Below are 57,671 nucleotides of genomic sequence, written 5' to 3'. Positions count from 1 at the left end.
CGCTGCGGGCTGATCGTGCCCGGGACAAGGGTGCCAATGGGTGCAGTCGAGGTGAGGGAAGGCATAGATTGATTCTATAAGCAGTGGCCTAAGCCGAAAAAAATGCAGCCGCCCGGCACGTGCAGAAGGAGATCCGATGGCCGAGTATTGGTACAACGTCAACACCCACGAGATCGAGGAGGACGCGATGTCGGACTGGAGCCAGCTCATCGGCCCGTACAAGACCCGCGAGGAAGCCGAACACGCCCTCGAAAAGGTCAAGGCACGCAACGAGGCGTGGGACAAGGGCGACGACGACTAAACAGCCACCCCGGGCGCGCTCCGGCGCCCGTCGGCGGCTCCGGCCAGGGCCGGGACACCGTTCGCATCACCATCCATCCATATCCGGGTGCCGGCACGACCGGTACCGCTAGGAGGTTCATCATGGCCGAACTCTCGCCGGAATACGCGGGACAGTGGCGCTTCGACCCAACCCACACGCGGATCGGGTTCTCCACCCGGCACGCGATGGTCACCAAGGTCCGCGGGGCCTTCAACGACTTCGACGGCGTCATCACCGTCGATCCCGTAAACCTGGAACGCTCCTCGGTGGAACTGACCGTCAAGGTGGCGAGCATCGACACCCGCAACGCGGACCGGGACCAGCACCTGCGCACCAACGACTTCTTCGACGCCCCCACCTACCCGGAAATCACCTTCAAGAGCAGCCGGGTGGACCAGGTGGACGAGGGCCACTTCATCGTCATCGGCGACGTGACCATCCGCGGGGTGACCAAGGAGATCTCCATCCCGCTGGACTTCATCGGCGTCGAGCGGGACCCCATGGGTAACCTCCGGGCCGGCTTCGAGGGATCGCGGCGGATCGACCGGCAGGACTTCGGGCTGAAGTGGAACACCGCCCTAGACTCCGGCGGCGTCCTGGTCTCGGACAAGATCACCCTCGAGTTCGAGGTCTCCGCCATCAAGGTCGAGGACGCCTCCTAAGCCCAGTCAGCCTAGGGCGCAGCCCGCCTAAAAGGAATGCTCGGGGCCCGGGAACTGCCCGGAACGGACGTCGTCGCCATAGGCGCGGGCGGCGTCCGTCAGGGTGGTCCGGAGGTCCGCGTACTGCTTGACAAATTTGGCCATCTTCCCGCCGCGCAGCCCCGCCATGTCCTGCCAGACCAGCACCTGGCCGGTGGTGGCGTTGCCGGCCCCGATGCCGATGGTGGGGACATCGAGGGCGGCGTCGACGGCGGCCGCCGTCGCGGCCGGGACCATCTCCATCAGCACGCAGAACGCCCCGGCGTCGGCCAGGGCCACCGCATCCTCGATCAGGCGCGAGGCGTCGTCGCCCCGGCCCTGCACCCTGTAGCCGCCCAGGGCGTGCTCGCTCTGCGGCGTGAAGCCGATGTGGGCCATGACCGGGATGCCGGCCTGGACCATGGCGCGCACGGTGTCCGCGTAGAACGCCCCGCCTTCCATCTTGACCGCGTGCGCCAGACCCTCCTTGAGGAAGCGCACGCCGGTCGCGACGGCCTGCTCGGCCGAGACCTCGTAACTGCCGAACGGCAGGTCCGCCACCACCAGGGCGCGGCGGGCGGAGCGGGTCACGGCCCGGCACAGCGGGAGCAGCTCATCGACGGTCACCGGCAGGCTGGTCTCGTTGCCGAAGACGTTGTTGGAGGCCGAGTCACCGACCAGCAGCACCTCGATGCCGGCGTCGTCGAAGATCTCCGCGGTGTACTGGTCATAGGCGGTCAGCATGGCGAAGCGTTCGCCCCTCTCCTTCGCCTGGCGCAGGTGGTGGGTGCGGATCCGCCCGGCGGGCTTCGCGGCGGCCGGCGCCGCCTGCGCGGGGCCGGCGCCGTAGGGGGCGGGAAGTTCTGCGGACATGCCGGAATCGGGGCTGGTGCTGGGGGCCATGGAATGAGCGTAGTGCGATACCGGGGGTCCTAGCTACCGGAGGGGCCGGAGAGACCTGCTTCGGCGGGCAGTCCGGAGCGCCGTCCGGGACGCTCCCGGGTGGCCGGACCGGGGTGTTGTGTTAACGCTGGGTTACGCGCCCGGGCCGGGCCAGCAATCGGCGGTAATGATTAGTAGAGTGAACCGTGAGCAGCTGCGGGCGCCGCCGCCGGCCATGGGCCGGGGCGCGCCGAGGCACGGACGAAGACCCGGAAAGAGGCACTATGGACCGCCAGCAAGAGTTTGTCCTGCGGACGATCGAGGAGCGCGACGTGCGTTTCGTGCGTTTGTGGTTCACCGACGTCGTCGGCTCACTCAAGTCCGTGGCGCTGGCGCCCGCCGAAGTCGAGGGCGCCTTCGAGGAGGGCCTGGGCTTCGACGGCTCCTCGATCGAGGGCCTGGCCCGCGTGTTCGAATCCGACATGCTGGCCCAGCCGGACCCCTCCACCTTCCAGATCCTGCCCTGGCGCGGCGAGACCGAGGCGACCTCGCGGATGTTCTGCGACATCCTCACCCCCGACGGCGAGCCGTCCGCCGCGGACCCGCGCAACGTCCTCAAGCGCAACCTGGCCAAGGCCGCGGACATGGGCTTCACCTGCTACACCCACCCCGAGATCGAGTTCTACCTGCTCAAGTCGCAGCAGCCCGGCCCGGACGGCGCCCCGGTTCCCGTGGACGAGGGCGGTTACTTCGACCACGTCCCCGGCGGCGTGGCCCAGGACTTCCGCCGCACCGCGGTGACCATGCTCGAATCCGTGGGCATCTCGGTGGAGTTCAGCCACCACGAGGCCGGCCCCGGGCAGAACGAGATCGACCTGCGCTACGCCGATGCGCTGCAGACCGCGGACAACATCATGACCTTCCGCACCGTGATCAAGGAGGTCGCCCTGCAGCAGGGCACGTACGCCACCTTCATGCCCAAGCCGTTCACGGCGCACCCGGGCTCCGGCATGCACACCCACTTCTCGCTCTTCGAGGGCGACACCAACGCGTTCTATGAGGCCGGGGCCGAGTTCCAGCTCTCCGAGACCGCACGCCAGTTCATCGCCGGCATCCTCAAGCACGCCCCCGAGTTCACCGCCGTCACCAACCAGTTCGTGAACTCCTACAAGCGGCTCTGGGGCGGGGGAGAGGCGCCCAGCTACCTCAGCTGGGGCCACAACAACCGCTCCGCGCTGGTCCGGGTGCCGCTGTACAAGCCGGGCAAGGGCCAGTCCGCGCGGATCGAATACCGCGGCATCGACTCCGCCGCGAACCCCTACCTGGCCTACGCCGTGCTGCTGGGCGCCGGGCTGAAGGGCATCGAGGAGGGTTACCAACTGCCGGCCGCGGCCGAGGACGACATCTGGTCGCTGAGCTCCGCGGAGCGCCGCGCCATGGGCCACGACCCGCTGCCGGCCAGCCTGCACGACGCGATCCGGACCATGGAGGACTCGGAGCTGATGCCGCAGATCCTCGGCGAGCAGGTCTTCGAACACTTCCTGCGCAACAAGCGCGCCGAGTGGCAGGACTACCGGCTCCAGGTCACGCCCTACGAGCTGCAGCGCAACCTGGCGATCCTCTAGGGGAGTACGGTGAGCCTGGCTCGGCGCCTGATCGCCGCGGGGTTCGACGACCTCGACCGCGGCGAACGCTTCCTGGCCGCCCCCGAACTCGAGGGGCTGGACCGCGAGGCGCTGTTCGCCGGGCTCCGGCTCGCCGCCAACCCGGACACCGCACTGCTGTCCCTGGTCCGGCTGATCGAGAAGAACCCGGACCTGCGCCAGCTCGCCGCGGACCCGGAGCGCAGCGAGCCGCTCTACCGGGTGCTCGGCGCGTCCGAGGCGCTGGGGGAGTTCCTGCTCCGCCACCCGGGGCACCTGGCTGCCTTCGACGCGCCCGTCAGCCCCGAACCGGTCCCCGCGGATCCGGCCGCGCTGCGCACCCGGCTCCTGCAGTCCGTCCGCGCCGACCCGAAGGCCGCGCGCCCCGTCGCCGGGCTGACCGGCCAGGACGGCTACGCCGCGCTCCGGACCGCGTACCGCCGCGGCGTCGTGGACCTGGCCATCAAGGACCTCTGCGCGGCGGACCCGCTGGACTACCTGCCGGCCGTCGGCGCCGAACTGGCGGACCTCGCCGCCGCCGCCATCGAGGCGGCCCTCGCCGTCTCCCGGGCCGAGGCGGCGGAGCAGTTCGGGGCGGAGGACGTCGCCGCCGTCGGGCTCGCCGTGATCGGCATGGGCAAGTGCGGCGCCCGCGAACTGAACTACATCTCCGACGTGGACGTTATTTACGTGATCGACGGCGGCCCGCTGGAGGACGCCCGCGCCGCGACAATCGGCACCGCCCTGGCCTCCGGCCTCTCCCGCGCCATCATGTCCACCGGCAAGGAACCCGGCCTCTGGGAGGTCGACGCGAACCTGCGGCCCGAGGGGAAGTCCGGGCCGCTGGTGCGCACCCTGCCCTCGCACGAGAGCTACTACGCCCGCTGGGCCGAGAGCTGGGAGTTCCAGGCGCTGCTGAAGGCCCGGGCCATCGCCGGCGACGCAGACCTCGGCGCCCGCTACGAGGCCGCCGTCGCACCGCTGATCTGGTCCTCCGCCGGCCGCGAGGGCTTCGTCGAATCCGTCCGGTCCATGCGCCGGCGCGTCACCGAGCACATCCCGTCCGACGAGGAGCAGCGGCAGTTGAAGCTGGGCCGCGGCGGCCTGCGCGACGTGGAATTCACCGTCCAGCTGCTGCAGCTGGTGCACGGGAAGTCCGACGAGTCGCTGCGCTGCCGGGACACCACCGCCGCGATCGCCGCGCTGTCGGCCGGTGGCTACATCGGCCGCACCGACGCCGCGGAATTCGACCGCGACTACCGCTACCTGCGGCTGCTGGAGCACCGGATCCAGCTCTTCCAGCTGCGCCGCACCCACCTCATGCCGGTCAAGGAGGCCTCGCTGCGGTCCCTGGCCAAGGCGGTGCTGGGCTCCCTCTCCGACGACCGTCCGCACCCGGACGCGCTCCTGGACGATTGGCGCAAGACCAAACGCTCGGTCCGGGAACTGCACGACCGGATCTTCTACCGGCCGCTGCTGAACACGGCCGCCGCCCTCAGCACCGAGGAGGCCCGGCTGACCCCGGAGGCCGCGCAGGGTCGGCTCGCGGCGCTGGGCTATCTGGACCCGCCAGGCGCCATGCGGCACATCGAGGCGCTGACCGCGGGGGTGAGCCGCCGCGCCGCGCTGCAGCGCCAGCTGCTGCCGATCCTCTTGGGCTGGCTCGCCGAAGGCGTGGACCCCGACGGCGGCCTGCTGGCCTTCCGCCGCGTCAGCGAGGCCCTGGGCACCACGCACTGGTACCTCGGGCTGCTGCGGGATTCGACGGCGGCCGCCGAGCGTCTCTGCCACGTGCTATCCAACTCCCGGCTGATCGCGGACCTGTTGGAGGTCTCGCCCGAATCGGTGGCCTGGCTCGGCTCGGACAAGGACCTGGTGCCGCTCAGCTACGAGGCGCAGTGGCTGGAAATCACCTCGAAGATGTCCCGCCACTCGGACCCGGAGAGCGCCATGCGGCTGATCCGGCTGATCCGCCGCCGGGAGATCCTCCGAATCGCCATCGCGGACAGCGCCGGGCTCCTGGACCAGGACCAGGTGGGCGCCGCCCTGGCGGACACGGACCGCGCCGCGGTCCTCGGCGCCCTGCGCGTGGCCGAGACCGTCGTCGCGGCGGGCGAACCACTGAAGACCCGGGTGCTGGTGGTGGCCATGGGCCGGCAGGGCGGCCGCGAGATCGGCTACGGCTCGGACGCGGACGTCATGTACGTCCACCGCGGCCTGCCCGGCATCTCCGAGGAGGAGGCGCAGCAGCAGGCGGCCCGGATCGTGGGCAAGCTCTCCAGCCTGCTGACCCAGCCGCTGAAGCCCGCCGTGCTGGCCGAGCGGGTCCTCATGGTCGACGCCGACCTGCGCCCCGAGGGCAAGAACGGGCCCATGGTCCGGTCGCTGGAGTCCTACGCGGAGTATTACCGGCGCTGGTCCCTGGTCTGGGAGGCGCAGGCCCTGCTCCGGGCCCGCCCGATGGCCGGCGACGACGACCTCGCCGCGGACTTCATCGCCCTGATCGACCCGATCCGCTACCCCGAGTCCCTTGCCGAGCAGGACGTCCGGGAGGTCCGCCGGATCAAGGCCCGGGTGGAGTCCGAACGGCTGCCCCGAGGCGCGGATCCCGCCCGGCACCTGAAGCTGGGCCGCGGCGGCCTCAGCGACGTCGAGTGGCTCGCCCAGCTGCTGCAGCTGCGGCACGCAGGGAGGCACCCGGAACTGCGGACCACCTCCACCGTGCAGGCCCTCGAGGCGGCCGCGGAACTCGAATTGCTGGAGGCCGGGGAAGTAGTGCTGCTGCTGCGTGCCTGGCGGCTGGCATGCAGGATCCGCTCCGCCAACGTCATCTGGACCGGCCGCGCCTCGGACCTCCTGCCCTCCTCCCGCCGCGACCTTGAGGCCGTGGCGCGCTGGTGCGGCTACGGCCAAGGCAACGCGGCCGCACTTGAGGAGGACTACCTCCGGCTGAGCCGCCGCGCCCGTGCCGTCTTCGAGCGCGTTTTTTACGGCCAGTAGCCGCCCGTGACCCCTGTGCGGCGCCCTCCCGTGCCGCCGGAGGCCAAATGCGGGTAGCCTCGAGGGGTACTTTGCCGGTCCCACGGGCCGTCACCCGCACTTACCTAGGGGTTGTTCTACCTTGCCCAGACTCCAGCAGGCCGGGTCCTCCCGGCCGCGGACGGCCACCCTCCTCGGGGCGTTGCTCGCGTTCGCCGCACTGATCCTCGGGGCCCCCGGCGCGGCCGCGGCGCACGCCCAGGGCGCCTCCGCGGCCGCCCCCGCGGCTACTGTCGCCGCACAGCCGGGAACCGCGCCGTCGAGCGTTGCCGGGAAGACCTACGTCATCGGGACGGACACCACGTTCGCCCCGTTCGAGTTCCGCGACGCCGGCGGCGACCTCACCGGCATCGACATGGACATCATCCGGACGATCGCCAAGAACCAGGGCTTCTCGGTCGAGATCAAGTCCCTCGGCTTCAACGCCGCGCTGCAGGCGCTCTCCTCCAACCAGGTGGACGGCGTGATCGCCGGCATGTCCATCACGGAGCCGCGCAAGCAGATCTACGACTTCTCGGACCCCTACTTCGAATCCGGCGTCCAGATGGCGGTGGCCAAGAACAACACCGATATCAAGGGCTACGAGGACCTCAGGGGCAAGACCGTCACCGCCAAGACCGGCAGCGAGGGCGAGACCTTCGCCAAGTCGATCGCCGGCAAGTACGGCTTCACGGTCAAGTCCCTGGACCAGTCCGCCACCATGTACGAACTCGTCAAGTCCGGCAACGCCGTCGCCGTCTTCGACGACTACCCGGTGCTGGCCTACGGCATCAGCCAGAACAACGGGCTGAAGTCCGTCACCGAGAAGGAAAAGGGCGGCTCCTACGGCTTCGCCGTCAACAAGGGCCGCAACCCGGAACTGCTCAAGGCCTTCAACACCGGCCTCGCCGACCTGAAGTCCAGCGGCGAGTACCAGAAGATCCTCGACAAGTACCTCAAAGACCCCACCCAGGCCACCTCCTCCAGCTTCTGGGACCTGCTCGCGAACAGCTTCCCGGCGCTGATGAAGGGCCTCGGCAACACCGTCCTGGTCACGGCGATCTCCTTCGTCCTGGCCATGCTGATCGGCCTGTTCATGGGCTTCTTCAAGATCTCCACCTCGGTCATCCTGCGCGGCATCGCCACCACGTTCGTCAACATCTTCCGCGGCACGCCGCTGCTGGTCTGGGCGTTCTTCTTCTACTTCGGCATCCCGCAGCTCACCGGACAGCCCATCGACATCTGGGTCGCCGCCGTCCTGACCCTGAGCCTGAACTCCGCGGCGTACATCACCGAGATCGTCCGCGGCTCCATCCAGTCCGTGGACCCCGGCCAGCTGGAAGCCAGCCGCAGCCTGGGCCTGGGCTACGCAAAGTCCATGCAGAAGGTGGTGGTCCCTCAGGCGTTCAAGATCATGACTCCGTCGCTGATCAACCAGCTGATCATCATGCTCAAGGACAGCTCCCTGCTGCTGGCTATCGGCTTCGCCGAACTGCTCTACCAGGGCCAGCAGATCTACGCCGGCAACTTCCGGATCACCGAAACCCTGCTGATCGTGGCGGTGCTCTACTTCGTCGTCATCATGCTCCTGACCAGGCTGGCCAACTTCGCGGATAAGAGGTTCAACAAATGACCACGGCAGCTACCCCCGCCAGCAAGATCTCGGTCCGGGAACTGAAGAAGTCCTTCGGCAGCAATGAGGTCCTCAAGGGCATTAACGCCGAGGTGGCCGAGGGCGAGGTGGTCTGCGTGATCGGCCCCTCCGGCTCCGGCAAGTCCACGTTCCTGCGCTGCCTGAACAAGCTCGAGGACATCACCGCCGGCCACGTCACCGTGGACGGCTTCGACGTCACCGACCCGAAGGTGGACATCAACGAGGTCCGCCGGCACATCGGCATGGTCTTCCAGCACTTCAACCTGTTCCCGCACATGTCCGTGATCGAGAACATCATGCTGGCACCCGTTGAATCGAAGAAGCAGACCAAGGACGAGGCCCGCGCCAACGGCTTGAAGCTGCTGGAGCGGGTCGGGCTCGCCGAGAAGGCCGACGCCCGTCCGGCGTCGCTGTCCGGCGGCCAGAAGCAGCGTGTGGCGATCGCCCGAGCCCTGGCGATGAATCCGGACATCATGCTCTTCGACGAGGCCACCTCCGCGCTGGACCCGGAAATGGTCGGCGAGGTGCTGCAGGTCATCAAGGACCTCGCCGCGGAGGGCATGACCATGGTGCTGGTCACCCACGAGATGGGCTTCGCCCGCGAGGTGGCGGACCGGGTGCTGTTCATGGCCGACGGCGTCATCTGCGAGCAGGGTGAGCCCGAGACCCTCTTCGGCAGCCCGCAGCAGCAGCGCACCCGGGACTTCCTCTCCAAGGTGCTCTAGGACCGTGGCACGACCCCCGGCTGCCCCGCACGTGTGGCTGATTCCTTTGAAGGACCTCGACGACGACGCCCGCGCCGTCAAGCTCGGTGAGCTGGCCGGCGTCGAACTCGGCGCCGGCCAGGACCGGTTCGTCGGCGAGCCGCTGCGGATGGCCGTGGTGGGCCTGGCCGAGGAGTCGCGGCACCCGTACGTGCTGGACGTCGGCGGCGCGGCGGTGGGCGCCGCGACCCTGCAGTCCGGCGCCGCCCGCTCCGCCGGCTGGGCCGACGACGATTCGGCCTGGCTGCTGCGCGGTTTCGCCATCGACCGGCGCGCCCAGGGCCGCGGCTACGGCACCGCCGCGGCCCTGGGGGCGGTCCGGGAGGCCGCCCGGCTCACCGCCGCGCTCGGCGGGACCCAGCGCGGCGTCGTCCTCTCGGTCAACGAGGCGAATCCTGCCGGGCAGGCGGCCTACCGCAGGGCCGGTTTCGAGGACTGGGGGCAGTACCTCGGGGGGAACGCCGGGCCGCAGCGGATCATGTACCGCGCATTCTGACGGCTTCGCCTTAGACTGGCGGCCATGACTGCCAACCCCGTCACCGATCCCCGTCCCGAACCGGGCCCCACCGCCGATGAGCGCACCACCCTCACCGGCTTCCTCACCTGGCACCGCAAGACACTGGAGCTCAAGTGTGCCGGCCTGGCCCCGGCCGACCTGGCCCGGGCCGCGGTGCCGCCCTCCACCCTCTCGCTTCTGGGTCTGGTGCGGCACCTGGCCAATGTCGAGCATCATTGGTTCCGGGGGATGCTGGCCGGCGGGAGTGTCCCGGCCCCGTTCGAGTCGGACGAGGACCCGGACTACGACTTCAACGGCGTGGAACCCACCGCCGAGGCCGTTGGCGAGGCCTGGGCGGCCTGGCGCGCTGCCGTGGACTTCGCGGACGCCTTCGTCGCCGCCGCGCCGGACCTGGACGTCACCGGCAAGCACCACCGCCGGGGCAACGTATCACTCCGCTGGGTGCTGGTCCACATGATCGAGGAGTACGCCCGCCACAACGGCCACGCGGATCTGCTGCGCGAACAACTCGACGGCGCCACCGGCGAATAACTGCGCATTCACGAGGACGCCTTAACGAGGAAGCCTTAAAAAGGAACGGCCCCCGCCACAAGGCGGGGGCCGTTCCTGTTCCTACCTGCGTCTTATGTCAGGGACTAGACGCCGTAGTAGAGCTCGAATTCGTACGGGTTCGGGCGCAGCGAGAGCGGACGGATCTCGTTCTCGTACTTGTACTCGATCCAAGTGTCGATCAGGTCCTGGGTGAACACGCCGCCGGCCTGCAGGAACTCGTTGTCTTCGGCCAGTGCCTCCAGGGCCTCCTCGAGGGTGCCCGGTGCCTTGGGGATGTCCTTGGCCTCCTCGGCGGGGAGCTCGTAGAGGTCCTTGTCGATCGGAGCCGGCGGTTCGATCCGGTTGCGGATGCCGTCGATGCCGGCCATCAGCTGTGCGGCAAACGCCAGGTACGGGTTGGAGGAGGGGTCCGGCGCGCGGAACTCGATGCGCTTGGCCTTCGGGTTGGAACCCGTGATCGGGATACGGATACCGGCCGAGCGGTTGCCCTGCGAGTAGACCATGTTGACCGGGGCCTCAAAGCCCTTGACCAGGCGGCGGTAGGAGTTCACCGTCGGGTTGGTGAAGGCCAGGACGGCGGAGGCGTGCTTGAGCAGGCCGCCGATGTACCAGCGGGCGGTGTCGGACAGGCCGGCGTAGCCCTTCTCGTCGTAGAACAGCGGCTCGCCGCCGTTCCACAGCGACTGGTGGCAGTGCATGCCCGAACCGTTGTCACCGAAGACCGGCTTCGGCATGAAGGTGACTGACTTGCCCCAGGCGTCCGCGGTGTTCTTGATGACGTACTTGAACTTCTGCAGGTCATCGGCCGCGTGGGTCAGGGTGGTGAACTTGTAGTTGATCTCGGCCTGGCCGGCGGAGCCAACCTCGTGGTGGCTGCGCTCGACCTCAAGGCCGGCCTCGTCCAGCGCAACACACATGGCGTCGCGCAGATCGGCCTGCTTGTCGGTGGGGGAGACCGGGAAGTAACCGCCCTTGACGGGGGTCTTGTAGCCCAGGTTGCCGCCCTCTTCCTCGCGGCCGGTGTTCCAGTGGGCTTCCTCGGAGTCGATCTTGTAGAAGCTGCCCTGCGGGGAGGACTGGTACTGGACGTTGTCGAAGACGAAGAACTCGGCCTCGGGGGCGAAGAACGCGGTGTCGGCGATGCCGGTGGAGGCCAGGTAGGCCTCGGCCTTCTCGGCCACGCCGCGCGGGTCACGGTGGTACGGGTCACCGGTGCGGGGGTTGACGATGGAGAAGTTCAGCGCGAGGGTCTTCTCGATGCGGAAGGTGTCCACGAACGCCGTCGTGACGTCCGGGATGAGCTGCATGTCCGACTCGGCGATGCCCTGGAAGCCGCGGATCGACGAACCGTCGAAGAGCTGGCCGTTGACGAAGAAGTCCGCGTCGACGCTCTTGGCCGGGACGTTGAAGTGCTGCTGCACGCCGGGGAGGTCGGTGAAGCGGATATCGACGAATTTGATGTCTTCGTCCTTGATGAACTTGAGGACTTCGTCCGCAGTCTTGAACATCTATGCTCCTTACGCATATGAAAGGTCGGGCCCAGGGGCCGTACGGGCCAGCGCAGTCCGACGCCGGGGACAGCGCACTGCCGTCCCCGCTCAGGATCCCGCTAACAACTGTTACCACCCTAGGGATTGGGAGTTTCCCCGCGGTGTCAGCTTTGTTTCGCGCAGGTTACAAACCGCGCTGACCCTCTAAAGCTAGCCGGTGTCCACACTGTGGCCTATCCATGTCCGCGATTTGAGCCGTTTGAGTCCACACTGTGAATGCTCCGGAGGCCTGCCGACGCCCGGTAAACTTGGCAGGTGGTAGATCGTAAAGACCTTGGCTCGTGGCTCAGCGGACCGGACACCTCCGGCATCTCCAAGTACCCGGGGGAGCGTCTGGGCCTGCCCGAATCCGGCCCCGGCTCGATGGCCAGGGCCGGCCGCCGGATCATCGCGATCTGCATCGATTGGGGCATCGCCCTGCTGATCAGCAACTTCGCCTTCGCCGGCAACTCCTGGGCCACCCTCGCCGTATTCGCGGTGGAGCAGGCCCTGCTGGTGGGAACCCTGGGTTACAGCATCGGCCACCGGGTCGTGAACATCCACGTCGTCCGGCTCGGGGGAGGCCCGGCCGGACCGCTTGCCGGTGCGGTCCGCGCGCTCCTGCTCTGCCTGGTGATCCCCGCCGTCATCTTCGACCCGGACCACCGCGGCCTGCACGACAAGGCCGTCAACACCATCCTGATCCGCCGCTGACGCAAGCCGGCGCGGGGGCACCCGGGCCGGACCGCCTTCGTCGTCCTCGCTGTCGTGCCGCATGCCTCCCACTCGTCCGTTCCGCCCGGGCTCGTCGTTTCCAACCCGCGATCCCGCACCCTACCGGCGGGCCGAACCCCCGAACCGCCATCAGCGCCAGCCCCCACCGGCCGCGGACCAGCACTTAAACGCAGGACGCCCCGGTTCCTGGCCAATGGCCTGGACCGGGGCGTCCGGTGGGCTGCGGTGCTTAGCGGCCGCGTGCTGCCTTGCGGTCCGGGCGCGCCTTGTATGGGTCGATGCCCTTGGGGATCGGCAGGCGGTTGCCGAGCGAGGAGATGCGCTTGGAGACGGTGCTGACCTCGGTTTTGGTGAGCTCGTTCTTCATCTTGCCCATCTTGCGGGCGACCTGGCTGATGGGGGTCTGGCCCTCGCCGCGGCCGCTTTCGATCACGTGGATGGTCACGTTCGGCAGGATGCGGGCCAGGCGCTTGCGTTCGCCGTCGATCAGCGGCTTGACGCGGTGGCTGGGGCCCTCGCTGACCAGCACGACGCCGGGCCGGCCGATGGCGCGGAAGACGGCGTCCTGGGTGCGGGGGTTGACGGCCACGGGCTGGTCTTCGGTGATCCAGCCGCGGCGGAGCGTTCCCAGCGCCGCGCCGGAGGCGCCGGGCTGGTTCTCGATCTGGGCGAAGGCGGCGCGCTCGGCGCGGCGGGACAACACCAGGGTGGCGGCGAGGACACCGAGCACGATGCCGATGATCAGGCCCGTGATCCAGTTCTCCAGCAGGAAACCGACCAGCAGGGCAACCGCGACGGTGCCGAGGAACGCCAGCAGGATCAGCCACGTCACCATCGGGTCGTGGCGCCGGGTCATCTGGAAGACGTCCTTGATCTGCTTCAGCCGGCTCGGCTTCTTGACCTTGGCTTCCTTGGTCTTACGGGAAAAAAGGCCACGCTTCGGCGCTTCGGCTGAAGAGGTGGACGTGCTGGAGTCGGAGGAATTCGCCATAATGCCTTAATTCTACGTGATGCACGGCTCAGGGCCGGACGCCGGATCTCTCCGGCGCCGGCCCTGGCTGGCAGTGCGGTGCGGGTGGTTCAGGAGTGTGCCGCGAGCAGCGAGCTGGCTTCCTGGCGGGTGCTTCCGGAGCTCTCGATGTGCGCGAGTTCGGCCGGGATTTCCCAACCCTTCTTGCGCATCGCGGTGGCCCAGAGGCGGCCGGCGCGGTAGGAGGAGCGGACCAGCGGGCCGGACATGACGCCGAGGAAGCCGATCTCGTCCGCTTCCTGCTGCAGTTCCACGAACTCCTGCGGCTTGACCCAGCGGTCCACCGGCAGGTGGCGCTCGGACGGGCGCAGGTACTGGGTAATGGTGATCAGGTCGCAGCCGGCGTCGTGCAGGTCGCGGAGCGCCTCGGAGATTTCCTCGCGGGTTTCGCCCATGCCCAGAATCAAATTGGACTTGGTGACCATGCCCAGGTTGCGGCCCTGGGTGATGACGTCGAGGGAGCGCTCGTAGCGGAAGGCCGGGCGGATCCGCTTGAAGATCCGGGGCACGGTCTCGACGTTGTGGGCGAAGACCTCGGGCTTGGAGTCGCAGATCGCCGCGATGTGTTCGGGCTTGCCGGAGAAGTCCGGGATCAGGAGCTCGACGCCGGTGCCGGGGTTCAGCTCGTGGATCTTGCGGACCGTTTCGGCGTAGAGCCAGACACCCTCGTCGGCGAGGTCGTCGCGGGCCACGCCCGTGACGGTGGCGTAGCGCAGCTGCATGGACTGGACCGAGCGGGCCACCTTGGTGGGTTCGAACATGTCCACGGGGGAGGGCTTGCCGGTGTCGATCTGGCAGAAGTCACAGCGCCGGGTGCACTCGGAGCCGCCGATGAGGAAGGTGGCTTCCTTGTCTTCCCAGCACTCGAAGATGTTGGGGCAGCCGGCCTCTTCACAGACGGTGTGGAGGCCTTCCTTCTTCACGAGGTTCTTGAGCTGGACGAACTCCGGGCCCATCTGGACCTTGGCCTTGATCCATTCCGGCTTGCGTTCCACCGGGGTGGCCGCGTTGCGCTGCTCAATACGCAGCAGCTTGCGTCCTTCTGGTGCCAGGGTCACAGCAGGGCTCCTTCATGGGTAGCGACGAGGGCTTCTTCATTCTTGCGCAGTTCTTCGATGATCCGCGACACGAGGTCTGCCGGGGCGACGTCCCGGCCGGTTTCCTGCGCGATCGTCGTGACGCCGGCGTCGGTGATGCCGCAGGCGATGATCTGGCCGTACGGGGCCAGGTCGTTGTTGCAGTTGATCGCAAAGCCGTGCATGGTGACGCCCTCGTGGACGCGGATGCCGATCGCCGCGATCTTGCGGGCGGGTCCCTTCTCGTCCGCGTCGATCCAGACGCCCGCGCGTCCCTCGATTCGGACGGCATCGATGCCGTAGTCGGCCAGAACGGCGATCATCACGGACTCCAGGCGCTCGACGTAATCGCGGATGCCGGCGGGGTTCTTCAGCTTGATGATCGGGTAGCCCACCAGCTGGCCCGGGCCGTGCCAGGTGAGCTTGCCGCCGCGGTCCACGGGCACCACCGGGGTGCCGTCGAAGGGACGTTCGTGGTCTTCGGTGCGCTTGCCTGCGGTGTACACGGCAGCGTGTTCAAGCAGCAGGACGGTGCTGGGCGCCGTGCCGGCGAGGACCTTCGCGTGGAGTTCGCGCTGGATCTCCCAGCCGCGGGTGTAGTCGATGAAGTCCGGGGCAAGACCCAGCTGTTGGAACTCAAGAGTCATGGAATCCAGCTTAGACCTCGCCCCGTGCCCCAACCGATTCTGTGGTCAAACTCTCACGCCTGTGGATAACTTCTGCGGCGTCGCGGAAAAGCGCGTATTCATGGGCTATGGACGAATCTGCGCGCACTATTCACGGGGAGCCCGGGCGCCCCGACGTCGAGGGTTACCGGGTGGGCCGAATGCTGGGCCGCGGCAGCTCCGCCGTCGTCTGGCTCGCCACGGAGCAGGCCTCCTGCGCGAGCGTAGCGCTCAAGTGTTTCGACCGTGGCCCGTCCGGGGCCGGCGGTGTGACGGAGCCTGGTCCCGAGACGGAGGAAGCCGTCCGCCGGGAGGTGCGCATCCTCTCGGTGGTGGAGCACGCCCACCTGGTGGGGGTGCGGGACGTGGTGCGCTTCCGGGCGGGCGACGACGGCGGGACCGGGCTGGCGCTGGTGCTCGACTACGCGCCGGGCGGCTCGCTCGCAGAGCTGATCGCGGCGCGGGGCAGCCTGGGGCCGGGGGAGACCGTCACCATCCTGACCCCGGTGGCGCAGGCGTTGAGCTACCTGCACGGCAGGGGCTTTACCCACGGGGACGTCTCACCCGGGAACGTGCTCTTCACGGCGCACGGGAAGCCGCTGCTCTCGGACCTGGGCGTCGGGCGGATGATCGCCGACGCCGCCGATGCGCACCCGGCCGGGACCGGCGGCTTCCAAGACCCCACCCCTGTGGATCCTTTCCGTGCCGGGCTGCAGCCGGAGGCCGATGTCTACTCCGTCGCGGCGCTCGGCTGGTATTGCCTCACCGGTACCCCGCCACCGCCGGAGCCGCAGCGTGCCCCGCTGCCGTTGCTGGTGCCGGGCGTTCCGGCCGCCCTGACCGCTGCCTTGGAGTCGGGTCTGCGGCTCGACCGCCGGCTTCGCCCCTCCGCGTCCGACTTCGCGGCGGCCGTGTACCGCTCGGCGACGGCGGCCCCGGTGGACCTGACCGTCTCGGCTCACCCCACGGTTCTCCCGGAGCTCCTGACGCGTCGTTCCGGCCCGGCCACGTTCCGGGAACGGCGGGCGGCCCGGCGTTCCGCCGTGGTCCTGGCGCTGCTGCGCGGGACCGCCGCCGCGCGGGTCCGGCTCGGACGACGTGGTCGTGGGGATGGGGCACAGCACAGACCAGGAGGCCGTGATGAACCTGCGCGGCTCGGGACAGGAACCCGTATTGACCCGCCGCGGGTCGGTACCGGTGTCCCCGGGGAGCTGACGCGGCGGGCGGAGGTGCGGTTGCGGCGGAGCCCCGCTGTCCCCGCGGGTAAGTCACGGCGGCAGATGGGGCGGACCCGGCACCGGGCCGTGGCCCGGCGGGCCTCACTTCGCCGGGCCATCCTCATGGCACTCGTGGCGGTGGCAGCCGCGGCGGTACTCGTGTTCCTGCCGGCGCTGGGCGACCCGGAGACAACTCTGCGGCAGGCGGTACAGGCGACGGCTCCCGCGGCTGCCACCGGAGATGCAGCACCGGACGGGAACCGGGATGGAATCCCAGCCGATGTGGCGCCTCTGCTCTCCGCGGCCCGGCCCGAGGAGGCGGTGCAGGGCCTGGCCCGGCTGCGCGGCCTGGCACTGCGGACCAGAAACCATGCCCTGCTGGCGCGGGTCACGGAGCCAGGGTCACCCGCCGCGGCGGCCGACGCCGGGGTTGCCGCCCGGCTCGCCGCGGACGGTCACGTTCTCGAGGGGTTCGAGCAGCGGCTGCTGGAGGTGCGGTCCCGGCCCCTTGGCAGCACGTGGACGGGCGGGGCAGGTGCCCTCCCGGACGACGGCGCCCGGGTCCAGCTGGCGGTCACGGTCGCGACTCCGGCCTATCGGGAGCTGGACCGGGACGGTGCGCTCGTGGCGGAGGCGGCAGCAGCCGGAGACCAGCGGCTGATTCTGGTGATGACCGCCGTCGACGGGAGGTGGCGGATCCGCGAAATCCTGCCGGCCGTCTAAGCACGCCCGCGCGGAGTCGATGTCCGGAGAGAACCGCGGCGCTATCCCGCGGCCGAGCTACTGTCCGGCTGCCACCCAGGCGGCCGCCTCGCGCACGGTGGGATGCTGCCATTCGAATCCGGCGGCTGCCAGCGCGGCCGGCTCCATGCGCTGGCTCGCCAGCAACAGTTCGTTCGCCAGCCGGCCGAGCGCCAGCCGCAACACCGGCGCCGGTGCCGGCAGCAGGGCGGGACGGTGCAGGGCATCGGCCAGCGACCGGATCAGCCCCCATACGTCGGAGGCCTCGGGGGCGCAGAGGTTGACCGGGCCCTCCAGCGGGGCGGTCAGCAGGAACTCGAAGGCCCCGGCGACGTCGGGCAGCGTGACCCAGGGCCAGTACTGCCGGCCGTTGCCCAGCGGGCCGCCCAGGCCGGCGCGCAGCAACGGGAGGAGCTTGCCCAGGGCGCCGCCCTTGCGGCTGAGCACCACGCCGGTGCGCGGCGTGACCACCCGCACCCCGGCCGGCGCCTGGTGGGCGGCGGCCTCCCACTCGGTGCAGATGTCGGCGAGGACGCCGTGGCCGGCGGGGGAGTCCTCGCGCAGGACGGCGGATCCGGCGTCGCCGTAGAAACCGGAGGCTGACTGGCTGAGGAAGACCGGCGGCGGTGTGGCGGAGCGCCGCATCGCGGCCACCAGCGTGGTGGTGGGCTCCAGCCGGGAGGACTTCAGCTCGGCGACCCGGCGGCTGGTCCACGGACGGTCGCCGATGCCGGCTCCGGAGAGATTGATGACGGCGTCCACGCCGCGGAGTGCGGAGTCCTCCAGCCGGCCGCTGGAGGGGTCCCACTCGATTTCCGCGGCAGTCGCGGCCGGCCGCCGGACGAGGCTGACGACGTCGTGGCCGCTGGTGCGCAGCCGGGTGGTGAGGGCAGTTCCGATCAGCCCGGAGGCTCCGGCGACGAGGATTCTCATGGTTCATCTCACCATGCCCGGCGCGGCAGGGAAACCTCCCCGGGGTGCGGCGCGCCGTTGACTATGATCGAACGATGACCTCTTCGAGTTACCTCCGTTTCCCGCACCTGCACGGCGATCTGGTCACCTTCGTGGCCGAGGACGACGTCTGGGTGGCCCCGCTCGAGGGCGGCCGCGCCTGGCGTGTTTCCTCGCTGCAGTTGCCGGCCCGCAACCCGCGGTTCAGCCCGGACGGCCGGCGCCTGGTGTGGACCGTGGTGCAGGGAACGGCGCCCGAGGTGGTGACGGCCGACGTCGACGGCGGCGGCTACCGCCAGCTGAGCTACTTCGGCCACAGCTCCACCCGGGTCAAGGGCTTCACGCCCGAGGGCAACGTCGTCGTCACCAGCGCCTTCCGCCAGGGCGACAGCCGCCTTACCCACGCCTACAGCCTGCCCCTGGAGGGCGGTACCGCCGAGGAACTCCCGTACGGCCCGGTCGAGTCCCTGGCGTACGGCACGGTCGTCGGCGACGAGCGTCCCCTCGTTCTCGCCAGCGTGCTCTCCCGCGAACCGGCCTGGTGGAAGCGCTACCGCGGCGGCACCGCCGGCAAGCTCTGGATCGACGCCGACGGCAACGGCGAATTCGAACGCCTGGTCCCGGACCTCGACGGTAACCTCACCGACCCGCTCTGGGTCGGCGGCCGCATCGCGTTCCTCTCCGACCATGAGGGCTACGGCAACCTCTATTCGGTGCTTCCGGATGGATCGGACTTGCGCCGCCACACCGATCACGAGGACTTCTACGTCCGGCATGCCACCACCGACGGCGAGCGGGTCATCTTCGAGTCCGCCGGTGAGCTTTGGCTCCTGAGCAGCCTCGACGTGGACGCCGTCAAGCTGAATATCAGCCTCGGCTCCGCCGCGCAGGGCCGCCGCTCCACGCCGCTGAAGGTTTCCCGCCACCTCGGCGAGGTCATCCCGGACCGCACCGGCGACTCCAGCGCCGTCGAGTCCCACGGCACCCTGCACTGGCTGCGGCACAAGGACGGCCCCTCCCGCATCCTCGAGGCCACTCCAGGGGTCCGGGCACGGCTGCCCCGCCCCTTCGGCGAGGGAAAGATCGCCTACATCGCGGACCACGACGGGGTCGAGGCGCTTTACCTGCGCCCGATCGCCGCGCCGCTGTCAGGAAGCAGCGCGGGAAGCAGCGCGGTCGGCCATAGAGGGGCGGCAGCGCCCACGGCACCGGCCGCCGCCCCCGCCACCCCGAACCACTCCGACGACGACGCCGGCCCGGCGCTGCCCCGCCCCGTCTCGGCCGCCGCGCTCACCCGTGCCGGATCCGACGCCGCGGGCCGCGACGCTGCACATCAGGTCCGGGCGGCAGCCCCGCAGGCCGACGACGCGACCGCCGCCACCGCGGACGCGGCCGGCGGCACCGCCGGTGCCGAAATCGCCGCCGAGGCCCGGACGGGTTCGTCTGCCGGCACCGCCCGCATCGATTTCCCCCGCCCCAGCCGACCCAGCGCCCTGGAAGCAAGCCCGGACGGCAACTGGCTGGCCGTCGGAACCTCCTTCGGCGACATCTATCTCGCGGATACCCGCACCGGCGAGCTGACCCTGCTGACCACCATCGGCGAAGGCACCATCGAGGGCTTCACGTGGTCGCCGGACTCGGCGTGGCTGGGCTGGGCCGAACCGGTGACCTCCTTCGGCGCCCGCACCCGGCTGCGCCTCGCACCGGTGCCGGGCTCCGCCGGAAAAGACGGCGCCGGCAAAGATAGCGGCGGCAACGGCGGCGGAGAAAAGGACGCCCGGGCGATCATCGACGTCACCGACGGCCGCTTCCGGGACGACTCCCCGGTCTTCACCCCGGACGGCAAGTTCCTGGCCTTCCTCTCCAACCGCAGCTTCGACCCGGTCTACGACGGGCACTCCTTCGACCTGTCCTTCCCCAGCCCGATCAAGCCGTACCTGGTGGCCCTCGCCGCGGAGACGCCGTCCCCGTTCGGCCCCAGCGTCGCCCTGGCCGAGGCCGTGGCCGCCGGCGGCGCCACGGACGCCTCGGGCACGACAGGCCGCCCGGATGCCAAGGACTCCGACGCTGACAGTGCGGACACCGTCCCCGCGGTCACCGTCGACCCGGAGGGCCTGGCGCACCGCGTCATCAGCGTCCCTGTGCCGCAGGGCAACTACTCCCACCTCAGCGCCGCCGCCGGAGCCCTGCTCTGGCTGGACCACGAACTGGCCGGCGTGACCGGCGACGGCCGCGCCAGCCTCGAGGACAAGAACGCGGCCCCCAGCCTGGTCCGCTTCGACCTGGCCAAGCGCCGCTGCACCACCATCGTCGAGGCCCTCGACAGCTACCGGCTCACCGGCGACGGCGAGAAGGTGGTCCTGATCCAGGACAAGCAGGTCCGCGTCAGCTCGGCCCGTACCAAGGCCGACGAGGAGTCCGGCCAGCTGGTCAAGGTGGACCTGAACCGTATCCGGGTGCGCCTGGACCCGGTCAGCGTCTGGGGCCAGGCCTTCGACGAGTCCTGGCGGCTGCAGCGCGAGTTCTTCTGGACCGAGGACATGGCCGGCCAGGACTGGGACTCCGTCCACGCCCGGTACCGCCCGATCGTGGACCGCCTCGGCTCCCACGACGACCTCGTGGACCTGCTGTGGGAGATGAACGGCGAGCTTGGCACCTCCCACGCCTACGTCCGGCCCGCACTGGTCACCGAGAACGGCAGCAACGGACAGGGCCGGCTCGGCGCCGACTTCGCCGCCACCGCCGAGGGCTGGGAGATCACCCGGATCCTCGCCGGGGAGTCCTCCGACCCGCTGGCCACCTCGCCGCTGACCCGGCCCGGCGTCGACGCCCGCCCGGGCGACGTCCTGCTGGCCGTCGACGGCATCGAACTGAGCCCTGAACTCTCGCCCTCGATGCAGCTGGCCGGCGCCGCAGGACGCGCCGTCGAACTGACGCTGCGCAACGGCCCCCGCCACGGCGAACGCGCCGGAGAGCAGCGCCGAGTCGCCGTCGTCCCCGTCAAGGACGAGGAGCGGCTGCGCTACCAGGAATGGGTCGCCGGCAACCGGCGCACGGTCCGCGAGGCCTCGCAGGGGACCTTCGGCTACCTGCACATCCCTGACATGATGGCCAACGGCTGGGCGCAGCTGCACCGCGACCTGGACACCGAGACCGCCCTGGACGGCCTGATCGTGGACGTCCGGCGCAACCGCGGCGGCCACACCTCCCAGCTCGTGGCCGAGCTGATCGGCCGCAAGGTCACCGGCTGGAGCATGCCCCGCGGCGAACGCCCCCGGACCTACCCGCACCACGCACCGCGCGGGCCGGTGATCATCCTCGCCGACGAGTTCGCCGGGTCCGACGGCGACATCATCACCCAGGTCTCCAAGCTCCGCGGCATCGGCCCGGTCATCGGCACCCGGACCTGGGGCGGTGTCGTCGGGATCGACAACCGATTCTCGCTGGCGGACGGCACCGGCGTCACCCAGCCGCGCTACGCCAACTGGTTCGCCGGGGGAGTCGGCTGGGGCGTCGAAAACTACGGCGTGGACCCGGACATCGAGGTGACGTTCCCGCCGCACGCGTACGCCGCCGGCAGCGACCCGCAGCTCGAATACGGCATCGGTGCGCTCAAGGAAATGATCCAGGAACTGCCCACGGACCGGCCGCCGCTGCGCGAGGGCTACCGCAACGTCCGCCCGGCACCCCTGCCGCCCCGCCGGCAGGACTAATGCCGGCAGGGACTGGCACCGGCAGGGCTAACGCCGGCCGGGACTAGCCCTGAGCGGCCGGCAGCCGGAACGCACGGCAAAGGCCCCCGCCCCGGGAAACCGGAGGGCGGGGGCCCTTTGTGTCGGCGCTGCTGGCTAGGCGGCCAGGGTGGCGTCCAGGGTGATGGTGATCCCGGTCAGCGCGGCGGAGACGGGGCAGCCGGTCTTGGCTTCCTCGGCGATGCGCTGGAAGTCCTCCTCGGACAGGCCCGGGACCTTGGCGTTCAGGGTCAGGTGGCTGCCGGTGATGCCGGTGCCCGGCTCGAACGTGACGTCGGCCTTGGTGTTGACGTCGTCCGGGGTGTGGCCGGCCTGGGCGAGGGCGTGGCTGAAGGCCATCGAGAAGCAGGCGGAGTGCGCGGCGGCGATCAGTTCCTCGGGGCTGGTCTTGCCTTCGGCGGACTCGGCGCGGGCCTTCCAGGTGACATCGAAGGTGCCGAGCCCGGAGCTGTCCAGGCTGGTGTTCCCTGCCCCGGTCATCAGGTCGCCGTTCCATACAGTGTGTGCGGTGCGTGTCGTTGCCATATCCACTCCTCAGCGTCGTTGATCCAGGAGTCCGGCGTCCGGACCCTGCCGCTCTCCATCCTAGGGTTAACGACGGCGGCGGCGCACCCGGGTGGGTGCGCCGCCGCCGTCGAAGCGCGGGACTACTGCCAGATGGTGGCGATGGCGATGTTCAGCAGCGCCAGGCCGCCCACAGCGTGGGCGAGGCCCTTGCCGACGGGCTCGTCCTTCTTGTACCGGCGGCGGCCGATGAAGGCCAGGACCGCGACGACGAGCGCCACGACGAACTTGATGCCCAGCTTGGCGTAGTTGACGTCCATGTCCAGGGCCGGGATCAGGCCCATCATGGCGATGCCGGTGATCAGCTGCAGCACGGCGCCGTCGAACTGGCGCGGGTGGACGGTGGGCTTCTTCATCTGGCCGATCCAGATGCCGACGATCATGGTGGCGCCGATGATGTGGAGGAAGACCAGGATGTCGAACAAAATTTTCATGGCTTCAGTCTAACCAGAGAATTCTACGGTCCGTAGTAAGACGGCGACGGCGGCGCGGTCCGCCGGTGGTTTCACACCGTGGTCCGCACCGCCGTCGCCGTTGGTACTGTGTGGTCCCCGGAACCGGGGACCGCCTGCCGCTAGAGGCCCAGGTCTGCCTCGAAGGCGCCTTCCTCGAGGCGTGCCTTCAGCGTCTGCAGGAAGCGTCCCGCGTCCGCGCCGTCCACCAGGCGGTGGTCGTAGGTCAGCGAGAGGTACATCATCGAGCGGATCGCGATCGAGTCGTCGCCGTTCTCGTCGGAGACCACCACGGCGCGCTTGACGATCGCGCCGGTGCCCAGGATGGCGACCTGGGGCTGGTTGATGATCGGGGTGTCGAAGAGGGCGCCCACGGAACCGATGTTGGTGATGCTGAAGGTTCCGCCGGAGAGCTCATCCGGGCCGATCTTGCCGTTGCGGGTGCGGTCGGCGACGTCGGCGATCTTGCCGGAGAGGCCGGCGAGGTTCAGGTTGCCGGCGTCGGAGATGACCGGAACCAGCAGGCCCTTGTCGGTGTCCACCGCGATCGCCAGGTGCTCGGCGTTGTGGTAGGTGATCTCCTGCTTGTCCTCGTCGTAGGAGGCGTTCAGCTTCGGGTGCTGCTTCAGGGCCTCGGCGACAGCCTTGGCGATGAAGGGCAGGAAGGTCAGCTTGGAGCCGTTCTGCGCCTGGAAGGAGTTCTTGGCGCGGGCACGCAGCTTGGCGACCTTGGTCATGTCGACCTCGTGCACCTGGGTCAGCTGGGTGGAGACGTCCAGGGATTCGCGCATGCGGCGGGCGATGACCTGGCGGATGCGCGGGGCCTTCTGGACGGTGCCGCGCAGCGAGGAAGCCTCGGCGGTCGGCGCCGCGGACGGGGCCTTCGCGGCCGCCGGGGCGGCGGCAGCCGGAGCGGCCTTAGCCTCGGCGGCGGCCAGGACGTCCTGCTTGCGAATGCGGCCGCCGACGCCGGTGCCGGTCAGCGAGGAGATCTCGACGCCGTGCTGGTTGGCCAGCTTGCGTACCAGGGGAGTGACGTAGCCGGACTCGCTCGAGGAGGCGGCGGGCGCCTCCTGCTTGGCGGGGGCGGCGGGAGCCGGAGCAGCGGCCGGGGCGGGAGCCTTCGGGGCTTCCTGCTTCGGGGCGGCGGGAGCCGGGGCAGCGGCCGGAGCCGGAGCTTCCTGCTTCGGGGCTTCCTGCTTGGGAGCCTCCTGCTTCGGGGCCTCGGGGGCCGGAGCGGCGGCCGGGGCAGCGGCGCCGGAACCGATGACGGCCAGGACGGAGCCCACCTCGGCCGTCTCGTCCTCGGCGACGCGGATTTCCTGCAGGGTGCCGGCAACGGGGGAGGGGATCTCGGTGTCGACCTTGTCGGTGGAGACCTCGAGCAGCGGCTCGTCGACCTCGACCGAGTCGCCGACGCTCTTGAGCCAGCGGGTGACGGTGCCTTCGGTGACGCTCTCGCCCAGGGCGGGGAGAGTGACTTCGTGGCCTTCGCCGGCGGGGGCGGCGGCCGGGGCCTCGGCAGCGGCCGGGGTCTCGTCCTCGGGGGCCGGAGCCTCGGTGCCGGACGGGGTCTCGGCGGGGGCTTCCTCGGCCGGGGCGGCTTCAGCGGGAGCGGCCGGGGCGGCGTCAGCGGAGCCGGAGCCGTCGCCGATGCGCACCAGCGGGGCGCCGACCTCGGCGGTCTCGTCTTCGGCCACGAGGATTTCCTCGATCACGCCGGCGATCGGAGAGGGGATCTCGGTGTCTACTTTGTCGGTGGAGACTTCGAGCAGGGGCTCGTCCACCTCTACCCGGTCACCTACCTGCTTGAGCCAGCGGGTGACGGTTCCTTCGGTGACGCTCTCACCGAGGGCGGGCAAGTTAACGGATTCAGACATGTCGTCCCCGTTCTCCTTATTGATCTTTAGTGCGGATGATTGCTGCCTGGTTCGAGCTTAGTGCACCCGGTTTTTCGGGCCGGGTGCACTAAGCGCGGTGGTCTTGCGGTGCTGCGGTGGGGGCTATTAGCCGTGCAGCGGCTTGCCGGCGAGGGCCAGGTGGGCCTCGCCCAGGGCCTCGTTCTGCGTCGGGTGGGCGTGCACCAGCTGTGCGACGTCCTCCGGGTAGGCTTCCCAGTTCACGATCAGCTGGGCCTCGCCGATCTGCTCGCCCATACGGGAGCCGATCATGTGGACGCCGACGACGGGGCCGTCCTTCTGGCGGACCAGCTTCACCAGGCCGGAGGTGCCCAGAATGGAGCTCTTGCCGTTGCCGGCCAGGTTGTATTCCTGGGTCTCGATCTGGTCATCGCCGAACTTGGCCTTGGCAGCCTTCTCGGTGTAGCCGACGGTCGCGATCTCCGGCTCGGAGTAGGTGACCTTGGGGATGTTGACGTCTTCGACGACGACCGGCTTGAGGCCGGCGATTTCCTCGGCGACGAAGATGCCCTGCTGGTAGCCGCGGTGGGCCAGCTGGACGCCGGGGACGATGTCGCCGACGGCGTAGATGTTGCCGACGCCGGTGTGCAGACGCTCGTTGGTGATCACGAAGCCGCGGTCGATGGTGAGGCCGGCCTCTTCGTAGCCGAGGTTGGCGGTGACCGGGCCGCGGCCGACGGCCACGAGCATGAGGTCGGCTTCGAAGGTCTTGCCGTCCACCAGGGTGACCTTGACGCCGTCGTTGTTCTGCTCGACGCCCTGGAAGAAGGTGCCGGTGGAGAACTTGATGCCGCGCTTCTTGAAGGCGCGCTCGAAGTTCTTGACGATCGTGGCGTCCTCGTTCGGGACGAGGGAGGGCAGGCCCTCGATGATGGTGACGTCCACGCCGAAGGACTTCCAGACCGAGGCGAACTCGACGCCGATGACGCCGCCGCCGAGGATGATGGCGCTCTTCGGGATGAAGTCCATGGTCAGCGCCTCGTCCGAGGTGATGACCTTGCCGCCGATCTCGAGGCCCGGCAGGGTGCGGGAGTAGGAGCCGGTGGCCAGGACGATGTTCTTGCCCTTGTACGCGGTGCCGTTGACCACGACGGTGTCGGTGCCCTGGAGCTTGCCTTCGCCCTCGATGACCGTGATGGCCTTCTTGGACTTGATCAGACCCTGGAGGCCCTTGTACTTGCCGGCGATGATGCCGTCCTTGTACGAGTTGACCGTGGAGATGTCGATGCTGTCCAGGCTCACGTTGACGCCGTACTTGGCGGAGTCACGGGCGTGGTCGGCCAGTTCGGCGGAGTGCAGCAGGGCCTTCGTGGGGATGCAGCCGTTGTGCAGGCAGGTGCCGCCGAGCTTGCCCTTTTCGATGAGGCCGACGGTGAGGCCGAGCTGGACGGCGCGGAGGGCGGTGGCGTAGCCGCCGCTGCCGCCGCCGAGTACCAGGATGTCGAATTCTTGCGCAGTTGCCTGATCGGCCACTAAAACGCTCCCTCGCGTGAACGATGACGCGAGAGTACGCATCATCTGGTCTTGGAATCTGTCTGCCGTGATTATGCCAGCAGGCGGCTTCCCTTTCGTGTGGAATTGCTTCCATGAAGCTGAATGCTTTGAAACTACGGTTCACCTTAGCGAACCACTAATCCATGCTCCACCTTGCCGTGGCGTTTGTGGAGCGCTTGTGTCCAGTCTCACGCGGGCCTGTGGCCGGGGTATCAGCCCCGGCCACAGGCCCGCGGAAGAGGGCTTACTTGGCGGCGAGGACGTCCTCGACGTAGGCCACCAGGGTGCGGACGGTGCAGCCGGTGCCCTGCTTGTGGTTGTAGCCGTAGGGGCTGCCGTTGTTGAAGGACGGGCCGGCGATGTCGATGTGGGCCCAGGGGATCTGCTCCCCGTTCTTGCCCTTGCCGACGAATTCCTTCAGGAACACGGCGGCGGTCATCATGCCGCCGTGGCGTTCGCCGATGTTGGCGATGTCCGCCACCTGGGAGTCCAGGCTGGGGCGCAGTTCCTCCGGCAGCGGCATCGGCCAGACCAGCTCGCCGGCGCGGTCCGCGGCGGCTTTCAGGGCGCCCGTGACGGACTCGGAGCCCATGACGCCCGCGGTGCGGTTGCCCAGGGCGATCAGCTGCGCGCCGGTGAGGGTAGCGACGTCGATAATCACGTCCGGGTGCTCCTCGCTGGCCGCGACGATGCCGTCGGCCATGACCAGGCGGCCCTCGGCGTCGGTGTTCAACACCTCGACGGTCTTGCCGCCGAAGATGGTGAGCACATCGGCGGGGCGCTGCGCGGCACCGGAGGGCATGTTCTCGGCAATGCAGAGCCAGGCGGTGGCCTTGACCGGCAGGCCCATCTCGGCCAGGGCCAGGACGGTATTGAGGACGACGGCGGCGCCCGCCATGTCCGACTTCATCTCACCCATGCCCAGGTGCGGCTTGAGCGAGATGCCGCCGGTGTCGAAGGTGATGCCCTTGCCCACCAGGGCAACCTTGGCGGTGGCCTTGGCCGGCGCGTACTCGACCTTGACCAGGCGCGGCTGGCGGGTGGAGCCCTTGCCGACCCCCAGGATGCCGCCGAAGCCGTCCTTTTCGAGGCGCTTCTCGTCCCAGACGGTCACCTTGACCGGCAGGCCCTTGGCCAGGTCCTTGGCGGCCTCGGCGAAGGTCTCCGGGTAGAGGTGGCTCGGCGGCTGGTTGACCAGGGTGCGGGTGGCGTTGACGGCCTTGCCGATCAGCGCGGCGCGGTCCAGGGCCGGCTGCAGGAGGCCCTTGCTGGCGGCCAGGTCGGTGAGGATGCGCACGTTGCGGACCGGCTCCTTGAGCCCGTCCTTGGAGGAGCGGTGTTCGGTGTAGGCGTAGGCACCCATGGCCGCACCCTCGGCGATCGCGGCGACGGCGGCGGCGTCCGGGGCGGGCAGGGCCAGGGTCACGGTGCCCAGGCCGGCCAGCTGCCGGATGGCCGAGCCGGCGGCGCGGCGCAGGGCCTCCTCGCCCAGGGCGGTGCCGGGCGTGACCTTGCCGACGCCGGCGAGGACCAGGACCGGGGCTCCGGCCTCGGGCAGGCCGGGCAGGCGGTGTGCCTGGTCGGCGGCACCGGTGACGCCGAGGGCGGCCAGCGAGTCGGCGAGGGCCTCGGCGGCCTTGGCGGTCAACGGGTTCTCCAGCAGGACGGGGCCGTCGGTGCCCTGTCCGACGCCCACGACGAGGGCATCGGAGGGGGACTTCTTCACGTCTCCGGCGACGGCGCTCAGTTTGACTTCGGTATTCTTGACCACCAGGACAGTCCTCAATTCTCTGTGCTTCGTAAGCAGGGACTGCATGTTTGGCGCCCTGCCATGGGACCCGGGCCACCGGGAACGACGTACGTCCCGCCGGCATCACCCGCGCCGGCCCTCAGGCCAGCTTCGATCGTAGTCTCTTGCCGCGGCCGGAACCGCATTTTCTGAGACGTGGCCCACAGTAAGGGGCAGGAATTAGCCCGGCACCCGGGACGTTGGACCTGACAAAGGGACAGAATGCCGCGGCGACGCGGGCACTGCGCCCAAGGCATTGCAGCCCCGCCGGGCGCCCGCTGTGCCCGGCAGACGGCCCCGCTTGGGCCGCATGGAGGAAAGGAATACGTGATGGAACGGATAACAGGTTCCCTGCTGGATCCGGCAACGCTGTACGTCCGTGACGACGCGCTGTTCCACAGCCCCGAATTGAGGGGCCTTGATCTGCTGATGGGCTTCACCGGCTTCGCCGATGCCGGCCACGTGGTCCGGCAGATCACCACGGAACTGGTCGACAACCTCGACACGGAGCTGGTGGCGGAGTTCGACGCCGATCAGCTGATGGACTACCGGTCCCGCCGCCCGCAGATCAGCTTCGTCGAGGACCACCTTCAGGACTACCAGGTTCCGCGGCTGTCCCTGTACCGGTTGCGCGACGGGCTGGGCAAACCCTTCCTCCTCCTCGCCGGGTTCGAACCGGACCTGCAGTGGGAGCGGTTCGCGCGCGCCGTCGTCGGCATCGTGGAGGAACTCGACGTCAACCTCACCGCCTGGATCCACTCCATCCCGATGCCGGTGCCGCACACCCGCCCGGTCGGCGTCACGGTCCACGGCAACCGCCCGGACCTGATCGAGGGCATCTCCGTCTGGAAGCCCACCGTTGAGGTTCCCGCGGCCATCGGCCACATCCTGGAGCTGCGCCTCGAAGCCGCCCACCGGGACGTGGCCGGCTACGTCATCCACGTCCCGCACTACCTGGCCGAGGCCGAATATCCGAACGCCGCCGTCGCCGGCCTGGAATACCTCGGCGCCGCGACAGCGCTGATGCTCCCCACCGACCGGCTCCGCGAGGCGGGCCGGGAGGTCGGCCGCCAGATCGCCGAACAGATCGAGGCCTCCGAAGACGTCCAGCAGGTGGTGTCCCGGCTCGAGACCCGTTACGACGAGAAGGCCGAGGGCACGGTCCGCCGCTCGCTGCTGGCCGACGAGAACGACCAGCTGCCCAACGCCGACGACCTCGGGGCCGCCGTTGAGGCCTACCTGGCCCGTAAAGAACCCGGAGAATAAATAATCTTTATCCGTCGCGGGGGCATAATGGGGGAGTGACGTACCCCCGTGCCTGGCTCATCTGGATCATCGGGGTTTTCGCCTACCTCGTTGCCGTGAGCCAGCGCACCTCCTTCGGGGTCGTCGGCCTCGAAGCCACCGCCCGCTTCCACGCCAGCGCGGCCGAGATCTCCTTCTTCACCGTCCTGCAGCTGCTGGTCTACGCGGCGTTGCAGATCCCCGTGGGCATCCTGGTGGACCGGTTCGGGTCCCGGGCCATGCTCGCCGGCGGCGCCCTGCTGATGGGACTGGGCCAGCTCCAGCTCGCCTTCGCCGACAACATCCCCGGCGGCGTGCTGGGCCGCGTCCTGGTGGGTGCGGGGGATGCGATGACGTTTGTCTCCGTGATCCGGCTCATCCCGCTTTGGTTTGCCGCCTCCCGGGTTCCGCTGCTGACCCAGCTCACCGGCATGTCCGGCCAGCTCGGCCAGCTCTTTTCCGTGGTGCCCTTCGCCTTGATCCTGCATTCCGCCGGCTGGACGCCCGCCTTCCTGACCCTCGCCGGCATGTCCGGGCTCGCCCTGGTCCTGACCGTGGTGCTGCTCCAGGACCTGCCGCCCGGGCACCCCGCTCCGGCTCCGGCCCAGGGGTTGCGCGCAACGGGGGTGTCGCTCGGCGACGCCTGGCGGCAGCCAGGAACCCGGCTGGGCCTCTGGAGCCACTTCACCGTGCAGTTCAGCGGCACCGTCTTCGCGATGACGTGGGGCTACCCCTTCCTGATTTCCGCGCAGGGGCTGAACGCCGGGACGGTGTCCGCGCTGATGGCCCTCTATGTCGCCGCCGCGATCGTGGCCGGTCCGTTGATGGGGAGCTTCGTCGCGCGGCACCCGCTGCGCCGTTCCACCATGGTGCTGCTGATCTCCGGGGCCACCGCCGCCGCGTGGGCCGCGGTCCTGCTGCAGCCCGGGCGGTCGCCGCTGTGGCTGCTGGCCGTCCTGGTGGTGGTGCTGGCCGTCGGCGGCCCGGGCTCCATGATCGGCTTCGACTTCGCCCGTACCTTCAACCCGGCCCACCGGATCGGGACGGCCACCGGCATCGTGAACGTGGGTGGTTTCATCGCCGCGCTGCTGGCCATCTTCCTGATCGGGCTGGCCCTCGACTTCCAGCACGGGGCGGGGCTCTCGCCCGGCGGCCTCTACAGCCTGGACGCCTTCCGCGTGGCGCTCTGCGTGCATTTCATCCTGCTGGGCGGCGGCGCGACGGCGATCCTCATCATCCGCCGCAAGGTCCGCCGGCAGATGGCCGCACAGGGCGTCGTGGTCCCGCCGCTGCGGGACGCGATCGCCCGGCAGCGACGCGTCGTGGCCGAACGACGGCGCGACGGCGGCACCGTCAGCTAGTTCCGGGGCGCTCCTTCCTGCTGCTTATCCACATAGCGTTGCCGACCTGCTGACCGCGTGCGGTGCCCGGGGCGAAGCTGACGGCATGACAGCTCCCGATCACCTGACAATTTCCGGTCCCGCCGACGTTCTCGGTTTCATCCCGCACTCACTGGGCTATTGGCCGGTCAGCAGCGTGGTGGCGATGACCATGCAGGGAAAGCGCCTCGGCGCCACCCTCAGGGTCGACCTTCCCGGCCCCGGCCGATTCGACCGGGCACATCTGCGGGCCTTCGCCGGGTCTGTTGCCGGCTACCTTGTGGCGGACCGGGACGCCGACGGCTCTCTCCTGGCCCTCTTCACCGCGCCGCCCGCGGAGGGCGACGGCGCCGAACCCGGCCCCGTCAGCCACCCGGCGCCGCCGCAGCAGTCCGTGGACCGGCTGCTCCGGGAATTGGAGACCGCGCTGGCCTCCGCGGGGCTGCCGGTCCGGGACGCCTGGATCGTGGGGGAGCGGTACTGGCGGAACGCCCACTGCTCGGACCCGGACTGCTGCGCACCACCGGGCCGGCCCATCGAGGAGATCCGCGACAGCGTCCTCAGCGCCGAGATGGTGTTCCGCGGCAGCCGGGTGGGTGCGGCGCCGGGCTCCGCCGGTCCTGCCGGGTCGCCCGGATTGTCCGGGCCGGCGGGAATGGGCGGTTCGGCGGATCACAGCCGGCCGGGCCGGGACCCGGCCGGAGTGCCCGCGGTTGAGCGGGGCTTCCTCGACGGGTTCGGCACGCGCTGGCGGGACCGGCGGCAGTTCGAGGCGGTCCTCGACGTCTGGGAACACGTCCTCGAGGGGCCACCGGCAGCACCTGATCGGGATCCCGCGCCAAGCAGTGCTGCAGCCCAAACTGCGGGCGGGATGCCGGATGATCTGGCCGGCTACCTTCGGGCCACCCTGTGCGTGGCGTCCTGGCGGGATGCGGTGCTGGTCCTGGCCGCGGCCGGACGGCGGGCGGCCGTCGCCGGAGCGGAGGACTTCGGCCTGCTGGACGAAGGGCCGGGCGCCGACCCCCTGCTGCCGGACGGAATGACCCGGCCCGCAAACATAACCCCGCCCGGAAACGCCCCGGCGGGAAGCCCCGGACCGGCCGCGCGGACCCTTCCGCCCCCGCCGGGGTACGGGGAGGTCCTCCTCGGCCTGGAGCCCGTCACTCCGGACTGGCGGCGGCTGTCGCGACTGGACGCTGTGCTGGATGTTCTCTCCACCTGCGGCGCCGGGGAGTCCCGGGCCGCAGCCCTCACCAGCCGCGGCTGGATCGAGTGGTGCCGGGGCCGCGGCTCCTACGCCGCGGCACTTTACGGCGCGGCCGCCGCCGAGTACCCGGGGTACCGGCTCGCGGAGCTGCTGGGAGAGCTGGCCCGGCGCGGAACCCTCTGCGGCTGGGCGGCCAGGAAGGAGTCGGCCTGGCAGAAATTCGACCCGGACGCCGCCTAGCCCGGACGCCGGACGGGCCCCTGATTCGGAAAAGCATGAGACAATGAAGGTCGAGACCCGGTTGGGTCCGTGTATCTGGTGTGTGTAGCGAACCTTGGAAACAGGGAACATTACGGTCGCTCCGGCAGTTCTACCTAGTGGCTCTGCTGGTCCCGATTTCACCTGATGGAAAACACGGACTTGACAGGGTCATAGTGGTGTTGCCCGTATGGCGATTCCACAGACCACCGCTAGAAAGGTTTTCTGTGACCCCGTCTTCCCAGAAGAAGGACCCCGCCGACCAGGCCGTCTTGTCCCCCGAGGAGAAGAAGGCGGCGGCGAATGCCAAGCGCGCCGCCACCCGTGCAGCGAACAAGGCTGCCAAAGATGCGGCCGCCGCCGCGGGCGACGACTCCGCCGCCGACGCCAAGCCTGCGCCCAAGAAGCGCGGCCCCAAGCCCGGCGCGAAGGCCGCCGCCGAGGCCGCCAACAAGTCCCAGGACGAGGATATTGACGAAGTTGAGGTCGACGAGGACCTCGACGACGTCACGCCCGACGCCACCGAACTGACCGAGGAGGGCGAGGAGGCGGCCGGCAAGACTGCCGCAGCCCCTACCGGATCCGGCTTCGTCTACTCCGACGCGGATGACGACGACGCCCCGGTCCAGCAGGTCATGTCCGCCGGCGCCACCGCCGACCCCGTCAAGGACTACCTCAAGCAGATCGGTAAGGTCGCCCTGCTGAACGCCGAGCAGGAAGTCGACCTCGCGCTCCGCATCGAGGCCGGCCTGTTCGCGGAGGAGAAGCTCGCCGCGGACGACGGATCCATGGATCCGAAGCTCAAGCGCGAACTCGAATACATCATCCACGACGGCAAGCGCGCCAAGAACCACCTGCTGGAGGCCAACCTCCGCCTCGTGGTCTCCCTGGCCAAGCGCTACACCGGCCGCGGCATGCTCTTCCTGGACCTGATCCAGGAAGGCAACCTGGGCCTCATCCGCGCTGTCGAGAAGTTCGACTACACCAAGGGCTTCAAGTTCTCCACCTACGCCACCTGGTGGATCCGCCAGGCCATCACCCGCGCCATGGCGGATCAGGCCCGCACCATCCGAATCCCGGTGCACATGGTCGAGGTCATCAACAAGCTTGCCCGTGTCCAGCGCCAGATGCTGCAGGACCTGGGCCGCGAACCCACGCCGGAAGAGCTGGCCCTCGAGTTGGACATGACCCCGGAAAAGGTCGTCGAGGTCCAGAAGTACGGCCGCGAACCCATCTCGCTGCACACCCCGCTGGGTGAGGATGGCGACTCGGAGTTCGGCGACCTGATCGAGGACTCCGAGGCCGTCGTCCCCGCCGATGCGGTGAGCTTCACCCTGCTGCAGGAACAGCTGCACTCGGTGCTCGACACCCTCTCCGAGCGCGAGGCTGGCGTCGTCGCCATGCGCTTCGGCCTGACCGACGGCCAGCCGAAGACTTTAGACGAAATCGGCAAGGTCTACGGCGTGACCCGCGAACGCATCCGCCAGATCGAATCCAAGACCATGTCCAAGCTGCGCCACCCGTCGCGGTCGCAGGTCCTCCGGGACTACCTGGACTAAGTCCCAGCATCACCGCCGGCACTGCCGGCACACCTCAGCGGGGCCGTGTCCCGCCCGGGCCCACCAGGGCCGGGCAAGGGCGGCCCCGCTGTCGTATACCCCGCCGTCGCATGCGCCGGGTGGCGCCGGCCTTCCCGGTCGGCGTTGCCGGGATATCAGCGCCGCAGGTTGAAACGACGAAGGGCCCCTCCGCAGTGGAGGGGCCCTTCGCAGGTGGAGGTCTTAGTCGACCGGAACCGGTTCCTTTTCATTGAGGCGGCCCGTCTCGTCGTGCCAGTCGGAGCTGAGCGGGCGAAGGTTCGGTTCAACGGCGCGTGCGTGGTGGGCGCAGAAGAGAAGCTCACCGCCGGAGGCTCCGAGGACAACGCGGACATATGCCTGAGCTCCGCAACGGTCACACCGGTCAGCGGTAGTGAGTGTGCGGTCCGCAACTGCTGTGGTCATGTTCGGCCTCCTTAGTAGATCGATACGTCTATATAACCAGCATTCGCTCCCAATCCATGGCACGGATGGGCCACTTTCGCTGTGCGCGTATCACGTCCCCGTAACGGCGTGCGCCGGGCCACATTCCGGCGGGGAGTGGCAACCAAAAGAGCGGCCCGCGGCCGACTACGCTAGGAAGAGTGTATTTTTCGCGTTTCACCGAAGGAGTTCCCCACCCGTGGCACCAAGTTCTGATTACACCGCCCGGCACCTTTCCGTGCTGGAGGGCCTGGAGGCCGTCCGCAAACGCCCCGGCATGTACATCGGATCCACGGACTCGCGCGGCCTGATGCACTGCCTCTGGGAGATCATCGACAACTCCGTCGACGAGGCCCTGGCCGGCTTCGGCCACGACATCAAGATCATCCTGCACGCGGACAACTCCGTGGAGATCCACGACGACGGCCGCGGCATCCCGATCGACGTCGAACCCAAGACCGGCCTCACCGGCGTCGAGGTCGTCTTCACCAAGCTGCACGCCGGCGGCAAGTTCGGCGGCGGCTCCTACACCGCCTCCGGCGGCCTGCACGGCGTCGGCGCCTCCGTGGTCAACGCCCTCTCTTCCCGCCTGGACGTCGAGGTGGACCGCGGCGGCAAGACCTACAAGATGTCCTTCCGCCGCGGCGAACCGGGCCGCTTCAAGGACCCCGGTACCCGCCCCGACCCGGCCGCGGTCTTCGAGCCGTTCGTCGACGGCTCCGTGCTCGACGTCGTCGGCAAGGCCAAGCGCGGCGTCACCGGCACCCGCATCCGCTACTGGGCGGACCGGCAGATCTTCACCCCGGACGCCAAGTTCTCCTACGAGGACCTCACCGCCCGCGCCCGGCAGACCTCCTTCCTGGTCCCCGGCCTCAAACTCACCGTGCGCGACGAGCGGAAAGTTCCGGGCACGCCCGGGGAGGCCGGCCCGCACGAGGAGGTCTTCCACCACGACGGCGGCATCTCCGAATTCGTCGAATTCCTCGCCGCGGACCCGGCGGTCACCGACGTCTGGCGGCTGCACGGCGCCGGCAAGTTCAAGGAGACCGTCCCCGTCCTGGACGAGCGCGGCCACAGCCAGCTCGCCGAGGTCGAACGCGACTGCGAAGTTGATGTGGCCCTGCGCTGGGGCATCGGCTACGACAGCACGGTCCGCAGCTTCGTCAACATCATCTCCACCCCGAAGGGCGGCACCCACCAGTCCGGCTTCGAGCAGGCCCTGGTGAAGACCTTCCGCAAGGCCGTCGAGGCCAACGCCCGGAAGCTCAAGGCCGGCAACGACAAGCTGGAGAAGGACGACATCTTCGCCGGGCTCACCGCCGTGCTTACCGTCCGCCTGGCCGAACCGCAGTTCGAGGGCCAGACCAAGGAAATCCTCGGCACCTCCGCGGTCCGGGCGATCGTCGCGAAGGTGGTGGAGCGGGAAATCAACGCCAAGCTCACCTCCGCCAACCGCAACGACAAGGCCCAGTCGGCGCTGCTGCTGGAAAAGGTCGTCAGCGAGATGAAATCCCGCATCTCGGCCCGCGTCCACAAGGAAACCCAGCGGCGCAAGAACGCCCTGGAAACCTCCTCGATGCCGACCAAGCTCGCGGACTGCCGCACGGACGACGTCGAACGCTCCGAACTGTTCATCGTCGAGGGCGACTCCGCGCTCGGCACCGCCAAACTGGCCCGCTCCTCGGACTTCCAGGCGCTGCTGCCGATCCGCGGCAAGATCCTCAACGTCCAGAAGGCCTCGGTGGGGGACATGCTCTCCAACGCCGAATGCGCCGCGCTGATCCAGGTGGTGGGCGCGGGCTCCGGCCGCAGCTTCGACATCTCGGCCGCGCGGTACGGCAAGGTCATCCTGATGACCGACGCCGACGTCGACGGCGCCCACATCCGCACGCTGCTGCTGACGCTGTTCTTCCGCTACATGCGGCCCATGATCGACGAGGGCCGCGTCTTCGCCGCCGTCCCGCCGCTGCACCGGGTGGAGGTCATCAACGCAGGCCAGAAGGCCAACGAGATGATCTACACCTACTCGGAGGCCGAGCTGCACCAGCTGCTGGGCCGGCTGGCGAAGGAGGGCAAGCGCTACAAGGAACCGATCCAGCGCTACAAGGGCCTGGGCGAGATGGACGCCGAGCAGCTCGCCGAGACCACCATGGACCCGCGGCACCGCACGCTGCGGAAGGTCCGGGTGGAGAACGCCCGCCAGGCCGAGGAGATCTTCGACCTGCTGATGGGCTCCGACGTCGCCCCGCGTAAGGACTTCATCATCGCCGGCGCCGCCAGCCTGGACCGGGAACGCATCGACGCCTAAGGCGCCACTGGCACCCTCCTAGCCGAGCAGGCCGGGCACAATCAGCAGCGCCGTCGGCGCCGCGAGCAGCAGGATGCAGGCCGCCAGCACCGCATAGCGCAGCCCCTGCGGCAGCGGTGGCTGGGGCGAGAGCAGCCGGCTGACCCGGGTCGCCGTCGTCACCATGGCACCGGCCCCGCCGGTGGCCCCGGGCTGGGCGCTGTCCGCCTCTGAACTGCCGAAGGCCATTCGCGCCGCCGGTGCCGCGCCGGGGCCGGTGCCCGTGGCCGAGCCGCTGGCCACGATGGCGATGGCCTTGATCAGCGTGGCCTTGCTCTCGGTCTTGAGCGCTACGTCGTCGGCCAGCATCTCGATCAGTGAGTTGACAGCCTCCTGCGCCAGCCGGGTGGTCGGCAGCCAGGGCAGGGCCTGGCGCCAGGCGGCAAAGGCCCAGAGGAGCAGGTGGTGCCGCTGGCTGAGGTGGGCGTTCTCGTGGCTGAGGACCGCCCGCAGCTCGCCGGGTTCCAGCGCCGCCATGAGGCCGTCGGAGAGGACAGTCACGGAGCGGGCGCCGCCGGGCAGGCAGTAGGCCACCGGGGAGTCGTGGCTGATCACCATGGTCCGGGCGGCCTCCGCCGACGGGGATGCCAGCAGGGCCAGGAGCTCACGGTGCCGCCGGCGCTGCCGCTGGATCTTGTAATAGGTCAGCAGCAGCGTGAAGACCAGGTGGGCGCTCAGCAACGCGGCCGCGGAGAGCGCGAAGATGTGCCAGAAGCCCAGATCGGTGGTGGGTTCGTTGCGGAACACCATGCCCGCCAGGCCGCGCAGGCCGGCGATCAGGTTGTCCCCGATGGGTTCCAGCCCGTAGACCAGCATGGCGCCGATCATGGACAGGCCACCGGCGAGGGCGATCGCCTGCCAGAGCAGCATCGCCGTCGAGGGGGAACGGGCCGGCCAGTGGGCGCGCGACAGGAGGATAGGCACCGGCCAGGCCAGCGCTATCGCCAGGACCGCCAGAAAATATGAGGTCCAGAACACCGCTGTTAGCTGTGGTCCAGCAGTTTGCGCAAAGTCTCGGCCTCGGTGGGCGAGACGGAGCCGATGAAGCGGGCCAGAACGGCCTCACGGTCAGGGGCGGAGCCGAGGACCTCGTGCATCAGTTCGGCGGTGTGGTCCGCGCGGCTGGACACGGCCTGGTAGCGGTGCGGACGGGTGCCGCGTTCACGCTCCACCAGGCCCTTGCGCTCCAGCCGGGAGAGGACGGTCAGGACCGTGGTGACGGCCAGGTCCTTGCCCTCGTGGCCCTCGGTACCGCCGGGGGTGCGGGTGCTTGTGGCCAGCAGGTCGCGCAGGGTGTTGGCCGTCGCGGCCTCCTGTCCCGCCCAGAGCAAGTCCATGACTGCCCGTTCCAGTTCCCCAAGACTTGCCATTGCCTGTGTCCTTCTAAGATGCCTCCCCGCCGGCACCTGCCGCGGGAGGTCGTTAATTACTACAGCTTTCAATTTACCGTTTTTTCGCTTGACTTTCTACATGCAGTAGAACAGGGCTCCGGGCGTGTCACGGTGGGTCGAGTGCGGGGCCCGGCGGCGGTCCGTTGCGGCCCGGGGTGAGCCGTGCCACGCTGGGTGCGTACGGTCCGGCCGATGTTCTACACTCTGTAGAAGTAGCAATTCTACGAACTGTAGAAAACTCTCGGGAACCTAACCAAAGGGACTGCCATGGACGCCTTGGAAATTGCACGCTGGCAATTCGGGATCACCACCGTCTATCACTTCATGATGGTGCCGCTGACGATCGGCCTGGGCCTGGTGGTGGCGGTGATCCAGACCCTCTGGTACCGCACCGGCAAGCCCGAATACCTCCGCATGACCAAGTTCTGGGGCAAGCTGTTCCTGATCAACTTCATCATGGGCGTCGCCACCGGCATCGTGCAGGAATTCCAGTTCGGCATGGCCTGGAGCGAGTACAGCCGCTTCGTCGGGGACGTCTTCGGCGCCCCGCTGGCCCTCGAGGCGCTGCTCGCGTTCTTCGTCGAGTCCACCTTCCTGGGCCTCTGGATCTTCGGCTGGAAGCAGCTCAAGCGCGGCGTCCACCTGGCCTGCCTCTGGATCGCTGTCATCGGCTCCGCGCTCTCGGCCTACTTCATCATCGTGGCCAACAGCTGGATGCAGCACCCAGTAGGTGTCGAGATGATCAACGGCCGCCCGGTCATGACCGACGCGTGGGCCGTGTTCACCAACAACACGGCCCTCGTGGCCGTGCCCCACACGCTCTTCGGCGCCCTCGCCGTCGCCGGCGCGTTCCTGCTCGGCATCGCCTGGTACCACCTGTGGCGCCGCCGGTATGACGGGATCGACACGGTCGGTGCCGACGGCCGGGTCATCCCCGGCGAGTCCACCGTCCCGGGCCGCGACCGTGCCGACCACGCCGTCTGGATCCGCTCGCTGCGGATCGGCGCCGTCGTCGCCATGATCTCCTTCGCCGGCACCGCCGTCACCGGCGACCTGCAAGGGAAGCTGATGTTCGTCCAACAGCCCATGAAGATGGCCGCCGCGGAGGCCGCCTGCCACGACGGGACCGGCTTCTCCATCCTGAGCATCGGCAACGTCGGCTCCAAGAACTGCGACGACGTCGTCGCCGTCATCGAGGTGCCGGGCCTGCTCTCCTTCCTGGCCAAGGGCGACTTCAGCACCGAGGTCAAGGGCGTCAACAGCCTGCTGGAACAGTACAAGGCCGACTACGGCACCCACCTGCCGGACAGCCCCATCTACGGCGACCGCGCCGGCAAGGAAATCCAGTACGTCCCCGTCATGGAGGTCACCTACTGGGGCTTCCGGATGATGATCGGTTTCGGCGGCCTCGCCGCGGCCGCTGCCGCCGCCGCGCTCTGGGCCACCCGCAAGGGCACCGTTCCGGCCTCCCGCGGCCTGATGCGGCTGGCCGTCTTCGGCATCCTGGCCCCCTTCGGCGCCAACGCCGCCGGCTGGATCTTCACCGAGATGGGCCGCCAGCCCTTCGTCGTCGCGCCCAACCCGGACGCTAGCGGCATCGACCAGGTCTTCATGTTCACCGCCGCCGCCGTCTCCCCGGGGGTGTCCGCCGGGGAACTGATCACCTCGCTGGTGGTGCTGACCGCCGTCTACGCGCTCCTGCTGGTGGTGGAGGTGAAGCTGCTGGTCAAGTACGTCCGCGGCGGCGTGGTGTCCGCCATGCCGGAGCTCGCGCACGTCCCGGCGGACGAGAACGAGGACAAGACGCCCCCGGGCGGCACTCCCGGAACGCCGGGCGCCGACGACGTCCTGGCCTTCGCCTACTGAGCGCCCCGCCCACCCCGTACCCGACCCGATACTGACAGAGGACACCCCGCATGGAACTGCTCCCCACGACCTGGTTCATCGCCATTGCGGTGCTGTGGACCGGCTACCTCTTCCTCGAAGGCTTCGACCTGGGCGTCGGCATGCTGATGAAGCTCTTCGCCCGGAACAACACCGAGCGCCGCGTGCTGCTGAACACCATCGGACCGGTGTGGGACGGCAACGAGGTCTGGCTGCTGACCGCGGGCGGGGCCACCTTCGCGGCCTTCCCGCTTTGGTACGCCTCGCTCTTCTCCGCCCTGTACCTGCCGCTGCTGCTGGTGCTGGTGGCGCTGATCTTCCGGGCCGTGGCCTTCGAGTACCGCGGCAAGGTGGACACCCCGCAGTGGCGCGCCCGCTGGGACTGGGCGATCGCCCTCGGCTCCCTGGTGGCGGCCTTCGGCGTCGGCGCCGCCCTGGGCCTGACCACCACCGGCCTGCCGGTGAATGCCAACGGTGACCGCGTGGGCGGCCCCTTCGCTTGGTTCAACGCCTACGCCGTGCTCGGCGGGCTCGCCGTCGTCGGCTTTTCCCTGGTCCACGCGCTGGCGTTCCTGGCGTTGAAGACCGACGGCGAGGTCCGGCACCGGGCGCGGCAGTGGTTCGTCCGGCTGCTGCCGGTGCTCCTCCTGCCCATCGCCGGCTGGGCGGTCGTCATGCAGTTCCAGGGCGGCAAGGCCTGGACCATCGCCGCCGTGGTGGCCGCCGTCGTCGCGGCCGCCGCAGCCTGGAACTTCGCCCGCGGCGGCGCCGAGGGCAAGGCATTCCTCTCCCTGGGCGTGTTCCTGGTCCTCGGCACCGCCTCGGTGTTCGGCGCCGCGTTCCCGGTGGTGCTGCCCTCCACCCTGGATCCGGCCTTCAACCTGACCATCTCCAACGCCTCCTCCTCCGACTACACGCTGGGCCTGATGACGATCGTCGCCTGCATCGGCCTGCCGCTGGTGCTCGCCTACCAGGCCTGGACCTACTGGGTGTTCCGGCGCCGGGTCAGCAGCGCCCACATCCCGGAGGCGCACAGCTTCCTGCCCGCCATCGCCTCCCGGGCCCTGGCGCCCAAGGACTAGGCGCCGATGAGACCGCAGTTCCCCTCCGGCCCTGCCACCCGCTCCGCGCTCTACCTGCTGGGGCTCCTCGCCGCCCTGAAGGCCCTGTCCCTGGTGCTGATGGGCCAGGCGGTCGCAGGCATGCTGACGGGACTGGCCGGCCACCAGGAGGCGTGGGCCGAACAGTTGGGCTGGGGCCTGGCCGGCGTGGTGCTGAGGGCACTCACCACGTGGGGACAGGCCGTCGCCGCGCGCCGTGCCGCGCTGGGGGTCAAGGAGGAGCTGCGCTCGCAGCTTCTGGAACGGGCCCTGCAGACGGGCACCCGCGCCGCCGGGCCGTCCGACGGCGGACTGGCGGTGCTCACCACGCGCGGACTGGACGCGCTGGATAACTACTACACGCAGTTCCTGCCGGCGCTGGTCAACTGCGCGGCCATCCCGCTGCTCCTGGGCGCCCGGATCCTCTTCGCCGACTGGGTCAGCGCCGTGGTGATCGTCCTGACCGTGCCCCTGGTGCCGCTGTTCATGATCCTGATCGGCCGGTATACGGAGGAACGGGTCCGGGAGGCGCAGTCCACGCTGGCCCGGCTCTCCGGCCACATGCTGGAACTGGCCAAGGGCCTGCCCGTGCTGGTGGGCCTGGGCCGGGCCAGCGCCCAGCGCAAGGCCCTGGAGGACATCTCCGAGGAATACCGGACCCGGACCATGGGCACCCTGCGCACCGCGTTCCTCTCCGCCCTGGCGCTGGAACTCATCGCCACCCTTTCCGTGGCCGTCGTGGCGGTGTTCATCGGCGTCCGCCTGGTCCACGGGGAGATGGGCCTCGAGGCCGGCCTGCTGGCCCTGATCCTCGCCCCCGACTACTACCTCCCGCTGCGCGAACTCGGCACCGCGCACCACGCCAGCGACGAGGGCCGTGCCGCGCTCGCCGACACCACCGAAGTGCTGGATGCCCCCCGGCCGGAGCCGCTGCTGCCGGCGGACGGCACTCCGGAGCCCGCTGCCGCTGTGCCTCCCGCTGTCGCCGTCAGCGGGCTGCGGGTGCGCTACCCGGGCCGAGACGGCGACGCCGTCGGGCCGCTGGACTTCACCGCGCCCGCGGGACGCATCACGGCCCTCGATGGCCCCAGCGGCGCCGGCAAGAGCACCATCCTGGGAGTGCTGGCGGGCACCATCGGTGCGGACACCGGGACGATCCTGGAAGGCCGCGTGTCCGGGTATGCGGCCGCCGACGTGGCGTGGGTGCCGCAGCACCCGGTCATGGTGGCCGACACGGTGCTGGATGAGGTGCTGCTGTACCTGGGCGGCGCGGACACGGCCCCGGACGACGCGTCCCGCGAGGCCGGGGCTAAGGCTAAGACTGAGGCGCGGCGCTGCCTTGCCGCCTGCGCGGCGGAACACCTGGCCGCGAAGCACCCCGCCGAGCTGAGTCCCGGCGAGTTGCGCCGGGTGGCCGTGGCCCGCGGCCTCGCACGGATCGCCGCCGGCGCCACCGTCCTGCTGCTGGACGAACCCACGGCACACCTGGACCGGACCTCGGCCGACGCCGTCAGCGCCGCCCTCACCGGGTTGCGCGGCCGGGCCACCGTGCTGCTGGTGGCCCACGACCGGCAGACCCGCGAACTGGCGGACACCGTGGTGCGGATCGGCGCGCCCGCGGCCGACGGCGGTACGACCGGCGGCGGTGCCGTAACGGCCGCGGCACCGGCATCCGCCGGCCCCGCAATGACCCGCCCCTCAACCGTGGCCGTAACCAGCCCAACTCCAGTCGATCGCCTCGCCGAGCGCGCCGTCCTGGCCGCCACGGGCCGTCCGGAACCCTCCGATGGCCTGAATTCCGACCGCGCGGATCAAACGAACGCCCCCTCGGCCTCCGTAGGGACCCCCGGCGCCGTCGCACGGCTGGGGAGGCTGCTGGCGCCGGTGGCCGGACGCTTCACCGCCGCCGGCGTCGTGGGCGTGCTGGCCGCGCTGTTCGCCGTCGCCCTCGCCGGCCTCTCCGGCTGGCTCATCATCCGCGCCAGCGAGCAGCCGCCCATCCTCTACCTGTTGACCGCCATCGTGGGGGTGCGCTTCTTCGGCGTGGGCCGGGCCGCGCTGCGCTACGCCGAACGGCTGCTGCTCCACGACGCCGTCTTCACCGCCCTGACCCGGCTCCGGGGCCAGCTGTGGGAGTCGCTGAGCCGCCGGGCCCTGTCACTGCGCCGCCTGCTGCAGGGTGGCAACGTCCTGGGTGCCGTCGTCGACGACGTCGACACCGTCCGGGATCTGCTGCCGCGCGTCGTGCTGCCGCCGCTGACCGCCGTCGCCGTCGCAGCCGCAGCCCTCACCGGGGTGGGGCTCCTGCTCCCGGAGGTACTCCCGGCGGTGGCCGCCGCCGCCGTTGCCAGCCTGGTGGCCGCACCGGCGCTGGCCCTATACGCCGACCGCAGGTCCGCCAGCGCCGAGCAGCGCCTGCGCTCGGGCGTGCTGCGCCGGGTGGCCGCCGCCCTGGACGCGCGCGCCGAACTCCAGGCCAACGGCGTCGGCGGTCCCGTGCTGGCCGCCATCCGGCGCGATGACCAGGCCGCCACGGATGCGGTCCGGCGCTCCGCCGTTGCCGAGGGGCTGGGACACGCCCTGACGGTCCTGGCCGGCGGATCCGCCGCGCTGGGCTGCGCCGTGCTCGCCGCCCCGCAGGCCCTCGCCGGGTCCGCGCAGCCGGCCGTGGTGGCGGTGGTGGTGCTGCTCCAACTGGCGCTGATCGAACCCTATGCGGCGATGACGACGGCGGTCCGTCAGTACCCCGCGCTTCGCACGGTGCTGCGGCGGATCGGGGAGTCGGGCCTCCTGGCAGCGGACCGGGGCTCGTACGGCGCCGGCGGTCCCGACGGCGGCCTGATTGCGCTGGCGCCGCGGCAGGACGGCCGTCCTGGCCTGGCGGCCGTGGACCTTGCCGCTGCCTGGCCCGGCGGCCCGTCGGTGTTCGAGGGCCTGACCGCGACGGCGGAACCCGGCCGCTGGCTCGCCGTCACGGGCGGATCCGGCTCCGGGAAGTCGACACTGCTGGCCGTCCTGCTCGGGTTCCTCCCGGCCGCCGACGGCGAACTGAGGCTGACCGGCCGCACCGCCTGGTGCCCGCAGGAGGCCCACCTGTTCGACTCGACCATCCGCGGCAACCTGATGCTCGGACTGCCCGGGGGACCCCGCCCCGGCGACGGCGCGGCCGAGGGCGCACCTGACGGATCGCCTGACAGGGTAGACGTGGAGCGCCGCCTGAGGGACGCGGTGTCCGCCGTCGGCCTGACGCCGCTGCTGGCCCGCCTGGAACGTGGACTGGACACCCCCGTCGGCCCGGGCGGTGCCTTCCTCAGCGGCGGCGAACGCCAGCGCCTGGCCGTGGCCCGCACCCTGCTGACTGGGGCGGACATCATCCTGCTCGACGAGCCCACCGCCCACCTGGACGCGGAGGCCGGCCGCGCCCTGCTGGCCGAACTGCGGCGCGGGCTGGCGGACCGGACGGTTGTCCTGGTCACCCACAACCCGGACGACGTCGATCCCGCCGACGCGCGGCTGGACCTGGACGAAAACGCCGCTGTGCGGGAACCGGCCGGAGTGAGCGGCCGGGCCTGACGCCCGTCTCCGGCAGGGCCTGACGCCCGTCATTGGGCCGGGCCAGGTGCTCAGCCCGAGGAGGCGACCGCGAAGAGCCCTGCCACGCCGACCATGTACAGCACCAGCACCACCAGCGAGTCCACACCCATGCCCAGCACCCGGCTCGCCGGCCGGAACAGCAGCCCCAGCATGTAGACCAGCGTCAGCAGGATGGCCAGCGCCGTCAGATAGATGTCCGAGGCGTGGGCCTGGGGGAGTACCGGCGTACCCGAGATCAGGACGGCCACGAGGAACAGCACCGGCAGGAAAGCGTTGCCGCCGAAGATGTCGCTGACCGCCAGTTGGAAGTCACCCTGCCGGACCGAGGCCAGGCCGGTGGATATTTCCGGCAGGGAGGTGGCCAGGGCCAGGAGCGTGGCGCCGAAGAGAACGCCGGAGAGGCCGATCTGACCGGCGATCGCGTCGCCGCTGCGCTCCAGCAGCACGCCGGATCCCAGCGTGGCGGCCGCCGCGACCAGGAAGATCCCCAGCGCCTTGCCGGTGCCGGTCTTATTCCGGGACGACGCGGCGTCGGACCGTCCCGACGTCTGCGACGAATTCTGCGCCGAGGCCTTCGCGTGGCCCTTGGGCGCGGACTGCCCATCGGGGGCCTGACCATGGGCGTGCCAGGGCAGCGACTTCTGCGACCGCTGCACCAGGAGCAGGCCCAGCAGCCAGATCACGGCGATCAGCACCGCGGCCGGGGTGAGCCGGAACAGGACCAGCCCCGGAGGCATCTGGCTCCCGGCGATGACCACGCCCAGCACACCCACCACCGTGATGGCCTCGATGACCAGGGTCAGGGACGCGGCGCGGTAACTCAGCGGCTTGCCGCCCTTGGTCCCGACGACGTCGAGGACGACCAGGACCACCGTCTGGATGGCGATGCCACCCAGGATGTTGCCCACCGCCACGCCCACATTCCCGGCCAGTGCGGCGCTGACGGTAATGGCGATCTCCGGCAGGTTCGTGGCCAGCGCCAACAGGATCAACCCGCCCAGGGCCGAGCCCAGCCGAAATCGGGCATCGAGCACATCCGTCTGTTTGGACAACTGGATGCCGGCCACCCAAATCACGGCGGCGGCCCCGGCGAAGATCAAGGCCAAGGCCCACAGCGGCAACGACTCCATCACGTGCTCCCATCCCGGCCGGAGGAACACCCGGCCACAGCTCCCGCGGCCGTGCACCGCGCAGATCGTCAGGCTACTTACTCTATGACCAGTACCCTGGGAGGGAGCCGGGAGCCGCCCACTGCTGGAGCCGGACCCGAGGGTCGGATAGCCTGACCCGATGATGAGCCGTGACGACAGCGACCCCCGCCAGGCCCTGGATGGCCGGCTGTCCTGGCGCCCCGCGGGGCCCGGCGACCTGGACGCCTGGGCGGCGCTGATCGCCCGGACCGCCGCCGTCGAACACCCCGTCTGGTACGAACGCCGCGAGGACCTGGCGCAGATCCTGTCCTCCCGGCAGAACCCGGTCGCCGCGAACACCATCCTTGGTTTCGACGGGCAGGGAACCGCGCGCGCCTACGGTCGGCTGACGAAGAACACCGACGGCGGGAAGGCCGTCGGGTTCGGCTGCGTGGATCCCGCATGGCAGGGCAGCGGGGTGGGCGGCGGCGTCCTGGCCTGGCTGGAGGAGCGGACCCGGCGGCGCTTTGCCGACGACGCCGAAGCAAACGTGGAACCGGCAACCCCCAGGCTCCGCCTCCACTCCGAGGAAGCACATGCCCGCGAGGCCCGGCTCTTCGAACGGCATGGCTATCGGGTGGTCCGCTACTACAACGAGATGCACCGCCCCCTGACGGACCCACTGCCCGCTTACCGCCTCGACGGCGGGCTCGAGCTGGCCGACTTCGGTCCCGCGCTGCACGAGGAGGTGCGGCAGGCCCACAACGACGCCTTCCGCGACCACTGGGGCAGCGAACCGCGGGACGAGGAGGCCTGGGGCTTTGTCGTGAACGACCCGTTGGCCCGGCCGGACCTGAGCTGCGTGGTCCTGGACGCCGACAACGGCCGGGTCGCCGGCTACCAGCTGGCCAGCCACGACCCGGACATCGCCGTCGAACGCGGCTTCACCGAGGGGTACACGGACCTGCTCGGGGTCCGCCGGGACTACCGCGGCCGGGGCATCGCCCGGGCGCTGCTGGCCGAGGCGATGCGCCGCTTCACCACGGCGGGCATGGACAAGGCCTCGCTCGACGTCGACTCCGAAAACCCCACCGGCGCCCTGGCGCTCTACACCGCCCTCGGCTACCGGGCCGTCAACCGCAGCATGGCCTGGGACAAGGAGCTCTGAGCCCCGCGGAGGCGTAAAATCCTAAGTGGGGGAAGGGCCTGGAAAGGGATATCACCATGCTCAAAGACCAGCCGGTCGGCGCCGTGTTGCCGGCCGCGGATATCGCCCGCGCCCGCGCTTTCTACCGCGACAAGCTCGGGCTCGAACCTGACAACCAGGATGCCCAGGACAACCTGCAGTACACCTGCGGCTCCGGGAGCAGATTCATGCTGTACCTCACGCCGAACGCCGGGACTGCGAAGAACACGCAGATGGGCTGGATGGTGCCGGACCTGCCGGCCGCCGTCGAGGAACTGCGCGGAAAGGGCGTGGTCTTCGAGGACTACGACTTCCCGGGCCTGAAAACCGAGAACGGCATCGCGACCCTGCCGGACGGCAACTCCGCGGCCTGGTTCCTGGACAGCGAGGGGAACATCCTGAACCTCAACTCCGGCATGTGAGCCCTGCCGGCGGGTCCTAGGACTCTGGCCGGGACGGGGAACGCCGGAGACACTCGTCGCATGTGCGCGGAAGCCCTGGTCCGGCTGGACGGCCTCACGAAGAGATTCGGCCGGAACACGGCGCTGGAGGGCGTCAGCTTCGGCATCGAACCCGGCGAGGTCTTCGGCTACCTGGGACCCAACGGCGCCGGCAAGACCACCACCATCCGGTTGCTGATGGGGCTGCTGCGCCCCACGGCCGGGACCGCGCGCGTGTTGGGCCTGGACGCCTGGCGCCAGCCGGTGGAGGCACACCGGAGGGTGGGTTACGTCCCCGGCGAACCGGCGCTCTATGACCGGCTCACCGGCCACCAGCACGTTGCTTACTGCGCCCGGCTGCGTCACCGGGACGACGCCGGGCTGGCCGCTAAGCTGGCGGCCAGCCTGGGGCTGGACCTCGGTAAACCGGCCCGCACGCTTTCCCGCGGCAACCGGCAGAAACTGGCGGTGGTGCTCGCCGTCATGTCCCGGCCGCGGCTGCTGATCCTGGACGAGCCCACCAGCGGCATCGACCCGCTCGTCCAGCAGGTCTTCCACGAGATCCTGCGCGAACACACGGCCGAGGGCGGCTCCGCCCTATTCTCCTCACATGTCCTCGGCGAGGTGGAACGGGTCGCGGACCGGATCGGCGTCGTCCGGGCCGGGCGCCTGGTGGCCGTCGAACGCCTGCAGGATCTCGCGGCCCGCTCCCTGCACCGGGTGCGGGCCCGCTTCGGCGACGACGTCTCCGCCGCCGACTTCGCCGGGCTGCCCGGCGTGCGGGACATTGTGGTGGAGGAGCGGGCACTGAGCTGCAACGCACCGCAGGCGGCCCTGGACGCGCTGCTGAAGCGCATCAGCGCCCGCCGGGTGGAGGATTTCGAGTGCTCCGAGGCGCCCTTGGAGGAGACCTTCCTGAGCTACTACGGCAACGGCGGCACCGGCACGGGGACCAGGACAGCCGCCGGTGCGGGGACAGCGGCCGGCGCGGGCACAGGGGAACCCGTCGAGGCCGGCGACGACGGGGAGGACTCCCGTGCGTCCTAACGTGCTGCTGAAGACCCTCCGCGACCAGGCCCGGGGCCTCGCCGCCTGGTCCGTTTCGCTGGCCCTGATCGTGGCGATGTACGCCGCCGTCTGGCCCTCGATCAGGGCCCAGCCGTCCATGAGCGACTTCATCGACCAAATGCCCGAGGCCTTCCGCTCCATGTTCGCCACCACCGGCGCGGATATGTCCACGCCCACCGGCTACATCCAGATCGAGCTGCTGTCCTTCATGGGGCCGATCGCCGTCCTGATCTACGCCGTCGGGACCGGCGCCGGCGCGATCGGCGGCGAGGAGGACCGGCACACCATGGACCTGTTGCTGTCCAACCCGGTGGGCCGCTGGCGCGTGGTGCTGGAGAAGTTCCTCGCGATGGCGGCGGGCACCTTCCTGCTGGCGGCCGTGACCGGAGCCGCACTGGTGCTCGAGGGCCGGCTGGTGGAGCTGGACCTGCCCGCGGACAAGGTGGCGGCCACCATGCTGCACCTGGCCCTGCTCGGCGTCGTCTTCGGCACCCTCGCGCTGGCCCTCTCAGCCGCCACGGGCCGGACCGGGCTGAGCCGCGGCATTCCGGCCGCCCTGGCGGTTCTTGCGTACATCGTGAACGCGCTGGCCCCGCTGGTGGACGTCTTCGACCGGCTGCAGAAACTCTCTCCGTTCTACCAGTACATCGACCACGACCCGCTGCGCACGGGCATCGCCTGGGACTCGGTGCTGGTCTCGGTGGCGACCATTGCAGTCCTGGCCGGGGCCGCCGTCGTCGGCTTCCGCCGCCGGGACATCCCGGCCTGAACGCCGGGCGGTCAGGCCGCGCTAGCCGGCCACGTCGTGGAGATGATGGACGACGTCGTGCAGGAAGTACTGCGAAAAGGTCAGCACCGTGAACTCCGAGCCGTTGCTGCGGGTGCCCTTCCGGCCCCAGTCGCTCTCCGGGACGCGGGCGAAGGACGCCGCGATTTCCTGGCCGCGGGCCGTCAGCTCGTCGCTCACCGTGGCCGGCTGGGCTCCGGCGTAATCCAGCTCGACCGCGGTCCGGTCCTGGTCCCAGTCCTCGAAGCGGGCGTCGTCCTGGCTGAGCATGAGGTGGAGGCGCTGGTTGAAGAGCTCAAAGACGTCGCGGACGTGGCAGGCATACTCCAGCGGCGACCAGGTGTCATCCTCCGGCCGCACGGCCACGTTCGGTCGCCGGAGGACGGCCCGCCAGCGGGGCAACATGGCCGTAATGTGGTCCGGCGCCATCGCCGGGGTCCAGGCGGAGGCGTGGAAGCCGCACTCGGGGCAGGGGGTGCCGAGCACCCAGGTCCAGTCTTTTGCGTCCGGGACGATAGGCATGCCAGCAGTCTAGGGGACTCGGCCCGTCCCCCAGGTGGCTCAGAGCCGCTCCCGCGACCGGGCGGGTCAGCCCTCCGCGGGCGCCGGGGCGGCGCCGGCGGGAGCCTCGGCCCCGGCCATGCTCGGCCCGATGGCGTCGACGGCCTGGGACAGCGGAATGCCGGAGCCGTCACGGCGGCCGTGCTCCACCGGCAGGGAGCGCGCCACGCCGGCCAGGGACGACGCTTTGGCCGGACCGTGCCCGGCCCAGGCCAGCAGGAGCGTGTCCTCGCCCTTGAGGAACCGGTGCGCCCGGACTCCGCCGGTGCCGCGGCCCTTGGAAGGGTATTCGGAGAGTGCTGTCACCTTCGCGGCGCCCGGGGCGGTGCCCGGCAGGGCCCCCTCGGTTCCGGCGATGGTGACCACGACGGCGGCCTCGTCATCGGCGCGGGCGGTGCCGAAGTGCAGCACCCGGTCCCCGGCGGCCAGCTTAATCCCGGCCATGCCGCCGGCGGTCCGGCCCTGCGGACGGACCGAGGAGGCGCCGAAGCGGAGCAACTGGGCCTGTCGGGTGATGAAGACCAGGTCGACGTCGTCGCCGTCGGCCGCCTCAACGCCCACCACGGTGTCCTTGTCCTTGAGCGCGATGACCTCCCAGTCCTCGCGGTTCAGGGGGTAGTCCGGCTGGACGCGCTTGACCACGCCCTGTGCGGTGCCGATGGCCAGGACCCGGTCCAGCGGCGCGAAGGCCACCAGCGTCTCACCCTTGAGCAGGGTGATGAAGTCCTTGGCGGGGACGCCGCCGGCCATGTTCGGGGTGCCGTTGGTGGGCGGCAGCACGGGCATGTCCACCACCTGCAGCCGCAGCATCCGGCCCTGCGAGGTGATGGCGGCGATCTCACCGCGGGCCGAGGTCTTCACCACGGAGCGGAAGACGTCGTGCTTGGCCCGCGGTCCGGCCTCCGCCAGGCTGTCCTGGTTGGCGGTCCGGGCGATCTGGCCGGAGGCTGTGAGGATGGCCCAGCACGGGTCGTCCGCGATCTCCAGGGCCAGCGGCGCGGCCTTGCCCTTGACCGGGGCGGCGGCCGCGGCGGCCAGGGTGGGGGAGACGGCCTCGGATTCGAGCAGCACCGTCCGGCGCGGCGTCCCGTACTTCTCCGCGATTTCCGCGAGCTCGTCGGAGACGAGGCCGCGCAGCAGTTCCGGGGAGTCCAGGATGGCCTGCAGTTCGGCGATCTCGCGCCGCAGCTCGTCCTGTTCCTTCTCCAGTTCGATCCGGGAGTACTTGGTCAGCTGCCGCAGCCGCAGCTCCAGGATGTAGTTGGCCTGGATCTCGGAGAGGTCGTAGATGGACATCAGCCGGGTCCGGGCCGCGGCCGCCTCGTCCGAGGAGCGGATGATCTGGATGACCTCGTCGATGTCGACGATCGCGATCAGCAGGCCCTCCACCAGGTGCAGCCGGTCCTGCTTCTTCGCCAGCCGGAACGCGGTGCGCCGCCGGACCACGGTGATGCGGTGGGTGACGTAGACGCTGAGCAGTTCAAGCAGGCCCAGGGTCTGCGGCTGGCCGTCCACCAGGGTGACGTTGTTGATGCCGAAGGAGTCCTCCATCGGCGTGTAGCGGTACAGCTGCTGCAGCACGGCGTTGGGGTTGAAGCCGTTCTTCAGCTCGATCACCAGGCGCAGCCCGTGCTTGCGGTCGGTGAGGTCCACGATGTCGCTGATGCCCGACAGCTTCTTGCCGTTGACGGCGTCCTTAATCTTCTCGATCACCTTTTCCGGGCCCACCATATACGGCAGTTCGGTGACCACCAGGCCGGTGCGGCGGGCCGAGAGCTGCTCGACGTCGACCTTCGCCCGGGTCTTGAATGAGCCGCGGCCGGTGGCGTAGGCGTCCCGGATGCCGTCCAGGCCCACGATCCGGCCGCCCGTGGGCAGGTCCGGGCCGGGGACGAACTTCATCACGTCCTCCAGCGTGGCGTCCGGGTGCGCGATCAGGTGCCGTGCCGCCGCGATGACCTCGCCGAGGTTGTGCGGGGCCATGTTGGTGGCCATGCCGACGGCGATGCCGGTGGCGCCGTTGACCAGCAGGTTCGGGAACGCCGCGGGCAGCACGTCCGGCTGGGTGAGCTGGTTGTCGTAGTTCGGGACGAAGTCGACGACATCCTCGTCCAGGTGGTCTGTCAGGGTCAGCGCCGCCGCCGCGAGCCGGGCCTCCGTGTAACGGGGCGCGGCCGGACCGTCGTCGAGAGAGCCGAAGTTGCCGTGCCCGTCGATCAGGGGCAGCCGCAGGGAGAAATCCTGCGCCATGCGGACCATCGCGTCGTAGATGGCGGTGTCGCCGTGCGGGTGCAGCTTGCCCATCACCTCGCCCACCACGCGGGCGCTCTTGACGTGGCCGCGGTCCGGTCGCAGGCCCATCTCGCTCATCATGTAGAGGATGCGCCGCTGCACCGGCTTCAGGCCGTCGCGGGCGTCCGGGAGCGCCCGGGAGTAGATCACCGAGTAGGCGTACTCCAGGAAGGACCCTTCCATCTCGGAGGTGACATCGATGTCGACGATGTTCTCGTGATAATCCTGGGCTTCCCCTGCCGGGGGCGTGGTTTGGCGGCGTGCCATGGGGCTGGTGGGTCCTTCTGCGTGGTGCTCAACGGGTGCTGCGTAAGTTTATGGCTAGGCTAAGCCTATGGTGGATCAGCCCGTGGACGGCGTATATCCGGAACATTGGGAAGCCGATGTCGTGCTGCGCGACGGCGGCACTGCCCACCTGCGGCCCATCCACGCCGCCGACTCCGACGCCGTGCAGGCCTTCCACGTCGGCCAGTCGCAGAAGTCCATCTACATGCGCTTCTTCGCGTTCAAGTCCAAGCTCTCCAGCAAGGAACTCAAGCGCTTCACCGAGGTCGATTACAAGGACCGGGTGGCGCTGGTGATCACCATCGGCGGCGACATCATCGGCATCGGCCGCTACGACCGGCTCGATGACCCGGCCGAGGCGGAGGTGGCCTTCAACATCGCCGACGCCCACCAGGGCCGCGGCATCGGCTCCATCCTGCTCGAACACCTCGCCGCCGCCGCCCGGGAAAACGGCATCCGCAAGTTCAGTGCCGAGGTGCTGCCGGAGAACCGCAAGATGCTGATGGTCTTCTCCGACGCCGGCTACGACGTCAAGCGGCACTTCGACGACGGCGTCGTCAGCCTCGAATTCAACATCGACCCCACGGACAAGTCCCGCGCCGTGATGGAATCCCGCGAGCACCGCGCCGAGGCCCGCAGCATCCAGGAGCTGCTGGCCCCCGACTCGGTCGCCGTGATCGGCGCCAGCCGCCGCTGGGGGACCGTGGGCTACCAGCTGCTTGAACACATCATCGAGGGCGGCTTCACCGGTCCGGTCTATGCGATCAACCCCGAGGCGCTGGAACTGGCCGGCATGCTCTCCTTCGCCCGGCTCTCCGAGGTGCCGGGCCCGGTGAAGCTCGCTATCATCGCCGTGCCCTACGACGAGGTCCCCAAGGTGGTGCAGGAGTGCGGCGAGGCCGGGGTCAAGGGCATCGTGGTGGCCACCGCCGGCTACGCCGACGACGGCGAACGCGGCCTGGCGCGGCAGCGGGAACTGGTCCGCCAGGCCCGGGCCAACGGCATGCGGGTGATCGGCCCGGCGTCGCTCGGGATCGTCAACACCAACCCCGCCGTCTCCCTCAACGCCTCGATGGCCCCCTCGCTGGCCCGCCGCGGCGGCCTGGGACTGTTCAGCCAGTCCGCGGCGATCGGCGTCTCGCTCTACGCCGCGTCCAGCCGCCGCCGGGTGGGGATCTCCACCTTCCTCTCCGCCGGCAACCGCGCCGACGTCTCCGGCAACGACCTGATGCAGTACTGGGAGGACGACGCGGACACCACCGCCGTCGGTCTCTACCTCGAATCGATCGGCAACCCGCGTAAGTTCTCCCGCCTGGCCCGCCGGCTGGCCCGCACCAAACCCGTGATCGTCGCCAAGTCCGACGCGATGGGCCTGAACCTGCCGCCGGGCCACTCCGTCCGGATTACGCAGGCGCCCCCGGAGGCGCTCGATGCCATGATGCGCCAGGCCGGCGTGATCCGGGTGGGGACCATCGAGGAACTCATGGACGTCGCGCAGATCGTCTCCAGCCAGCCGCTGCCCCAGGGTCCCGGCGTGGCCGTCTTCAGTAACTCCCGGGCTCTCGGCAAGGTGGTCTCGGACAGTGCCGAGGCCGCCGGGCTCGGCGTCGAGCGGATCGTCGCCGACGTCGACCTGGACACCGGCATGTCCCGCGCCCTCCCCGCCCTGCGCCGCAGCCTGCAGGAGACCCTGACGCTGGAGAACGTGCACGCCGTCGTTGTCGCGCTGCTGCCCGCCCGGGGCCTGACCGTGGAGAAGATCGGCGCCGTGCTGGCCGAATGCTCGGCCGCCGCCGGGAAACCCGTGGTGGCCGCGTTCACCGGCATCCTGGACCCGTCCATCTACGTCGAGGGCATGGTCGGCGACGCCGGCGAGGCCCCGCCCGTGCCCTGCTACTCGAACCCGGGCGCCGCCGTCGCCGCCCTGGCCGCCGTCGTCCGCTACGCCCAGTGGAAGGTCTGGGACCAGGGCCTCTTCGTCGAACCCGAGGGCTGCGACCCCGACGCCGCGCACCACGACCTCGAAGAACTGTTGCGCCCCGTCGGCGGCGAGCAGCTGGTCCGGCTGGACCCGGCCGCCGCGGACCGGCTGCTGGGCCACTACGGCATCCACGTGCTTCCCTCGGCGGGTTTCGAGACCGACGACGACGCCGTCGCCGCGGCGGAGAGGCTCGGCTGGCCGGTGGCGATCAAGACCACCGACCCGGCGCTCCGGCACCGCCTGGACCTGGGCGGGGTGCGGCTGGATATACAGGACGCCGACTCGCTGCGGGCCAACATCGCCCAGATGCGACGGTCCCTGCAGCGCTACGGCTCGCCCTCCCTGGAGGTTCAGACCATGGCGCCGGTGGGCCAGGCGTGCACCTTCCGGGCCATCGAGGACCCGCTGCTGGGACCGGTGGTCTCCTTCGGCCTCGCCGGGGACGCCGTGAACCTGCTGGATGATTGGGCGCACCGCGTTCCGCCGCTCTCCGGCTCGGACGTGCACGACTTCATCCGCTCGCCCCGGGCCTCGCGGAAACTCTTCGGCTACCAGGGGCTGCCCGCCGTCGACGTCGCCGCGCTGGAGGACCTCGCCGCGCGGCTGACCCGGCTCAAGGACAACCACCCGGAGATCGCCCTCGTGGAGTTCAACCCGGTCCTCGCCGGCACCGAGGGGGCGGTGATCCTCGCCGCCGACGTGCGGATCGCCAACGCAGCCCAGCGCACCGACACGGCCCGGCGCGCCATGCGGGCCTGAGGCTCAGGTGCCTGCGGTCTTGTCCACATCGGGGCGCCGCGGTTAGCAAGTGACTAGCCGATCTGTGAAAATGGAACCCATGACCTCCCAGCCCCCAGCATCCCAGCCACAGGCTTCCCTCTCCGCCCGCCACGGTGCGCCGCACGCCGGCCTGCACGACCACAGCGCGCAGGGACAGAGCCTCACGGATGCGCTGGAGCAGGCCGGCTTCTACCCGCGGCTGGTCGCCGACGTGGTGGCCGACGCCCTCGACGGCCGGGACTGCGTCTCCCACCTGGTGCACCTCGAAACCCACTTCGACCGGGCCGAGGTCCGCCGCCACATCACGGTGCTGGTGCTCACCGAGGACATGCTGGTGATCACCCACGTGGACGACCAGCAGCTGGACGAGGCCGGCGAGCAGATGGTCGCCCAGGTCTCCACCGAGTCCGTCCCGGTGGCCCAGATCCGCTCCGTGGTGCTCAGCTACATTTACGCCCAGCCGCAGGACTACAAGCCCTCGGACCCGGTCCGCGAACTCACGCTCTCCATCGCCTGGTCCGGCGGCCAGCGGCTGGACATGGGCCCGGCCAGCTGCGGGGACCCCCAGTGCGAGGCGGACCACGGCTACAGCGGCACGATCGCCCAGGAGGACATCGTCCTGCGGATCAGCGCCGAGGCGGACGGCCTCCAGGCGGTCCAGGACGCCAAGCTCTTCGCCCGCGCCCTGCGCGCCGTAAACACCGGATCCGGCGCCCCGGCCGGCCACGGCGTCTCCACCCTGCCGCCGCGCTCCCGCGCCGGCGTCTTCGCCAACCGCCTGAGCCGCGGCCATCAGCGCTGAGATGGGCGCCGACAGCACCGCCGGTTCCGTGCCGGGGCCGGGCGGCCCCGGCGTGACCGATGGCCCGGCCCTGCCCTCGCCGCCGGCCTACGGCAGGAAGTCCATCGCCGAGGTCTTCAGCAGTGCGGCGGCCAGCATCGGCGTGCCCGGCTTCGAGAACCGGCTGTCGTTGCCCCCGGCGCGGCGGGTGTGCGTGGTCCTGGCCGACGGCCTGGGCCGGCAGCTGCTGAAGCAGCGCGCCGCCCACACGCCGTTCCTCCGCTCGGTGCTCCAGTCCGGGCAGGGTGAGGTCCCCGCCGGCGTCGATGCCGCCTTCCCGTCCACCACTGCGGCGTCGCTGGCCAGCTTCGGCACCGGCCGCTCCGCCGGCCAGCACGGCATGGTGGGCTACGACGTCGTGGACCCGGACCAGGACCGCGTGGTCAACATGCTCAGCAACTGGGACGACGGCGTCGATCCGCGACGCTGGCAGCCGCTGCCCACCGTCTTCGAACGCGCCTCGGGGCACGCCGACGTCAGCACCGTCGCCCTGCCCCGCTTCAGCGACTCCGCCATGACCCAGGCGGCCCTGCGCGGAGGGCGGTTCATCGCCGGCACCACCGCGCACGCCCGCACCGCCGCCGCGGCCGAGGCGATGGCCGGGGCGGAGAGCGCGCTGATGTACTTCTACGTGCACGAGCTGGACAAGGCCGGCCACCGCTACGGTGCCGCGTCGGCCCAGTGGGAACACCAGCTGGAGGAGCTCGACGCGACCGTCAGCCGGCTGAACTCGACACTCCCGCCGGGAACCACCGTGCTGGTCACGGGCGACCACGGCATGGTGGACGTGCCGGAGTCCCGGCGCCTGGACTACTCCGCCGAACCCGCCCTGATCGAGGGGGTCCGGCACACCGCAGGCGAACCCCGGATGGTCCACCTCTACCTGGAAGAGGACGCGGGGGAGGCCGGCCGCGGCCGGCTGCTGGCGGCCTGGCGGGCGCGGTTCGGCGAACGGATCTGGGCCTTCACCCGCGAGGAGGCCATCGCGGCGGGGCTGTTTGGGGACGTGCGCGACGCCGTTGGCCCCCGGATCGGGGACGTGATGATTGCCGCCCGCGACACCCTGGCGCTCTACGACACCCGGCGGGTGCCCGCACGGGCGCTCGAGGTGGTGGGCCAGCACGGCTCACTGACCAAGGCCGAGCGGGAAGTCCCGCTGCTGTGCTTCAGCGCCGCCGGCAAGACCGGCAGCAAGGCCCGCCGCTAACAGTCCATCGGGGCCGGCGACAATTCGATCGCTCGGAGGCTACTCGCTGCGGGTGCCGAAAACGATGTCGTCCCAGCTGGGGACGCTGGAGCGCTTGGGTTTGGCAGGCTGGCGTTCGGGCGTCTCAGCGGCACGCTCGGCCCGCGCCTCAGACCGCGACAGTTCCGGGTTCCGGTTGCCGGCGGGGAAGATGCCGTCCGGGGTCCGGGGCTGCTCGGGGGACTCCGGCCGTGCCGCGCGCCGCGAGGTTCCGCCGCCCAGCAGTTCGTCCAGTCCAGGGCTCGACGTCGGCCCCTGGCCGGTGCCGCGCACCGGGCGCAGCTGGGAGGCCGCGATCGTGATTTCCCGGGTTTCGGTGCTGACCCCGTCGTGCAGCCGCAACGCGTCGCCGGCGTCTGCGGCGTCGTGCCGCGGCGCCAGCGTCAGCCGGGAGAGCATCGAGGGCCGGGCATCGCGGCGGCGGGTGAAGGCGTCCGGCCCGGGGATGGAATGCGGTTCGGCCTTGGCTGCCGCCGGAGTGGAAGGCTTCTCCGGCTCCGCGGTCGTGTCGGCATCGCCAGCTTCGGCCGCGCCGGTGGTGCCCGTGCCGTTGGGGTTGTGAAGGTCGGCGTCATCGGAGGTACCGGCGTCGGACCCGGCGTCGGTGTCGCTTTCACTGTCGGAGGCATCGCCAGGGGCGGGAACCTCGGAGGGCCGGGGGTG

45 protein-coding genes (2 of these 45 only partly in view) are annotated in these 57,671 nt (G+C 70.1%); 26 read left to right on the top strand and 19 right to left on the bottom strand.

Features of this window, described 5'->3' with window-relative positions:
- A protein-coding gene (gene map, locus AB0O44_RS12650; protein WP_364137820.1) for a type I methionyl aminopeptidase crosses the window boundary here: on the bottom strand, window positions 1-65 show its 5' end (the start). The gene continues 814 nt to the left of window position 1, outside the view; the window shows 65 of its 879 coding nt (coding positions 1-65); the start codon lies at window positions 63-65; its stop codon lies beyond the left edge, outside the window.
- Window positions 66-136: 71 nt separating this feature from the next.
- Here map and AB0O44_RS12645 point away from each other — a divergent pair, with 71 nt between their 5' ends.
- Together AB0O44_RS12645 and AB0O44_RS12640 are read left to right on the top strand one after the other, a co-directional pair.
- Window positions 137-301 (top strand): SPOR domain-containing protein, encoded by a 165-nt coding sequence (locus tag AB0O44_RS12645; protein ID WP_290258167.1) that lies wholly within the window; start codon window positions 137-139, stop codon window positions 299-301.
- A gap of 122 nt (window positions 302-423) precedes the next feature.
- On the top strand, window positions 424-984 hold the full coding sequence (locus AB0O44_RS12640; protein WP_364137818.1) for a YceI family protein: 561 nt from the start codon (window positions 424-426) through the stop codon (window positions 982-984).
- A 27-nt stretch (window positions 985-1,011) separates the two neighbouring features.
- Here AB0O44_RS12640 and panB read toward each other — a convergent pair whose 3' ends face one another.
- Entirely contained in the window at window positions 1,012-1,905 is an 894-nt protein-coding gene (gene panB / locus AB0O44_RS12635) for a 3-methyl-2-oxobutanoate hydroxymethyltransferase (RefSeq protein WP_364137816.1), read from the bottom strand.
- 263 nt (window positions 1,906-2,168) lie between these two features.
- Between panB and glnA (AB0O44_RS12630) the strand changes: the two genes are divergently transcribed.
- From glnA (AB0O44_RS12630) to AB0O44_RS12605, 6 genes are all read left to right on the top strand, one after another.
- A complete protein-coding gene (gene glnA, locus AB0O44_RS12630) occupies window positions 2,169-3,509 on the top strand; it encodes a type I glutamate--ammonia ligase (RefSeq protein WP_138769615.1) in 1,341 nt (446 codons plus the stop codon).
- A 9-nt stretch (window positions 3,510-3,518) separates the two neighbouring features.
- Entirely contained in the window at window positions 3,519-6,527 is a 3,009-nt protein-coding gene (locus AB0O44_RS12625; RefSeq protein WP_364137814.1) for a bifunctional [glutamine synthetase] adenylyltransferase/[glutamine synthetase]-adenylyl-L-tyrosine phosphorylase, read from the top strand.
- A gap of 121 nt (window positions 6,528-6,648) precedes the next feature.
- A complete protein-coding gene (locus AB0O44_RS12620; RefSeq protein WP_364137812.1) occupies window positions 6,649-8,178 on the top strand; it encodes an amino acid ABC transporter substrate-binding protein/permease in 1,530 nt (509 codons plus the stop codon).
- Window positions 8,175-8,924, top strand: a complete 750-nt coding sequence (locus tag AB0O44_RS12615) for an amino acid ABC transporter ATP-binding protein (protein WP_364137810.1) — start codon at window positions 8,175-8,177, stop codon at window positions 8,922-8,924. The genes AB0O44_RS12620 and AB0O44_RS12615 overlap by 4 nt, the downstream gene beginning before the upstream one ends.
- Before the next feature lie 4 nt (window positions 8,925-8,928).
- Complete coding sequence (locus AB0O44_RS12610; RefSeq protein ID WP_364137808.1) at window positions 8,929-9,459, top strand: GNAT family N-acetyltransferase; 531 nt, start codon at window positions 8,929-8,931, stop codon at window positions 9,457-9,459.
- 24 nt (window positions 9,460-9,483) lie between these two features.
- Window positions 9,484-10,011: a DinB family protein gene (locus AB0O44_RS12605; protein ID WP_364137806.1), complete on the top strand. Its 528-nt coding sequence runs from the start codon at window positions 9,484-9,486 to the stop codon at window positions 10,009-10,011.
- Window positions 10,012-10,115: 104 nt separating this feature from the next.
- On the opposite strand, the gene glnA (AB0O44_RS12600) is transcribed toward AB0O44_RS12605, so the two are convergent.
- Window positions 10,116-11,540: a type I glutamate--ammonia ligase gene (gene glnA / locus AB0O44_RS12600; protein WP_290258158.1), complete on the bottom strand. Its 1,425-nt coding sequence runs from the start codon at window positions 11,538-11,540 to the stop codon at window positions 10,116-10,118.
- 297 nt (window positions 11,541-11,837) lie between these two features.
- On the opposite strand from glnA (AB0O44_RS12600), the gene AB0O44_RS12595 reads away from it, so the two are divergent.
- Complete coding sequence (locus tag AB0O44_RS12595; RefSeq protein ID WP_364137804.1) at window positions 11,838-12,275, top strand: RDD family protein; 438 nt, start codon at window positions 11,838-11,840, stop codon at window positions 12,273-12,275.
- A 250-nt stretch (window positions 12,276-12,525) separates the two neighbouring features.
- On the opposite strand, the gene AB0O44_RS12590 is transcribed toward AB0O44_RS12595, so the two are convergent.
- From AB0O44_RS12590 to lipB, 3 genes are all read right to left on the bottom strand, one after another.
- Window positions 12,526-13,287 (bottom strand): DUF4191 domain-containing protein, encoded by a 762-nt coding sequence (locus AB0O44_RS12590; RefSeq protein WP_290258156.1) that lies wholly within the window; start codon window positions 13,285-13,287, stop codon window positions 12,526-12,528.
- 89 nt (window positions 13,288-13,376) lie between these two features.
- Entirely contained in the window at window positions 13,377-14,384 is a 1,008-nt protein-coding gene (gene lipA / locus AB0O44_RS12585) for a lipoyl synthase (protein ID WP_290258155.1), read from the bottom strand.
- Window positions 14,381-15,049: a lipoyl(octanoyl) transferase LipB gene (lipB, locus tag AB0O44_RS12580; protein WP_364137801.1), complete on the bottom strand. Its 669-nt coding sequence runs from the start codon at window positions 15,047-15,049 to the stop codon at window positions 14,381-14,383. The genes lipA and lipB overlap by 4 nt, the downstream gene beginning before the upstream one ends.
- Window positions 15,050-15,156: 107 nt before the next feature.
- Between lipB and AB0O44_RS12575 the strand changes: the two genes are divergently transcribed.
- A complete protein-coding gene (locus tag AB0O44_RS12575) occupies window positions 15,157-17,007 on the top strand; it encodes a serine/threonine-protein kinase (RefSeq protein ID WP_364137799.1) in 1,851 nt (616 codons plus the stop codon).
- 57 nt (window positions 17,008-17,064) lie between these two features.
- On the opposite strand, the gene AB0O44_RS12570 is transcribed toward AB0O44_RS12575, so the two are convergent.
- The gene (locus AB0O44_RS12570) at window positions 17,065-17,958 is read right to left on the bottom strand and encodes a TIGR01777 family oxidoreductase (protein ID WP_364137797.1); all 894 of its coding nucleotides are present in this window, start codon (window positions 17,956-17,958) and stop codon (window positions 17,065-17,067) included.
- Window positions 17,959-18,032: 74 nt separating this feature from the next.
- On the opposite strand from AB0O44_RS12570, the gene AB0O44_RS12565 reads away from it, so the two are divergent.
- Window positions 18,033-21,689: a S41 family peptidase gene (locus tag AB0O44_RS12565; protein WP_364137795.1), complete on the top strand. Its 3,657-nt coding sequence runs from the start codon at window positions 18,033-18,035 to the stop codon at window positions 21,687-21,689.
- Between the two features lie 135 nt (window positions 21,690-21,824).
- On the opposite strand, the gene AB0O44_RS12560 is transcribed toward AB0O44_RS12565, so the two are convergent.
- From AB0O44_RS12560 to AB0O44_RS12540, 5 genes are all read right to left on the bottom strand, one after another.
- Window positions 21,825-22,253, bottom strand: a complete 429-nt coding sequence (locus AB0O44_RS12560) for an OsmC family protein (protein ID WP_364137793.1) — start codon at window positions 22,251-22,253, stop codon at window positions 21,825-21,827.
- A gap of 122 nt (window positions 22,254-22,375) precedes the next feature.
- Window positions 22,376-22,726: a hypothetical protein gene (locus AB0O44_RS12555; RefSeq protein ID WP_364137791.1), complete on the bottom strand. Its 351-nt coding sequence runs from the start codon at window positions 22,724-22,726 to the stop codon at window positions 22,376-22,378.
- A gap of 140 nt (window positions 22,727-22,866) precedes the next feature.
- Window positions 22,867-24,624 carry a 2-oxoglutarate dehydrogenase, E2 component, dihydrolipoamide succinyltransferase gene (sucB, locus tag AB0O44_RS12550; protein ID WP_364137789.1) on the bottom strand — a complete coding sequence of 586 codons (1,758 nt, stop codon included), beginning with the start codon at window positions 24,622-24,624 and terminating at the stop codon, window positions 22,867-22,869.
- 126 nt (window positions 24,625-24,750) lie between these two features.
- On the bottom strand, window positions 24,751-26,136 hold the full coding sequence (gene lpdA, locus AB0O44_RS12545) for a dihydrolipoyl dehydrogenase (RefSeq protein ID WP_290258147.1): 1,386 nt from the start codon (window positions 26,134-26,136) through the stop codon (window positions 24,751-24,753).
- 265 nt (window positions 26,137-26,401) lie between these two features.
- Entirely contained in the window at window positions 26,402-27,928 is a 1,527-nt protein-coding gene (locus tag AB0O44_RS12540; RefSeq protein WP_364137787.1) for a leucyl aminopeptidase, read from the bottom strand.
- Window positions 27,929-28,273: 345 nt separating this feature from the next.
- On the opposite strand from AB0O44_RS12540, the gene AB0O44_RS12535 reads away from it, so the two are divergent.
- The 4 genes from AB0O44_RS12535 (at window position 28,274) to AB0O44_RS12520 (ending at window position 33,633) form a co-directional block, all read left to right on the top strand.
- The gene (locus AB0O44_RS12535) at window positions 28,274-29,212 is read left to right on the top strand and encodes a PAC2 family protein (protein ID WP_364137785.1); all 939 of its coding nucleotides are present in this window, start codon (window positions 28,274-28,276) and stop codon (window positions 29,210-29,212) included.
- A 35-nt stretch (window positions 29,213-29,247) separates the two neighbouring features.
- The gene (locus AB0O44_RS12530; protein WP_364137783.1) at window positions 29,248-30,591 is read left to right on the top strand and encodes an MFS transporter; all 1,344 of its coding nucleotides are present in this window, start codon (window positions 29,248-29,250) and stop codon (window positions 30,589-30,591) included.
- A gap of 85 nt (window positions 30,592-30,676) precedes the next feature.
- The gene (locus tag AB0O44_RS12525; RefSeq protein WP_364137781.1) at window positions 30,677-32,056 is read left to right on the top strand and encodes a DUF4192 family protein; all 1,380 of its coding nucleotides are present in this window, start codon (window positions 30,677-30,679) and stop codon (window positions 32,054-32,056) included.
- Window positions 32,057-32,301: 245 nt separating this feature from the next.
- Window positions 32,302-33,633, top strand: a complete 1,332-nt coding sequence (locus tag AB0O44_RS12520) for an RNA polymerase sigma factor (protein WP_290258141.1) — start codon at window positions 32,302-32,304, stop codon at window positions 33,631-33,633.
- A gap of 222 nt (window positions 33,634-33,855) precedes the next feature.
- Here AB0O44_RS12520 and AB0O44_RS12515 read toward each other — a convergent pair whose 3' ends face one another.
- A complete protein-coding gene (locus tag AB0O44_RS12515) occupies window positions 33,856-34,077 on the bottom strand; it encodes a hypothetical protein (protein ID WP_290258140.1) in 222 nt (73 codons plus the stop codon).
- Between the two features lie 217 nt (window positions 34,078-34,294).
- Between AB0O44_RS12515 and AB0O44_RS12510 the strand changes: the two genes are divergently transcribed.
- Window positions 34,295-36,403, top strand: coding sequence for a DNA topoisomerase IV subunit B (locus AB0O44_RS12510; RefSeq protein WP_290258139.1), 2,109 nt, complete (start codon window positions 34,295-34,297; stop codon window positions 36,401-36,403).
- Between the two features lie 18 nt (window positions 36,404-36,421).
- Here the strand turns inward: AB0O44_RS12510 and AB0O44_RS12505 are convergent, their stop codons facing one another.
- Together AB0O44_RS12505 and AB0O44_RS12500 are read right to left on the bottom strand one after the other, a co-directional pair.
- Entirely contained in the window at window positions 36,422-37,420 is a 999-nt protein-coding gene (locus AB0O44_RS12505) for a M56 family metallopeptidase (RefSeq protein WP_364137778.1), read from the bottom strand.
- Window positions 37,421-37,425: 5 nt separating this feature from the next.
- On the bottom strand, window positions 37,426-37,812 hold the full coding sequence (locus tag AB0O44_RS12500; protein ID WP_364137776.1) for a BlaI/MecI/CopY family transcriptional regulator: 387 nt from the start codon (window positions 37,810-37,812) through the stop codon (window positions 37,426-37,428).
- A 288-nt stretch (window positions 37,813-38,100) separates the two neighbouring features.
- Here AB0O44_RS12500 and AB0O44_RS12495 point away from each other — a divergent pair, with 288 nt between their 5' ends.
- The 3 genes from AB0O44_RS12495 to cydD are packed head-to-tail and all read left to right on the top strand — an operon-like array spanning window position 38,101 to window position 44,390.
- The gene (locus tag AB0O44_RS12495) at window positions 38,101-39,699 is read left to right on the top strand and encodes a cytochrome ubiquinol oxidase subunit I (protein WP_364137774.1); all 1,599 of its coding nucleotides are present in this window, start codon (window positions 38,101-38,103) and stop codon (window positions 39,697-39,699) included.
- A 50-nt stretch (window positions 39,700-39,749) separates the two neighbouring features.
- A complete protein-coding gene (gene cydB, locus AB0O44_RS12490; RefSeq protein ID WP_364137772.1) occupies window positions 39,750-40,799 on the top strand; it encodes a cytochrome d ubiquinol oxidase subunit II in 1,050 nt (349 codons plus the stop codon).
- 6 nt (window positions 40,800-40,805) lie between these two features.
- On the top strand, window positions 40,806-44,390 hold the full coding sequence (cydD, locus tag AB0O44_RS12485; RefSeq protein WP_364137770.1) for a thiol reductant ABC exporter subunit CydD: 3,585 nt from the start codon (window positions 40,806-40,808) through the stop codon (window positions 44,388-44,390).
- Window positions 44,391-44,440: 50 nt separating this feature from the next.
- Here the strand turns inward: cydD and AB0O44_RS12480 are convergent, their stop codons facing one another.
- Complete coding sequence (locus AB0O44_RS12480) at window positions 44,441-45,541, bottom strand: sodium:calcium antiporter (RefSeq protein WP_364137768.1); 1,101 nt, start codon at window positions 45,539-45,541, stop codon at window positions 44,441-44,443.
- A gap of 160 nt (window positions 45,542-45,701) precedes the next feature.
- Between AB0O44_RS12480 and AB0O44_RS12475 the strand changes: the two genes are divergently transcribed.
- From AB0O44_RS12475 to AB0O44_RS12460, 4 genes are read left to right on the top strand one after another with little or no spacing between them, the layout of a single operon-like run.
- Window positions 45,702-46,709, top strand: coding sequence for a GNAT family N-acetyltransferase (locus tag AB0O44_RS12475; RefSeq protein ID WP_364137766.1), 1,008 nt, complete (start codon window positions 45,702-45,704; stop codon window positions 46,707-46,709).
- Window positions 46,710-46,765: 56 nt separating this feature from the next.
- Window positions 46,766-47,149, top strand: a complete 384-nt coding sequence (locus tag AB0O44_RS12470; protein ID WP_364137764.1) for a VOC family protein — start codon at window positions 46,766-46,768, stop codon at window positions 47,147-47,149.
- A 60-nt stretch (window positions 47,150-47,209) separates the two neighbouring features.
- Complete coding sequence (locus tag AB0O44_RS12465) at window positions 47,210-48,214, top strand: ABC transporter ATP-binding protein (RefSeq protein WP_364137762.1); 1,005 nt, start codon at window positions 47,210-47,212, stop codon at window positions 48,212-48,214.
- Complete coding sequence (locus tag AB0O44_RS12460) at window positions 48,204-49,004, top strand: ABC transporter permease subunit (protein ID WP_364137760.1); 801 nt, start codon at window positions 48,204-48,206, stop codon at window positions 49,002-49,004. The genes AB0O44_RS12465 and AB0O44_RS12460 overlap by 11 nt, the downstream gene beginning before the upstream one ends.
- A gap of 21 nt (window positions 49,005-49,025) precedes the next feature.
- Here the strand turns inward: AB0O44_RS12460 and AB0O44_RS12455 are convergent, their stop codons facing one another.
- Window positions 49,026-49,544: a DinB family protein gene (locus tag AB0O44_RS12455; RefSeq protein ID WP_364137758.1), complete on the bottom strand. Its 519-nt coding sequence runs from the start codon at window positions 49,542-49,544 to the stop codon at window positions 49,026-49,028.
- 66 nt (window positions 49,545-49,610) lie between these two features.
- Window positions 49,611-52,142 (bottom strand): DNA topoisomerase IV subunit A, encoded by a 2,532-nt coding sequence (locus AB0O44_RS12450; protein ID WP_364137756.1) that lies wholly within the window; start codon window positions 52,140-52,142, stop codon window positions 49,611-49,613.
- Between the two features lie 67 nt (window positions 52,143-52,209).
- Between AB0O44_RS12450 and AB0O44_RS12445 the strand changes: the two genes are divergently transcribed.
- From AB0O44_RS12445 to AB0O44_RS12435, 3 genes are all read left to right on the top strand, one after another.
- Window positions 52,210-54,900 carry a GNAT family N-acetyltransferase gene (locus tag AB0O44_RS12445; RefSeq protein WP_364137754.1) on the top strand — a complete coding sequence of 897 codons (2,691 nt, stop codon included), beginning with the start codon at window positions 52,210-52,212 and terminating at the stop codon, window positions 54,898-54,900.
- 79 nt (window positions 54,901-54,979) lie between these two features.
- On the top strand, window positions 54,980-55,723 hold the full coding sequence (locus AB0O44_RS12440) for a DUF5998 family protein (RefSeq protein WP_290258122.1): 744 nt from the start codon (window positions 54,980-54,982) through the stop codon (window positions 55,721-55,723).
- A 1-nt stretch (window position 55,724) separates the two neighbouring features.
- On the top strand, window positions 55,725-56,969 hold the full coding sequence (locus AB0O44_RS12435) for a nucleotide pyrophosphatase/phosphodiesterase family protein (RefSeq protein ID WP_364137752.1): 1,245 nt from the start codon (window positions 55,725-55,727) through the stop codon (window positions 56,967-56,969).
- A 39-nt stretch (window positions 56,970-57,008) separates the two neighbouring features.
- Here AB0O44_RS12435 and sepH read toward each other — a convergent pair whose 3' ends face one another.
- A protein-coding gene (gene sepH / locus AB0O44_RS12430; protein ID WP_364137750.1) for a septation protein SepH crosses the window boundary here: on the bottom strand, window positions 57,009-57,671 show its 3' end. 888 nt of this gene lie beyond the right edge of the window; 663 of the gene's 1,551 nt are visible here — the last part of the coding sequence; its start codon lies off the right edge, out of view; the stop codon is at window positions 57,009-57,011.

Origin of the sequence: Arthrobacter sp. NPDC080082, assembly GCF_040686595.1 — a bacterium.
Lineage (GTDB): Bacteria > Actinomycetota > Actinomycetes > Actinomycetales > Micrococcaceae > Arthrobacter.
This window is presented reverse-complemented; position numbering and strand designations above follow the sequence as displayed.

What these genes read in the sequence shown, in the direction of transcription:
- AB0O44_RS12565 (WP_364137795.1), top strand. Translation starts at nt 18,033, where the DNA reads ATGACCTCTTCGAGTTACCTCCGTTTCCCGCACCTGCACGGCGATCTG.
- AB0O44_RS12500 (WP_364137776.1), bottom strand. Translation starts at nt 37,812, where the DNA reads ATGGCAAGTCTTGGGGAACTGGAACGGGCAGTCATGGACTTGCTCTGG.
- AB0O44_RS12645 (WP_290258167.1), top strand. Translation starts at nt 137, where the DNA reads ATGGCCGAGTATTGGTACAACGTCAACACCCACGAGATCGAGGAGGAC.
- AB0O44_RS12465 (WP_364137762.1), top strand. Translation starts at nt 47,210, where the DNA reads ATGTGCGCGGAAGCCCTGGTCCGGCTGGACGGCCTCACGAAGAGATTC.
- AB0O44_RS12450 (WP_364137756.1), bottom strand. Translation starts at nt 52,142, where the DNA reads ATGGCACGCCGCCAAACCACGCCCCCGGCAGGGGAAGCCCAGGATTAT.
- AB0O44_RS12560 (WP_364137793.1), bottom strand. Translation starts at nt 22,253, where the DNA reads ATGGCAACGACACGCACCGCACACACTGTATGGAACGGCGACCTGATG.
- AB0O44_RS12455 (WP_364137758.1), bottom strand. Translation starts at nt 49,544, where the DNA reads ATGCCTATCGTCCCGGACGCAAAAGACTGGACCTGGGTGCTCGGCACC.
- AB0O44_RS12575 (WP_364137799.1), top strand. Translation starts at nt 15,157, where the DNA reads ATGGACGAATCTGCGCGCACTATTCACGGGGAGCCCGGGCGCCCCGAC.
- AB0O44_RS12605 (WP_364137806.1), top strand. Translation starts at nt 9,484, where the DNA reads ATGACTGCCAACCCCGTCACCGATCCCCGTCCCGAACCGGGCCCCACC.
- AB0O44_RS12590 (WP_290258156.1), bottom strand. Translation starts at nt 13,287, where the DNA reads ATGGCGAATTCCTCCGACTCCAGCACGTCCACCTCTTCAGCCGAAGCG.
- sucB (WP_364137789.1), bottom strand. Translation starts at nt 24,624, where the DNA reads ATGTCTGAATCCGTTAACTTGCCCGCCCTCGGTGAGAGCGTCACCGAA.
- AB0O44_RS12570 (WP_364137797.1), bottom strand. Translation starts at nt 17,958, where the DNA reads ATGAGAATCCTCGTCGCCGGAGCCTCCGGGCTGATCGGAACTGCCCTC.
- AB0O44_RS12435 (WP_364137752.1), top strand. Translation starts at nt 55,725, where the DNA reads ATGGGCGCCGACAGCACCGCCGGTTCCGTGCCGGGGCCGGGCGGCCCC.
- glnA (WP_290258158.1), bottom strand. Translation starts at nt 11,540, where the DNA reads ATGTTCAAGACTGCGGACGAAGTCCTCAAGTTCATCAAGGACGAAGAC.
- AB0O44_RS12615 (WP_364137810.1), top strand. Translation starts at nt 8,175, where the DNA reads ATGACCACGGCAGCTACCCCCGCCAGCAAGATCTCGGTCCGGGAACTG.
- AB0O44_RS12475 (WP_364137766.1), top strand. Translation starts at nt 45,702, where the DNA reads ATGATGAGCCGTGACGACAGCGACCCCCGCCAGGCCCTGGATGGCCGG.
- AB0O44_RS12480 (WP_364137768.1), bottom strand. Translation starts at nt 45,541, where the DNA reads ATGGAGTCGTTGCCGCTGTGGGCCTTGGCCTTGATCTTCGCCGGGGCC.
- AB0O44_RS12495 (WP_364137774.1), top strand. Translation starts at nt 38,101, where the DNA reads ATGGACGCCTTGGAAATTGCACGCTGGCAATTCGGGATCACCACCGTC.
- cydB (WP_364137772.1), top strand. Translation starts at nt 39,750, where the DNA reads ATGGAACTGCTCCCCACGACCTGGTTCATCGCCATTGCGGTGCTGTGG.
- AB0O44_RS12555 (WP_364137791.1), bottom strand. Translation starts at nt 22,726, where the DNA reads ATGAAAATTTTGTTCGACATCCTGGTCTTCCTCCACATCATCGGCGCC.
- AB0O44_RS12440 (WP_290258122.1), top strand. Translation starts at nt 54,980, where the DNA reads ATGACCTCCCAGCCCCCAGCATCCCAGCCACAGGCTTCCCTCTCCGCC.
- AB0O44_RS12640 (WP_364137818.1), top strand. Translation starts at nt 424, where the DNA reads ATGGCCGAACTCTCGCCGGAATACGCGGGACAGTGGCGCTTCGACCCA.
- AB0O44_RS12525 (WP_364137781.1), top strand. Translation starts at nt 30,677, where the DNA reads ATGACAGCTCCCGATCACCTGACAATTTCCGGTCCCGCCGACGTTCTC.
- AB0O44_RS12470 (WP_364137764.1), top strand. Translation starts at nt 46,766, where the DNA reads ATGCTCAAAGACCAGCCGGTCGGCGCCGTGTTGCCGGCCGCGGATATC.
- cydD (WP_364137770.1), top strand. Translation starts at nt 40,806, where the DNA reads ATGAGACCGCAGTTCCCCTCCGGCCCTGCCACCCGCTCCGCGCTCTAC.
- lipB (WP_364137801.1), bottom strand. Translation starts at nt 15,049, where the DNA reads ATGACTCTTGAGTTCCAACAGCTGGGTCTTGCCCCGGACTTCATCGAC.
- AB0O44_RS12445 (WP_364137754.1), top strand. Translation starts at nt 52,210, where the DNA reads ATGGTGGATCAGCCCGTGGACGGCGTATATCCGGAACATTGGGAAGCC.
- glnA (WP_138769615.1), top strand. Translation starts at nt 2,169, where the DNA reads ATGGACCGCCAGCAAGAGTTTGTCCTGCGGACGATCGAGGAGCGCGAC.
- AB0O44_RS12515 (WP_290258140.1), bottom strand. Translation starts at nt 34,077, where the DNA reads ATGACCACAGCAGTTGCGGACCGCACACTCACTACCGCTGACCGGTGT.
- panB (WP_364137816.1), bottom strand. Translation starts at nt 1,905, where the DNA reads ATGGCCCCCAGCACCAGCCCCGATTCCGGCATGTCCGCAGAACTTCCC.